Origin of the sequence: Bradyrhizobium sp. S3.12.5, assembly GCF_040548225.1 — a bacterium.
Lineage (GTDB): Bacteria > Pseudomonadota > Alphaproteobacteria > Rhizobiales > Xanthobacteraceae > Bradyrhizobium > Bradyrhizobium cytisi.
On record NZ_JBEPRF010000016.1, the window covers coordinates 115,344 to 170,880 of the forward strand.

56 protein-coding genes and 2 pseudogenes (2 of these 58 only partly in view) are annotated in these 55,537 nt (G+C 62.9%); 32 read left to right on the forward strand and 26 right to left on the reverse strand.

Features of this window, described 5'->3' with window-relative positions; all coding sequences use genetic code 11:
* The 3 genes from ABIC09_RS23915 to ABIC09_RS23925 all read left to right on the forward strand — a co-directional run.
* Window positions 1-330: the 3' portion of a sugar ABC transporter substrate-binding protein gene (locus ABIC09_RS23915; RefSeq protein WP_354082953.1), read on the forward strand. 648 nt of this gene lie to the left of the window's left edge; the window shows 330 of its 978 coding nt (coding positions 649-978); the start codon falls outside the window, past its left edge; its stop codon occupies window positions 328-330.
* Window positions 331-399: 69 nt separating this feature from the next.
* Entirely contained in the window at window positions 400-687 is a 288-nt protein-coding gene (locus ABIC09_RS23920; protein WP_148749340.1) for a YciI family protein, read from the forward strand.
* A gap of 697 nt (window positions 688-1,384) precedes the next feature.
* Window positions 1,385-3,103, forward strand: a complete 1,719-nt coding sequence (locus ABIC09_RS23925) for an autotransporter outer membrane beta-barrel domain-containing protein (protein ID WP_354110776.1) — start codon at window positions 1,385-1,387, stop codon at window positions 3,101-3,103.
* Between the two features lie 113 nt (window positions 3,104-3,216).
* On the opposite strand, the gene ABIC09_RS23930 is transcribed toward ABIC09_RS23925, so the two are convergent.
* From ABIC09_RS23930 to ABIC09_RS23940, 3 genes are all read right to left on the reverse strand, one after another.
* Window positions 3,217-3,609 (reverse strand): NUDIX hydrolase, encoded by a 393-nt coding sequence (locus tag ABIC09_RS23930; protein WP_354110777.1) that lies wholly within the window; start codon window positions 3,607-3,609, stop codon window positions 3,217-3,219.
* 155 nt (window positions 3,610-3,764) lie between these two features.
* Window positions 3,765-4,880, reverse strand: a complete 1,116-nt coding sequence (locus ABIC09_RS23935; RefSeq protein ID WP_148749343.1) for an AI-2E family transporter — start codon at window positions 4,878-4,880, stop codon at window positions 3,765-3,767.
* Between the two features lie 167 nt (window positions 4,881-5,047).
* Window positions 5,048-5,773 carry an outer membrane protein gene (locus tag ABIC09_RS23940; protein ID WP_354110778.1) on the reverse strand — a complete coding sequence of 242 codons (726 nt, stop codon included), beginning with the start codon at window positions 5,771-5,773 and terminating at the stop codon, window positions 5,048-5,050.
* A gap of 257 nt (window positions 5,774-6,030) precedes the next feature.
* Between ABIC09_RS23940 and ABIC09_RS23945 the strand changes: the two genes are divergently transcribed.
* Window positions 6,031-6,258 (forward strand): hypothetical protein, encoded by a 228-nt coding sequence (locus ABIC09_RS23945; protein ID WP_148749344.1) that lies wholly within the window; start codon window positions 6,031-6,033, stop codon window positions 6,256-6,258.
* Between the two features lie 165 nt (window positions 6,259-6,423).
* Here ABIC09_RS23945 and ABIC09_RS23950 read toward each other — a convergent pair whose 3' ends face one another.
* Entirely contained in the window at window positions 6,424-7,386 is a 963-nt protein-coding gene (locus tag ABIC09_RS23950) for an AraC family transcriptional regulator (protein ID WP_187434630.1), read from the reverse strand.
* Between the two features lie 215 nt (window positions 7,387-7,601).
* Between ABIC09_RS23950 and ABIC09_RS23955 the strand changes: the two genes are divergently transcribed.
* The 4 genes from ABIC09_RS23955 (at window position 7,602) to ABIC09_RS23970 (ending at window position 10,560) form a co-directional block, all read left to right on the forward strand.
* Window positions 7,602-8,372, forward strand: coding sequence for an alpha/beta hydrolase (locus ABIC09_RS23955; RefSeq protein ID WP_354034389.1), 771 nt, complete (start codon window positions 7,602-7,604; stop codon window positions 8,370-8,372).
* A gap of 108 nt (window positions 8,373-8,480) precedes the next feature.
* Window positions 8,481-9,356, forward strand: a complete 876-nt coding sequence (locus ABIC09_RS23960) for an alpha/beta fold hydrolase (RefSeq protein ID WP_354110779.1) — start codon at window positions 8,481-8,483, stop codon at window positions 9,354-9,356.
* Between the two features lie 62 nt (window positions 9,357-9,418).
* Window positions 9,419-9,913, forward strand: a complete 495-nt coding sequence (locus ABIC09_RS23965) for a DUF302 domain-containing protein (protein ID WP_148749348.1) — start codon at window positions 9,419-9,421, stop codon at window positions 9,911-9,913.
* A 119-nt stretch (window positions 9,914-10,032) separates the two neighbouring features.
* A complete protein-coding gene (locus ABIC09_RS23970) occupies window positions 10,033-10,560 on the forward strand; it encodes a hypothetical protein (RefSeq protein ID WP_354110780.1) in 528 nt (175 codons plus the stop codon).
* Window positions 10,561-10,876: 316 nt separating this feature from the next.
* Here ABIC09_RS23970 and ABIC09_RS23975 read toward each other — a convergent pair whose 3' ends face one another.
* Window positions 10,877-11,944, reverse strand: a complete 1,068-nt coding sequence (locus ABIC09_RS23975; protein ID WP_148749350.1) for a serine hydrolase domain-containing protein — start codon at window positions 11,942-11,944, stop codon at window positions 10,877-10,879.
* A 322-nt stretch (window positions 11,945-12,266) separates the two neighbouring features.
* Here ABIC09_RS23975 and ABIC09_RS23980 point away from each other — a divergent pair.
* Window positions 12,267-12,752, forward strand: a pseudogene (locus tag ABIC09_RS23980) (tyrosine-type recombinase/integrase).
* A gap of 120 nt (window positions 12,753-12,872) precedes the next feature.
* Here the strand turns inward: ABIC09_RS23980 and ABIC09_RS23985 are convergent.
* The gene (locus tag ABIC09_RS23985; RefSeq protein ID WP_354110781.1) at window positions 12,873-13,718 is read right to left on the reverse strand and encodes a c-type cytochrome; all 846 of its coding nucleotides are present in this window, start codon (window positions 13,716-13,718) and stop codon (window positions 12,873-12,875) included.
* 912 nt (window positions 13,719-14,630) lie between these two features.
* On the opposite strand from ABIC09_RS23985, the gene ABIC09_RS23990 reads away from it, so the two are divergent.
* Together ABIC09_RS23990 and ABIC09_RS23995 are read left to right on the forward strand one after the other, a co-directional pair.
* Window positions 14,631-16,679 (forward strand): acetoacetate--CoA ligase, encoded by a 2,049-nt coding sequence (locus ABIC09_RS23990; protein WP_354110782.1) that lies wholly within the window; start codon window positions 14,631-14,633, stop codon window positions 16,677-16,679.
* Window positions 16,680-16,810: 131 nt separating this feature from the next.
* Complete coding sequence (locus ABIC09_RS23995) at window positions 16,811-17,113, forward strand: hypothetical protein (protein ID WP_148753833.1); 303 nt, start codon at window positions 16,811-16,813, stop codon at window positions 17,111-17,113.
* Window positions 17,114-17,119: 6 nt separating this feature from the next.
* Here ABIC09_RS23995 and ABIC09_RS24000 read toward each other — a convergent pair whose 3' ends face one another.
* A complete protein-coding gene (locus ABIC09_RS24000; protein WP_354110783.1) occupies window positions 17,120-17,356 on the reverse strand; it encodes a hypothetical protein in 237 nt (78 codons plus the stop codon).
* Window positions 17,357-17,525: 169 nt separating this feature from the next.
* The gene (locus tag ABIC09_RS24005; RefSeq protein WP_354110784.1) at window positions 17,526-17,810 is read right to left on the reverse strand and encodes a hypothetical protein; all 285 of its coding nucleotides are present in this window, start codon (window positions 17,808-17,810) and stop codon (window positions 17,526-17,528) included.
* Window positions 17,811-17,996: 186 nt separating this feature from the next.
* On the opposite strand from ABIC09_RS24005, the gene ABIC09_RS24010 reads away from it, so the two are divergent.
* The 3 genes from ABIC09_RS24010 to ABIC09_RS24020 all read left to right on the forward strand — a co-directional run bounded on the left by ABIC09_RS24010 (window position 17,997) and on the right by ABIC09_RS24020 (window position 19,608).
* Complete coding sequence (locus ABIC09_RS24010) at window positions 17,997-18,584, forward strand: formyltransferase family protein (RefSeq protein ID WP_148753830.1); 588 nt, start codon at window positions 17,997-17,999, stop codon at window positions 18,582-18,584.
* Window positions 18,585-18,767: 183 nt separating this feature from the next.
* A complete protein-coding gene (locus tag ABIC09_RS24015) occupies window positions 18,768-19,118 on the forward strand; it encodes a hypothetical protein (protein WP_354034373.1) in 351 nt (116 codons plus the stop codon).
* Entirely contained in the window at window positions 19,063-19,608 is a 546-nt protein-coding gene (locus ABIC09_RS24020; RefSeq protein WP_187435151.1) for a hypothetical protein, read from the forward strand. The genes ABIC09_RS24015 and ABIC09_RS24020 overlap by 56 nt, the downstream gene beginning before the upstream one ends.
* Before the next feature lie 53 nt (window positions 19,609-19,661).
* Here the strand turns inward: ABIC09_RS24020 and ABIC09_RS24025 are convergent, their stop codons facing one another.
* The gene (locus ABIC09_RS24025; RefSeq protein ID WP_148753827.1) at window positions 19,662-20,060 is read right to left on the reverse strand and encodes a RidA family protein; all 399 of its coding nucleotides are present in this window, start codon (window positions 20,058-20,060) and stop codon (window positions 19,662-19,664) included.
* Between the two features lie 150 nt (window positions 20,061-20,210).
* Here ABIC09_RS24025 and ABIC09_RS24030 point away from each other — a divergent pair, with 150 nt between their 5' ends.
* The gene (locus ABIC09_RS24030) at window positions 20,211-21,080 is read left to right on the forward strand and encodes a DMT family transporter (RefSeq protein WP_354034371.1); all 870 of its coding nucleotides are present in this window, start codon (window positions 20,211-20,213) and stop codon (window positions 21,078-21,080) included.
* A gap of 203 nt (window positions 21,081-21,283) precedes the next feature.
* Complete coding sequence (locus ABIC09_RS24035; RefSeq protein ID WP_148753825.1) at window positions 21,284-22,711, forward strand: caspase family protein; 1,428 nt, start codon at window positions 21,284-21,286, stop codon at window positions 22,709-22,711.
* A gap of 72 nt (window positions 22,712-22,783) precedes the next feature.
* Here ABIC09_RS24035 and ABIC09_RS24040 read toward each other — a convergent pair whose 3' ends face one another.
* Complete coding sequence (locus ABIC09_RS24040) at window positions 22,784-23,026, reverse strand: BrnA antitoxin family protein (RefSeq protein ID WP_354110785.1); 243 nt, start codon at window positions 23,024-23,026, stop codon at window positions 22,784-22,786.
* 3 nt (window positions 23,027-23,029) lie between these two features.
* A complete protein-coding gene (gene cysK, locus ABIC09_RS24045) occupies window positions 23,030-24,007 on the reverse strand; it encodes a cysteine synthase A (protein WP_354110786.1) in 978 nt (325 codons plus the stop codon).
* 223 nt (window positions 24,008-24,230) lie between these two features.
* On the opposite strand from cysK, the gene ABIC09_RS24050 reads away from it, so the two are divergent.
* Window positions 24,231-24,449 carry a hypothetical protein gene (locus tag ABIC09_RS24050; protein ID WP_148753822.1) on the forward strand — a complete coding sequence of 73 codons (219 nt, stop codon included), beginning with the start codon at window positions 24,231-24,233 and terminating at the stop codon, window positions 24,447-24,449.
* Between the two features lies 1 nt (window position 24,450).
* On the opposite strand, the gene tgt is transcribed toward ABIC09_RS24050, so the two are convergent.
* On the reverse strand, window positions 24,451-25,599 hold the full coding sequence (gene tgt, locus ABIC09_RS24055; RefSeq protein ID WP_354110787.1) for a tRNA guanosine(34) transglycosylase Tgt: 1,149 nt from the start codon (window positions 25,597-25,599) through the stop codon (window positions 24,451-24,453).
* 229 nt (window positions 25,600-25,828) lie between these two features.
* Here tgt and ABIC09_RS24060 point away from each other — a divergent pair, with 229 nt between their 5' ends.
* From ABIC09_RS24060 to ABIC09_RS24075, 4 genes are all read left to right on the forward strand, one after another.
* Complete coding sequence (locus ABIC09_RS24060; RefSeq protein WP_354110788.1) at window positions 25,829-26,983, forward strand: patatin-like phospholipase family protein; 1,155 nt, start codon at window positions 25,829-25,831, stop codon at window positions 26,981-26,983.
* A 148-nt stretch (window positions 26,984-27,131) separates the two neighbouring features.
* Window positions 27,132-27,890 (forward strand): TetR/AcrR family transcriptional regulator, encoded by a 759-nt coding sequence (locus ABIC09_RS24065; RefSeq protein WP_148753859.1) that lies wholly within the window; start codon window positions 27,132-27,134, stop codon window positions 27,888-27,890.
* A 267-nt stretch (window positions 27,891-28,157) separates the two neighbouring features.
* Window positions 28,158-28,763: a PepSY domain-containing protein gene (locus ABIC09_RS24070; protein WP_354110789.1), complete on the forward strand. Its 606-nt coding sequence runs from the start codon at window positions 28,158-28,160 to the stop codon at window positions 28,761-28,763.
* Window positions 28,764-28,980: 217 nt separating this feature from the next.
* The gene (locus ABIC09_RS24075; RefSeq protein WP_354110790.1) at window positions 28,981-30,018 is read left to right on the forward strand and encodes an aspartate-semialdehyde dehydrogenase; all 1,038 of its coding nucleotides are present in this window, start codon (window positions 28,981-28,983) and stop codon (window positions 30,016-30,018) included.
* Between the two features lie 114 nt (window positions 30,019-30,132).
* Here ABIC09_RS24075 and queA read toward each other — a convergent pair whose 3' ends face one another.
* The 5 genes from queA to coaD all read right to left on the reverse strand — a co-directional run bounded on the left by queA (window position 30,133) and on the right by coaD (window position 33,329).
* Window positions 30,133-31,206, reverse strand: coding sequence for a tRNA preQ1(34) S-adenosylmethionine ribosyltransferase-isomerase QueA (gene queA / locus ABIC09_RS24080; protein ID WP_354110791.1), 1,074 nt, complete (start codon window positions 31,204-31,206; stop codon window positions 30,133-30,135).
* Between the two features lie 117 nt (window positions 31,207-31,323).
* Window positions 31,324-31,788, reverse strand: a complete 465-nt coding sequence (locus ABIC09_RS24085; protein WP_148753816.1) for a peptidylprolyl isomerase — start codon at window positions 31,786-31,788, stop codon at window positions 31,324-31,326.
* Window positions 31,785-32,210, reverse strand: coding sequence for a UCP034077 family protein (locus tag ABIC09_RS24090; RefSeq protein ID WP_354110792.1), 426 nt, complete (start codon window positions 32,208-32,210; stop codon window positions 31,785-31,787). Before ABIC09_RS24090 ends, ABIC09_RS24085 begins: the two co-directional genes overlap by 4 nt.
* 8 nt (window positions 32,211-32,218) lie before the next feature.
* On the reverse strand, window positions 32,219-32,794 hold the full coding sequence (locus tag ABIC09_RS24095) for a peptidylprolyl isomerase (protein ID WP_354034361.1): 576 nt from the start codon (window positions 32,792-32,794) through the stop codon (window positions 32,219-32,221).
* A gap of 37 nt (window positions 32,795-32,831) precedes the next feature.
* On the reverse strand, window positions 32,832-33,329 hold the full coding sequence (gene coaD, locus ABIC09_RS24100) for a pantetheine-phosphate adenylyltransferase (RefSeq protein WP_354110793.1): 498 nt from the start codon (window positions 33,327-33,329) through the stop codon (window positions 32,832-32,834).
* 270 nt (window positions 33,330-33,599) lie between these two features.
* On the opposite strand from coaD, the gene ABIC09_RS24105 reads away from it, so the two are divergent.
* From ABIC09_RS24105 to ABIC09_RS24120, 4 genes are all read left to right on the forward strand, one after another.
* Entirely contained in the window at window positions 33,600-33,857 is a 258-nt protein-coding gene (locus ABIC09_RS24105) for a hypothetical protein (protein WP_148753812.1), read from the forward strand.
* 189 nt (window positions 33,858-34,046) lie between these two features.
* Entirely contained in the window at window positions 34,047-35,900 is a 1,854-nt protein-coding gene (locus tag ABIC09_RS24110) for a potassium transporter Kup (RefSeq protein WP_354110794.1), read from the forward strand.
* A gap of 282 nt (window positions 35,901-36,182) precedes the next feature.
* Window positions 36,183-37,220 carry a Y4kA family protein gene (locus ABIC09_RS24115; protein ID WP_354110795.1) on the forward strand — a complete coding sequence of 346 codons (1,038 nt, stop codon included), beginning with the start codon at window positions 36,183-36,185 and terminating at the stop codon, window positions 37,218-37,220.
* 48 nt (window positions 37,221-37,268) lie between these two features.
* A complete protein-coding gene (locus ABIC09_RS24120) occupies window positions 37,269-37,577 on the forward strand; it encodes a hypothetical protein (protein WP_354110796.1) in 309 nt (102 codons plus the stop codon).
* Between the two features lie 63 nt (window positions 37,578-37,640).
* Here the strand turns inward: ABIC09_RS24120 and gyrA are convergent, their stop codons facing one another.
* The 3 genes from gyrA to ABIC09_RS24135 form a co-directional block, all read right to left on the reverse strand.
* Entirely contained in the window at window positions 37,641-40,379 is a 2,739-nt protein-coding gene (gene gyrA / locus ABIC09_RS24125; protein ID WP_354110797.1) for a DNA gyrase subunit A, read from the reverse strand.
* A 168-nt stretch (window positions 40,380-40,547) separates the two neighbouring features.
* A complete protein-coding gene (locus tag ABIC09_RS24130) occupies window positions 40,548-40,946 on the reverse strand; it encodes a DUF2306 domain-containing protein (protein WP_354110798.1) in 399 nt (132 codons plus the stop codon).
* A gap of 30 nt (window positions 40,947-40,976) precedes the next feature.
* Complete coding sequence (locus ABIC09_RS24135; RefSeq protein WP_148753808.1) at window positions 40,977-41,474, reverse strand: single-stranded DNA-binding protein; 498 nt, start codon at window positions 41,472-41,474, stop codon at window positions 40,977-40,979.
* A 435-nt stretch (window positions 41,475-41,909) separates the two neighbouring features.
* On the opposite strand from ABIC09_RS24135, the gene ABIC09_RS24140 reads away from it, so the two are divergent.
* The 4 genes from ABIC09_RS24140 (at window position 41,910) to ABIC09_RS24155 (ending at window position 47,228) form a co-directional block, all read left to right on the forward strand.
* A complete protein-coding gene (locus ABIC09_RS24140) occupies window positions 41,910-42,677 on the forward strand; it encodes an outer membrane protein (protein ID WP_354110799.1) in 768 nt (255 codons plus the stop codon).
* Between the two features lie 236 nt (window positions 42,678-42,913).
* Window positions 42,914-43,603, forward strand: a complete 690-nt coding sequence (locus tag ABIC09_RS24145; RefSeq protein ID WP_354110800.1) for an outer membrane protein — start codon at window positions 42,914-42,916, stop codon at window positions 43,601-43,603.
* A 267-nt stretch (window positions 43,604-43,870) separates the two neighbouring features.
* The gene (uvrA, locus tag ABIC09_RS24150) at window positions 43,871-46,855 is read left to right on the forward strand and encodes an excinuclease ABC subunit UvrA (protein WP_354110801.1); all 2,985 of its coding nucleotides are present in this window, start codon (window positions 43,871-43,873) and stop codon (window positions 46,853-46,855) included.
* Between the two features lie 49 nt (window positions 46,856-46,904).
* Window positions 46,905-47,228 (forward strand): hypothetical protein, encoded by a 324-nt coding sequence (locus ABIC09_RS24155; protein WP_354082980.1) that lies wholly within the window; start codon window positions 46,905-46,907, stop codon window positions 47,226-47,228.
* Between the two features lie 6 nt (window positions 47,229-47,234).
* On the opposite strand, the gene ABIC09_RS24160 is transcribed toward ABIC09_RS24155, so the two are convergent.
* Both ABIC09_RS24160 and ABIC09_RS24165 read right to left on the reverse strand, forming a co-directional pair.
* Entirely contained in the window at window positions 47,235-47,570 is a 336-nt protein-coding gene (locus ABIC09_RS24160) for a DUF5615 family PIN-like protein (RefSeq protein ID WP_354082981.1), read from the reverse strand.
* Between the two features lies 1 nt (window position 47,571).
* Window positions 47,572-47,799, reverse strand: a complete 228-nt coding sequence (locus tag ABIC09_RS24165) for a DUF433 domain-containing protein (protein ID WP_148753802.1) — start codon at window positions 47,797-47,799, stop codon at window positions 47,572-47,574.
* Between the two features lie 98 nt (window positions 47,800-47,897).
* On the opposite strand from ABIC09_RS24165, the gene ABIC09_RS24170 reads away from it, so the two are divergent.
* Window positions 47,898-48,539 carry an HAD-IA family hydrolase gene (locus ABIC09_RS24170; RefSeq protein ID WP_354110802.1) on the forward strand — a complete coding sequence of 214 codons (642 nt, stop codon included), beginning with the start codon at window positions 47,898-47,900 and terminating at the stop codon, window positions 48,537-48,539.
* Between the two features lie 31 nt (window positions 48,540-48,570).
* A complete protein-coding gene (locus ABIC09_RS24175) occupies window positions 48,571-49,497 on the forward strand; it encodes a nucleoside hydrolase (protein WP_354110803.1) in 927 nt (308 codons plus the stop codon).
* Window positions 49,498-49,505: 8 nt separating this feature from the next.
* Here ABIC09_RS24175 and ABIC09_RS24180 read toward each other — a convergent pair.
* Window positions 49,506-50,385 (reverse strand): annotated as a pseudogene (locus ABIC09_RS24180) (YVTN family beta-propeller repeat protein).
* Window positions 50,386-50,387: 2 nt separating this feature from the next.
* Window positions 50,388-50,942: an SRPBCC family protein gene (locus ABIC09_RS24185; protein WP_354110804.1), complete on the reverse strand. Its 555-nt coding sequence runs from the start codon at window positions 50,940-50,942 to the stop codon at window positions 50,388-50,390.
* A gap of 960 nt (window positions 50,943-51,902) precedes the next feature.
* On the opposite strand from ABIC09_RS24185, the gene ABIC09_RS24190 reads away from it, so the two are divergent.
* Entirely contained in the window at window positions 51,903-53,972 is a 2,070-nt protein-coding gene (locus tag ABIC09_RS24190) for a DUF1217 domain-containing protein (RefSeq protein ID WP_354110805.1), read from the forward strand.
* A gap of 172 nt (window positions 53,973-54,144) precedes the next feature.
* On the opposite strand, the gene ABIC09_RS24195 is transcribed toward ABIC09_RS24190, so the two are convergent.
* Complete coding sequence (locus ABIC09_RS24195) at window positions 54,145-54,942, reverse strand: AAA family ATPase (RefSeq protein WP_354110806.1); 798 nt, start codon at window positions 54,940-54,942, stop codon at window positions 54,145-54,147.
* A 105-nt stretch (window positions 54,943-55,047) separates the two neighbouring features.
* On the reverse strand, window positions 55,048-55,537 hold the 3' portion of the coding sequence (locus ABIC09_RS24200; RefSeq protein ID WP_354110807.1) for a PCC domain-containing protein. 371 nt of this gene lie beyond the right edge of the window; the window shows 490 of its 861 coding nt (coding positions 372-861); its start codon lies beyond the right edge, outside the window; it ends in the stop codon at window positions 55,048-55,050.

A 55,537-nucleotide genomic window follows, 5' to 3' on the forward strand; every position in this document is an offset into this window, starting at 1 on the left:
GCCGCCAACGACGCCATGGCGGTCGGCGCGATCGAGGCGCTCGACGGCGCCAACCGCAAGGCCCAGGTGATCGGCATCAACGGCACCAAGGAAGCCATCGACGCCATCAAGTCCGGCAAGCTGCTCGCGAGCGGCGACTACAACGGATTTTTCCAGGGCTGCCTCGGCACCATGATGGCGGTCCGCAGCTTACGCAACCAGCCGATCGTCAACGAGATCGTGCTGAAGCCGACCGTCATCACCAAGGACAACTACCAGCCGTTCGACCAGCCGCTCGAGCAACGCACCTGTCCGACCTTCGAGGAAGCCAGCAAGCTCGGCGCGAAGTAGCCGCGGCCCGCTCTGATCAAGCACTGGGACGGCTGATGACAGCCGTCCCCAGGATCTCCCGGAGACATCATGCTGTTTGCCATCCATGCCATCGACCGCACCGGCGCGCTGCCGACGCGGCTTGCCAATTACGACGCCCACAAGGCCTTCCTCGGCGATACCTCGCGCTTCGGCGTCAAGATCGTGATGTCAGGACCGCTGGTCGCCGACGACGGCGCCACCATGATCGGCAGCCTGTTCCTGATCGAGGCGCCCGGCCGCGCCGAGGTCGAGGCCTTCAATCGCGCCGATCCGTTCGCCGCGGCCGGCATCTGGGAGAAGGTCACGATCACCGGGTTTTTGCGGCGGCAAGGCTGATAGATAAGTCTGACAGACAGCCGATCCGGCTTGCCTGCCAGATGCGAAAAACCCAGTGCTTTGAGGGCACTGGGGCGTTTCAACGAAAATGGATTGGTAAGGCAATGACGTCTCTATAGCAGCCCTCGCCGCGGCAGCTTGTGAACTGGTTCATACATCTCGCGCAGAATGATCGGACGATTGGTCGCATCCTCCTCGGCTGGGGGTGTACTCATAAACTTCAGCTTCCGAGGGTAAGCGGAAGTCGCTCCGCTTAGTCGGCATCGACTCCTTATGACCCTGGCAGACATCGACGCCAACTTTGATTCGGACAAAAGGCTCCGCGCGATACTGGGGCTTTACACGCGCTTGATAATTTTAGAGCTGATCGTTCACGCCCCTGAGCCAACACCACCTTTTCAGCGCTGCTGACGGACAAGATTGGGGACGCGATGAGGTTGACTGTCGGCCAGGACGTATCTTTTCCGTCACACTTCCTTGAAATCCGTCGGACCGAGCCCAACTTGACGGCGCGCCAATGGCCTTCGTTGCGTTGCGACATTAGGCTGGTATTGCATAACCGTTATTGGGCAATTTTTATATCGAATCCCCTGCATGGCTGGCGACGGCGGAGACAGGCGGTGCGGCGCAGAGCCGCTCGCCTTCGCTTGCTGGCGGTTTAGAATCGGAGGCTGGAATGGGTCGGTCAAGGCCATGGTTGGCGCTCGGTCTCGCGGCGACCTCGGCAGCATGGTTCAACGGTGCTGCTGCGCAGGAATCCATTGCCAACGGGTCCTTCGAGACGGGGTGTGTGTTGGCATTCCCGGTTTGCCCGCCGTGGGCGTTCACGGGAAATGCCTCGGTAACGTTCCTTCGGCATTCCGGCGCTTTTAGTGGGATCGTCAACTTTGGCGGCGGGTCAGGCACGATCAGCCAAAACGTCTCCCTGAGCAGGGCAGGCGTCTATCAATTCTCGTTCTGGTACGCCACTTTCAATGCTGGAACAGTCACCTTAAACGCGAGCGTTGGAGGGCAGAACGTCTTCAATCAATCCCTTGGTATCGGCGTGCCTTACACACAATCCAGCGCGTTGATTACGCTGTCGAGCGGCTCTCAAAACGTTCTGTTTTCGGCGACATCGACGTCAGGCACGGAGGCCGCGACGATCGATGATGTGAGCCTGACTTTTTTGAGATCGCTGTTTCTCTCGCCGTTGCTTTCGTCCGATGCGCCGACCAACCCGACCAATGTCGCAGCTGCGATTGACAGATTTATCGACAGCGGAGCGACGCTGCCGGCCGGCTTCGTAAACCTGTTCAGTCTGACACCACAACAATTGTCCTTGGCGCTGACCCAGGCCTCCGGTGAGGTTGCGACCGGCACGCAGCAGACCACTTTCAATGCGATGGGCCAGTTCATGGGTGTGATGAGCGATCCGTTTATGGCCGGCCGGAACGACATGACGAACGCGAGTGGCGCTGCGGGCTACGCCGACGAGAACGCGCGGTCTTATGCCGCGAAGCGCGGCCCGAACGATGCGCTGGCCGCGATCTATACCAGGGCCCAACCTCGCGTGGCGCCATTCGAGTCGCGCTGGAGCACATGGGTTGCGGGTTATGGTGGGTCGCAGACAACGGACGGTAACACGATAACCGGCTCCAGCGGCACGACCTCGCGCGTCTTCGGTGCCGCCGTGGGCGCCGACTATCGCTTCTCGCCATTCACGATCGCCGGCTTCTCGCTCGCGGGCGGCGGCACCAATTTCAGCGTGAACGGGGCCGGCTCCGGCCACTCCGATCTGTTCCAGGCCGGCGCGTTCATCCGGCATAGCAGCGGCGCGGCCTATATCACCGCCGCCCTGGCCTATGGCTGGCAGGACATCACGACCAACCGCACAGTGACCATCGCGGGCGTCGACCGGTTGCAGGCGCGCTTCGATGCAAATGCATATTCAGGTCGTGTCGAAGGCGGCTATCGAATCGTTTCGCCGTGGACCGGCGGCATCGGCGTTACCCCTTACGCGGCCGGGCAGTTCACGACCTTCGATCTGCCGGCCTATGCGGAAAGCGCTCTCTCGAGCGCCAACACGTTTGCGCTCGCTTACGGTTCGCAAAGCGTGACGGATACCCGCAGCGAGCTGGGTCTGCGTACTGATAAATCCTATGCGTTGACGGAGGCGATCCTGACATTGCGTGGCCGCGCCGCTTGGGCGCATGACTATAATCCCAATCGCAACCTCACCGCGACGTTCCAGACCTTGCCGGGCGCGTCCTTTGTCGTGAACGGCGCGGCGCAGGCGTCCGATTCCGCGTTGGTCACCGCTTCCGCCGAACTCAAACGGATCAACGGCTGGTCGGCCACCGCCACCTTCGAAGGCGAGTTCTCCGACGTGACCCGCTCTTACGCGGGCAAGGGCGTGGTGCGATATCAGTGGTAAGGCGGCGACGTCCGCTTTTGCTCAATGCGGAAGTCCTGCGACATTCCGCCTTCGCGCCGCCATCAGGGGCGTAGCGGGCGGCATACGGCGTCGCTGGTTTGTGAGTACACGCCCTAGCTCCGCCGCGGCTTCCTCGGAAACAGGCGATCGCGGATGTAGCGCGAGGTTGCGGTCAGGCGGATTCCGCGCGGCTTCTGCCAGGCGGCGCGGTCGATCTCCTTCTTGTCGCCGATCGCGAGCCGGCCCTTGGCGCTCTTGGCGATGAAGATCGCGTCACTCATCTTGCGGCCCGAGCGCTTATTCTTGGCTTTCACTTCCTTCCAGAGGCTGATCCGGCCGAGCTTCAGCTTGGGCAGCTCTTCCTTGATCTCGCGCCGCAGGCAGTCCTTCTCAGTCTCACGTGCGCGCTTGCGGCCGCCCGGAAACATCCACAGGCCGTCCACCCGTCGCCTGACCAACAGAACCTTGCCGCGCTTGGCGGCAACCAGCTTGGAGGACTTCGCCATACCTGTCGCAAACCGAGAAAAGAATCGGGCTATCGTAACTTGTCTATGTCATTAGACAAGTTCGGCGACCGCCCCGGATACCCGTCGGCTCCCATCGTTGTCCACGCGCATGCAAGGTGCGGCAAACGTCCGGGCGACCTGCTGGGGCTGCCCGGCTAGCGAGCCTCGTCGGCTGGCGGCATCGCATTCGGCTTCGCAGCCGCGGTCCGGTCCTCGGTCCGGATCCATGCCGCCGCCACCTCCCACGCCACGGACAGGATGATCGGCCCGATGAACAGGCCGACGATACCGTGGGCGAGCGTGCCGCCGATCACGCCGACGAAGATCACGATGGTTGGCGTGTTGAGACCGCGCCCCATCACGAGCGGCTTCAGCATGGTGTCGAGGAAGCCGACAATGACGAGGAAGACGGTGAGCACCAGCGCCGTGGTCACGTCCTTGGCGGTCCAGATCCAGATGATCACCGGCAGCAGCACGAGGAAGGCGCCGATCTGCACGATCGACAGCAGCAGCACGATGAAGGCGAGCAGGCCCGCGCTCGGCACGGCTGCGAGCTTGAAGCCGATGCCGGCAAGCAGCGCCTGCACGATGGCGACGCCGATCACGCCTTGCGCCACGGCGCGGATGGTGGCGCCGCCCAGCTCGAGAAAATGCTCGCTCTGCGCCGGCACGATGCGGGACAGGAAAGCGCGCCCGGCCGCAACCAGCCGGGGTCCGTGCGGAAACAGGAAGCCGGCCACGAACACCGAGACCAGGAACTGGAGCGTGCCGAGGCTGGCGTCGCCCGCGAGCACAAGGAGCGGTCCCGCCAGCGGCTGGAGATAGGGCGCGACCTCGCGCAGCACGGCGCGGATGTTGTTATAGGCCTGGTCCCAGAGCTCGTAGAGCGTCGGGCCGATCACCGGCCACGACTTGATCGACTCCGGCGCCGCCTGAAGCGTGAGGTCGCCGGTGCTAAGCTGGTGCGCCAGCTCCCTGCCCCCGTCCACGGCACTCACGCCGAGCCATGTGGCCGGGCCGAGCACGATGCCGAGCGTGATCAGGGTGAGGATCGCAGCCGCGGTCTTGGGCCGGCCGCCGAGGATCTTGGCGACCCAGCTGAAGGCCGGATAGAACGCGACCGCGAGCACGCCGCTCCAGGCCAGGATCGGCACGAACGGCCTGATGATGTAGAGCGTCCAAAGGATCAGCAGCGCCAGCAGGCCGAGGCGGATCACGAGCTGAATGACGTCCTCGCCCGTCAGGAGCTGACGCAGACTTTTCACAGGCACGGCTTTCCTTGCGGCATCAACCCGGGTTCCGGCACTTGCGCGGGCTAGGGTTATTGCCAGCCAGGAGCCGGGCGTCAAGACGACCGGGTGCGCCTCCGGCCGGTCGGGGACCGGCCGCGTTGTGCTTCAAGATGACGCTGCGGTGACGAAGGTGCCCGAACGAGCCCTCAGAAGTGATAGTTGACGCCCACCGTGCCGGTCTGGATGTTCAGCTTCACATTGGCGGGCGAGGCCACCAGATTGCCCGTCGTCACGGGCTGCTCGGTGAGGGCGCCGAAGCCCAGATAGTTGTACTCGGCCCGCACCGACCAGTTCGGCATGAACATCCACTCGACGCCGCCGCCGGCGAGCCAGCCGGTGCGGTTGAAGCTGCCGTTGGCTGAACCGGCGAGCGCGCCGGCCAGGCCGTTATTGGCGCTGTACTTGTCGCGGGTAAAGGCAGCGCCGCCCTTGGCGTAGAGCAGCACGCGGTCGAAGGCGACGCCGAAACGGCCAGCGACAGTGGCGATATAGTCGTTCTTGAGCGAAAGGTTGAAGCCAGCACCGCCGCCGAACGGGCCGCCGGCATTGAGCGTGATACTGGACCAGGCGCCGGTGCCCTCGAGGCCCACCACGAAATTGCTGATCTGGTAGTTGCCGCCAATCTGGCCGCCGACCACGCCGCCGCTGGCCGAAACCGAGCTCCAGGTCGCTGCGGGATCGGTCGGATCGATGCCGGTCCACTTGCTCCAGGCGCCGCCGCCATGGGCGCCGATATAGAAGCCTGTCCAGGTGAAGATCGGAGCCGACGCGATCGGCGCCTTGACCACCGGCGCAGGTTCGATGATGTCAGCCGCAAAGACCGGTGTTGCCAGCGACAACAGCGCAGTCGTCAAAATCAGTTTCTTGCCCATGATCTCATCCCCAATGACTTTCGCCCGTCCCGACCGGGGCGATGGGTGAAATCTACCTGTCCGATGAAGGGGGCGCTTGGACCGACCGGGGCGCGATTTGGACTGACCAGCGCTGCGGAGATCGGGAAATCCTGCAAATTCCGCGACAATAGCGGGTTTGGCTAACGACGATTAACCGGATTTCCGAGGGTCGGTTTACGCCGATGCAAAGGCTCGCACCTACGCTTGCGCCAGGTCCCAAAAACACTTGCGGTGCAATGGCCAACAGCATCTGGACGATCGAAGAATTCACCTGCCCCGGTTGCGGCATGAACTACGCTGCGACAAGGGAAGAGCACGCCGAGCCGCATTCCGGTCAGTTCAAATGCAGCATCTGCAGCGGCGTGGTGCACTCCTGGTCGGGGAAGCATCATTTCTTCGGCTGGTCGGCGGTGAAGACCAAGCCGACGGTGTTTGGACGGCGATGGGCGGGAGTGGGTTGGTAGGCTCGCGCGGCTGGCAATTCGGCCGAGCTTGATTGCAACGATGGCCCCGGGATTCGCGCGGCCAGAACTAGGCAGTTTGCCTGCAAAGCCGGCGGCATCGTGTGACTGGTGACTACGTCCGCTTTGCTCCTATAGCAGACATGGCGACGGCGCGCTTGCTCGAGGTCAATAGGATACTTGCGCTTCCGCGGCGTCAGATTGCGCATGGCCTCCGTCGGCGCGTCGAGAGGCTCGGTAGCGGCCGGGCGACAGTCCGTGATGCCGGTGAAACAGCTTCGAAAATGCCGCCGCTGTCTCGTAACCGACACGGCTCGCAATTCGTGCGATCGGCTCATCGCTGGTTTCCAGCAGGAACGCCGCTTCCGCCATCCGGCGTTCGATCACATAACGGTGCATGGATTGGCCGACGAGCTTGGTAAAGCGCGCCGAAAATACCGAGCGGCCGAGCCCCACGCGCTGGCCAAGGTCGCTCAGGGTCCAGGGCCGCTCCGGGTTTTCATGAATCAGCTTGAGCGCCGGTCCGATATGCGGGTCAGATATGGCCCCGAGCCAGCCGCCTTGTCCGGGATTGAGAGACGCGATCCAGCTTCGGAGCACCTCGACAAACAGCACTTCCGTTAATCGTGAAAGCGCGACGCGTTGGCCAGGACGCTCGAGCGCGGACTCGGTGACCATGCGGCGCAGGATTGCTTCAAGCCAACCACCGTCTGCGGTCGGCTTCAGCAGGAGCACGGGCGGAAGTAACTCCAGCACGCTGCCAAACAGCGGCCGGGACACCGTGAAATTGCCGCAAATCATGGTCGAGAGCGGCTTTGCGCGGCTGCCGTGACGAATGACGCCAAACCGCGACGACGCTCGATCGAGATCTGTAATCCGCAAGGGCTTGGCCCTGCGATCCGAATAAAACACGTGGGGCTCGCCGCGCGTGATCACGACAAAATCGCCCTCGGTCATCTTGAATTCCTGTCCCTGTCGGAGCGCGAGGGTCGCCGAGCCCTGGCTGAGATAGTGAAACAGGGCGTAGGGGCGCTCTGGTAACTCCAGATTCCAGGGATGGCCGAGCTCGAAGTGAAAGAGCAGCGTCCCACCGAGACGAACGCGATCGAGCACTTGGGCGAGGATGTCCATGCCGCCGAGATTAGACCGACGGACGATCGGACACAACATCCGGACGATTGATGCCTATCGTCCGAAAGGGCCGCGGAATAGGTGAGGTCGCGGCGGGCCGACGTTACGAGCGGCAACCATTTCGCCGATGGCAGATGGAAGAACCGCGACCTTGCTGGAAACGCCTGTCCATTCCCCCGGACCGAGTTCGTCCGACATGCCAATAGGAATTATCAATGCGAAATCTCCTCCTCTCAGCCGCCACCGTCCTTCTGGCCGGAACGACCATGGCCAGCTCCGTCCATTCTGCCGAACTGCCAAAGGGAGCAGCTCATAACATCGTACTCGTACACGGCGCTTTCGTGGACCAGACGAGCTGGAAGCCCGTTGCTGATATTCTCACGAAGAAAGGCTACAACGTCACGCTCGTGGAAAATCCGCTTACTTCGCTCGCCGCGGACGTCGATGCCACCAAGCAGGCGCTCGCGAAGCAGGACGGCAGGACCGTTCTGGTCGGCCATTCGTGGGGCGGGATCGTCATCACGCAAGCAGGGGACGATCCCAAGGTTTCGGCGCTGGTTTATGTCTCCGCGTTCGCGCCCAGCGTCGGAGAGTCTCTGGCGTCGCTGTCCAAAGCCGGCCCGCCGACCGAAGGCGGCAACGCTATTCATCCCGACGACAAGGGCAACCTCTACATCGACCCGAAGGTGTTTCCTTCCGCGGTCGCGGCTGATCTTCCCCCGGAGATCGCCGCGCACCTGGCTGCCTCGCAACTTCCGTTAAATCACGTTGCGTTCGAGGCACCGGTCACCATTGCGGCCTGGCGCGACAAGCCGACATTCGATGTGATCAGCACCAAGGACAAGTTGCTCGCGCCCGAGGCCCAGAAGTTGTTCGCGGCGAGGATGAAGGCGCAGATAACGGAAGTCGCCGGCAGCCATGCCTCGCTCGTCGTCCATGCGAAGCAAGTCGCTGAGGTCATCGAAAAGGCAGCGCTCGTGAAGTGACAGTACTGCTCCCGGCGCTTTCGCGCCGGGAGCGCACCGGCTCGCTCAGAGGAATGCAGAACGCATTTCCCCACTCGATTATTTCATGCCAAGCATCCGGAGGATGACATGACTCAACTCGCCATCGCGAACGAAGACGTCGCCACGCTTGAGACGGCGCCGACGCATTACGTCGAAGGCCACGGAATCCGCTTCGCCTATCGCCGCCTCGGCCCTGCGATTGGAACGCCGCTGATTTTCCTGCAGCACTTCTCGGGCAACATCGATGCGTGGGATCCCGCCGTCGTCAACGCTCTCGCCACCGATCGCCCTGTGATCGCATTCGACAACGCCGGGGTCGGTCGCTCGACCGGCCAAACGCCTGACAATATCGCAGCGATGGCGAGAGATGCAGTTGCCTTCATCAATCTACTCGGCGTTTCTGAAGTCGACCTGCTGGGCTTTTCTCTCGGCGGCTGCGTTGCCCAACAGATCGCCGCCGAGCATGGACGGCTGGTTCGCAAGCTCATCCTCGTCGGCACTGCGCCCAAAGGCGGAGAGGAACATTTGTTAGCAGTTCTCCGAGAGGCGTTTTCCCAAACCGATGCGCCGGACCCCCGCCTGCCGCTGTTCTTCACGAAGTCGTCCGCCAGCCGGTCGTCCGGCCTGGCATTCCTGAAGCGGACGCAGGTTCGTAAAAACGATCGAGACATCGATAACGGCAGCGCGGTAACCGACCCGCAGGCCAAGGCGCTGATCACCTGGTGCGCCACACCTGATCCCGATCACGTCATTCTGCGCGCCATCCGCCAACCCACTCTGGTGGTCAGCGGCAGCCACGACACCATGCTGCCCGCGAACAACGCCTACGCGATGTCTAGGGAACTAAGCAACGCTCAACTGGTCCTCTATCCCGATTCAGGGCACGGCGCCCTGTTTCAGCACCACGAGATCTTCGTCAGCCACGTCCGGACTTTCCTGGACGCTCCGCCCTCGGTTGCGTGATCCCCGGTGCGTTCTGATGCGATCGAGCCACTTCAACCATGAGAGTTGGGACGGAAGATAAGATGACAATCCAAAAAGTCGAAGTTGAGCGCTTCAGCCTCACGAGTTCAAAACCTTTCGACGCTGTCGTGGCTGCGCTCAAGTCGGCGGTCGGTCAGCCTGACATTGACGAATTTTTTAGGGCGACGAGGGCAGCAAAATCCTTCCCGGATCTAGAGCGCATTGTACAAAGCAGCGTGGGCCGCACCGACCTTATGCTCTTCGCGGAGTTCGACTTGGGCGACATCTTGCGTCGCGAAACTGGATCCAAGACGCCTAAGCTCATACGGCTTGTGGTCGGCAATCCGCTCATCATGAAAGAAATGGTCAGGCACGCGCCCGATGCTGGATCTTACGCGCCAGTCACGGTCCTCATTGATGAGCGTCCCGATGGCGTTCACGTCTCTTATGACAAAATGGAGAGTTACCTGCTGCATTACGGCAGTTCGGAAGCCCTCGCCGTCGCCCGAACTCTCGATGCGAAAATCACAACTTTGCTACGCGAATGTACAAGTTAACGTCCTGAAGCCGTGCTCGGCCGATGGGAGTGAGTGTCTCATATCCATCGCGCAAAGTGACTGGCATCGTTGTGATGTGAACCAGACCCATAGCCACCGACCTGGAAGCGAATTCCCGCATGTACAAGACTCTTCTTACCACTCTCACCGCCATGGCGCTGTCCATGGGCACTGTCGGGGCTGCTTCCGCTGTCAAGGAGGAGCCGCTCGATTCTACGACCCTTGGTACGATCAAGTCGGAGTTCGGCAGGCTGATGGAATTGGCCAACAAGCACGATTTCAAGGCTCTGCATGAGATGTTCTGGCAATCGCCCTCGACCTTATTGGTGGCTAAGAGCGCGATCCAGTCCGAGGGCAACTGGGCCGGTTATTGGGGCAACGAGGCGATTGATCAGAAGCTGCATGATATCGGCAGCTCCGGTCCGGTCGTGCTCGAGCCCGATTATTCGAAGCTCAAGGTTGTCGGCCTGACGCGCGACGTCGCCGAGTCCTACGTGCCGATGAACATCACGGTCTCTTATGCGGGGCAGGATGGAACAGCCAAGCCGTTTCTTATGATCATCAATTGGCTTCGCGTCGGGAAGGACTGGAAGGTCGCTTCCGAAATCATTCTGCCGGTGCCGCCCGTACCCGCCATGAAGGGTTAGGCGCGAGGCCTCAACTGTTCGGCACGAAGCCGATAGGTCGGATTCTGGTCATTTTCGACGGTTTCATCGGAGATTGCCGGCTGGCGGATGTCTGCTTCTGCCTCCGTACGCATCCAACCGGGGCATCACGCGATCGCAACCTTTCGAACGGTTCTTCAACCTTGTCAGGGTCTCACGAACGCGATGGCATGCGCGTGAGACGTCGCACGCTTGCGGGATCGACGCGTACGGGCGCAGCCGCGGTGGGCACAGAACCGGACATCGTCAGCGACATAAGGCGCTGTTAGGCTGCGGCAAACTGCACCGCCCCTGCCGATCAGGAGGGCATCGCCGCAGGCAGGATAAACTCGTTTAGCAAAATGGTTTCCGGAAGGTCCATTCGGTTCGGCAGCCATGCATGGACCAGCGCGACCATGTCCAGATCCGGAACGATCATCAAACGCTGACCGCCCCACCCCATCGCACCGGCCCATTCGACGACTCGTCCACGGCAGAACGAGCGCCCGAGCCACCAATGATAACCGTAGAGGAACAGTCCCGGTCCGTTGTTGTGAGGCTTGATGGAGTCGGCGATCCAGGCCGAAGGGACGATCTGCCGGTCATTCCAAACACCGCGGTTCAGCACCAATTGACCAAGCTTCGCCCAGTCGCGCGGGCGCGCCCGCATCGCACCGCTCGCCTGCGGCTCGCCATCCGGCCATCGGCGATTCCATTCGACATCCTCGATGCCCAGCGGCGCGAACAACTCGTCCTTGGCCAGCACCTCAAGCGACTTGCCACTCGTCTTGTGCAAGACAGCACCAATCAATTCGGTCGCGCCGCTGTTGTAGTTGTAGGTACGCCCCGGCGGCGCAGTGATCGGCTGTTCCAGCACGTAGCGATAGGCATCCTTCGCGCCACGCATCTTGGGAAAGCTGTCGAACGGCTGCTTGAACTCGGACCAGTCAAGGCCGTCCGACATCGTCAGCAGATGATACAGTGTGATCGCGCTCTTCTCCGGCGTGCGCAGATCGGCATATTCGGGAAAGAAGTCCAGAACCGGCATATCCAGAGTTGTGATCCATCCACGCTGCAGGGCGATGCCGACCAAAAGCGAGGTCACGCTTTTGGTCATCGAGTTGCCATTGTGCCTCGTCGCCGCGTCGAACACTGTGTGCTTGGCCGGCTCAAGGCCATACTGATCCCGCCCGGCAGCGTACTGCTCGTACACGAGCACACCGTCGCGCGCGACGATGATGGCATGGACGTTGTCGAGCCGGCCGTCGGCCACGCGCCGACGCATATCATGCAGCGGCATCGGGTCGAACCCATGTCGTGCAGGATTTCCGACACGCCAACCGTCATGAAGATCTGCAGGGCTGTCCGACACGCTCTCCGAGGTCATCGCGGCCCCTCTTGCTGAACCGCACCCGGCCAGCAGCAATGCTCCACTACCGAGAATGACGGCGCGTCGACCCACGCTGCTTATCACGTTGCACCCCCAAATGAGAACGAAAGGTTGTCTCTTCGGCGCTAAACAATCAAGGTCAACTACGCCAAACAAATTCTATCGCTTCGAGGCGTGAAGCCAAGGTCAGCTCAGGGTCATTCTCGTCCTTTCGATCGATGGAACTAGACCAAAGTACGTCTCCAATCCGCTGAAAGCCGACGTAGATCAGAGGATTGCCGGTTGAGAATGGCCAACCTCATTAACGAAGGAGGTCATCATGACAGATGTCCCAAGCATCACTGCGAACGTCTCCAAGCAGATGCCGTGGAATAAGGGAAAGATCGTCGGCGCTAAGCCGCCACTCCGGCCGAAGCACGTTTGGTCAATCCGCACGAAGCTTCAGGTCGAAGGCCAGAACCGTGACCTGGCGCGGTTCAACGTTGCGATCGATAGTAAACTTCGTGGCTGTGACGTCGTCGCGCTGAAAGTCGATGACGTGAGGACCTGCCCGCTGACCGCTGCCTGACCACTCGGCAGGACGCGCGGCTGTTATCTGATTGGCTTAGGGGTATAGGGCTCGATGCGCATCTGTTTGGAACGCATTCACTTCGCCGAACAAAGGCAACCCTGATCTACAGGCGCACAGGCAATCTGCGGGCGGTGCAGCTCCTCCTGGGGCACACCAAGATCGAGAGCACCGTTCGATATCTAGCAAAACGAGGTCGATGACGCGCGCGCAATAGCAGAACAACTTGATGTCTGAACTTCCCGGGCAGAGCGGACATGCTCTGCCCTCTATTTTTGGCGGCTGCGGGTCAAGCGGTCAAAAGAGCCGACTGCGGCGAGACCGGCTAAAACTTGGCCTTTGGATGCAGTTCGAGCGTCAGTCCTGCGCCGTCACCGTGCGCAGATAGGCGACCACGGCATCAAGATCATCAGGAGTTATCGTGGCGTAGTAGTGAAAACCCATCGGTGGCTTGAGACGACTGCCGTCGCGGCTGATCCCTTGAGTGATAGCGCGCTTGATCTCGGCGTCAGTCCATCCACCGATCCCGTTGGTTTTGCTCTGGGTGATGTTGCGGGAAACAGAGACACCCCAAGGGCCGCGGAATTCGGAGCCACCCGCCCCCAGTTTGGTGGTGAACTCGCGACCTCTTGGTCCCACCGGCGTATGGCACGCCATACAATGTGCAATGGTGGCAAGATAGAAACCCTTTTTCGCACTATCGGTCATCATCGATTCCGTGAATGGCTTTTCGCCGCCGGGCAGGACGTTTTCGACTTGCGGCATCTTGTAAATCGGATCAGGCACTTCGTTATGGATCGGTGCGATTGTACGCAAGTATGCGGCGACAGCGTCCAGATCGTGTTCAGTCATGATGTGGTAAAAGCCGGTCGGCATGACCATGGCGATGTGCACACCCTTCGGCGTTTCCCCGGTGCGCATCAGTTTCTTGATGTCGGCGTCGGTCCAGTTTCCGATTCCGGTCTCCTTGTCTTGGGTGATGTTAGCGGCAGATACCTTGAACGGCGGTTCGTCCCAGGACCCGCCACCGGAGAACGACTTTTCTACGACGTCACCGTTCGGGCCCTTCGGCGTGTGGCAATTGCCACAAGCTAGAATACCGTTGACCAAATAATCGCCGCGCTTGACCAGATCGGAATCGGCACGGGCGACACTGACGGTGATGGCAACAGCGGCGACAGACGTCATAAAGAGTCTAAACATGCTGGTTTCCCCTAATGTTTTGGTCAAATAGATCTATTCTATTATGCGCGCGGAACATCGCGCTCGTAATGAGCCGACCGCTTCAATCGGCTTCGATCAAATGAAATTTCAACTACAGGCGTCAGCTATTCCGACAAATCATATCGGGCCATAGGTAATTTGCTGCCTCTAATCAAATACAGATCGCCAAGGCACCCACCACGTTAATAGCGGCCTGCCAAGCTGGCAACGTCTCCTTTGGGTCATTTCCGACGGTTTCAGCGCAACCAACTCGCCGATTATGAATGGATTGCCATCAAGCCCATGCTGCCGAACAAGCCGCGTGGCGTTCCTCGGGCTAGCGACCGTCGTGTCCTCAATGGCATCACGCGATCGCAACCTGGTCGAACGGTTCGTCAACGTTGTCAGGGTCTCACGAACGCGATGGCATGCGCGTGAGACGTCGCACGCTTGCGGGATCGACGCGTGCGGGCGCAGCCGCGGTTTCCGGCTTTGCCGGCGCTGTAGCATCAGGCTGATTTGCAAACGCTTCGCGCATCCAGCGCGGCCAGCTCTCCCAGTCGAATCCGGATTTCGCCAGCGAACCTGCGTTGCTCGTTGCGGACGACAATAGCGATCCTTTGAACATGGCAACTGCTCCGACATGAAAAAACCCGCGGCGGATTTCTCCGCGCGGGTGTTTCAAATTTTTCGATGATGCCACTTTGCCAGTGTTTTGCCCGACGTGTCAAATCCAGATGACGCTACGCGGCGCGCAGTCGCGATATCGGTGGGCTGTTCGCGTTCGACCAGGTCCGAGAAGCGTCTCCCTGCCACCAACTGAATATGGCGAATGGTTTCAGTGCCCTCGCTACTGTGCATGGGGTTGTTTTCGACATAGACTCCCCTGCCCGCAACCGAAGCCTATACCCAATGGCCGCTCCCTTCGTCCCCCAGATCGCCCTCTACCGCAGCTGGCTCGCCGCGCAGCGCGGCCTCACCTTCGCGAATTACGAGGAGATGCGGCAATGGTCGGTGCGCGATCTCGATGCATTCTGGCGCAGCATCTGGGACTATTACGATCTGCAATCGCCGACGCCGTTTGCGGCCGTCATCACCGAGCGCAAGATGCCGGGCGGGGTGTGGTTTCCCGGTGCGCAGGTCAACTATGCGCGGCAGGTGTTCCGGCATGTCGACGCGGCGCATGCCGCCGGCCTGCCCGCGATCGTCAGCGGGGGCGAGGACGGCAAGCTCCACGAGGCCAGCTGGCCGGAGCTCAAGCGCAAGGCGGCGGCGCTCGCGCTGCATCTGAAGGACACGGGGATCAAGCCCGGCGACCGCATCGCGGCCTATCTGCCCAACATCGCCGAGACCATCATTGCGTTTCTCGCCAGCGCCAGCATCGGCGCGGTCTGGAGCGTCTGCGCGCCCGACATGGCCGCGCCCGCTGTGATCGACCGCTTCAAGCAGATCGAGCCAAAGGTGCTGATCGCCTGCGACGCCGTCACCTATGCCGGACGCAGGCATGACCGCAGGGATGTCGTCGCCGAGCTGCGGCGATCGCTGCCGAGCGTCGAGCATGTGATTCTGCACAGCGACGCCACGGCTCCTGCCGCACCGGACGCCCTGCTCTCCGACATCACCGCAAGGACGGGCGCCGCGATCGACGCGTTCGAGCCGATGTGGCTGCCGTTCGATCATCCGCTCTGGATCGTCTATTCCAGCGGCACCACCGGCCTGCCCAAGCCGATCGTGCACGGCCATGGCGGCATCGTCATCGTCGTGCTGGCGCTGCTCGGCCTGCACAACGACATCGGCTGCTCCTATCACCAGAACTCGTTCGGCGAGCGCTATCACTGGTACTCTTCGACCGGCTGGATCATGTGGAACAGCCAGGTCGGCGGCCTGCTCAGCGGCACCACCTGCTGCATTTTCGACGGAAGCCCCGGCGGCACCAAGGACAAGCCGGACTGGACCACGTCGTGGCGCTTCGTGGCGCAATCGAAAGCGACCTTCTTCGGCGCGGGTGCCGCGTTCTTTGCAAACTGTGCCAAGGCCGAGATCGATCTCGCTGCAGCCGGCGATCTGTCGCGGCTGCGCTGTCTCGGCTCGACCGGCTCGCCGCTCAGCGCCGACACGCAAGCCTGGTTCAACGATCGCTTCGCGGCGCTGTCGACAACGAACGGCAGCCAGGCGCAAGCCGACATCTGGTGGGCGAACATTTCGGGCGGCACCGATTTCGCCGGCGCCTTCATCGGCGGCAACCGCGAATTGCCGCAGACGCCGGGCGCGATGCAGTGCCGCCTGCTGGGAGCAGCGGTGGAAGCCTTCAGCGAACAGGGCCGCGCCGTGATCGACGAGGTCGGCGAGCTCGTCTGCACCGAACCGATGCCGTCGATGCCGCTCTATTTCTGGAACGACAAGGGCAACGCGCGTTATCTCGCGAGCTATTTCGAGACCTACCCGGACAATTTCGACGGCAGCGGCCGCGGGCCGGTGTGGCGGCACGGCGACTGGCTCAAGGTCAATCCGGACGGCTCGTGCGTGATCTACGGCCGCAGCGATGCGACGATCAACCGGCATGGCCTGCGCATGGGCACGAGCGAGCTCTATTCCGCGATCGAGGCGCTGCCGGAGGTGCTCGATAGCCTCGTCGTCGACCTCGAATATCTCGGCCGCGACAGCTACATGCCGCTGTTTGTGGTGCTGCGCGAGGGCACAGCCTTCGACGGCGCGATGCAGGCGAAGATCAACAAGGCGATCGAGGCCGGCCTGTCACGCCGCTTCCTGCCGAATGAGATTTTTGCGGTCGCCGAGATCCCGCGCACGCTGTCGGGCAAGAAGCAGGAGCTGCCGATCAAGAAGCTCTTGCTCGGCCAGCCCGTCGAGAAAGTCATCAATAAGGAAGCAATGGCCAATCCGGCCTGCCTCGACTGGTATCTCGCTTTCGTCCGCGACTATCTGGCGCGAACCGCTGCGTAAACCTCGGCCGCCGTCGAAATTGAAGGGATCAAGGACGTGACAGATCGACCCAATTGCACCGTCGGCATTTGCACTCCGTTCACCCATCGTCGCTAGACGGGTCAGGATCCCCTGCAAACGAACCGCAAGCCATGGCCGACCTCAACGCCGTCCTCTCCAGGCTCAACGACCGCCTGCTCCGCCTCGAAGGCGAGCTGTTCGTGCTGCGCTCGCTGGCGCGTGCGACGCTGACGGCGGGCGACGACCACGCAGTGCGCATGCGCAAGCTGGTCGAAGCCGCCAAGGTCGCACTCGATGACGAGGCGAAACGCGAGCTCGACAAGCCGACGCGCAAATATGTCGATGCGGCAACGGCGCTGGTGGAGGAATTGCTGGTCGAACCGACCCCGGCGCGGCCGCTGTTCACCGTGATCGATGGCGGCCGGCGCGACTGAGCACCGTTAGCGGAACCGTGTCGCACCAAGCTCGGGCGCATCCGCTGCCAGCCTGGCCAGTCCGGCCTCGATGATCGCGATCTCCTCGTCGATCTTGCCGATCGGCAGGCTGAAATCGAAGCGGCCTGACCTGCTCTTCAGATCGACCGCGAGCCGCTGCCTGTGCATCATCAGCTCGTCGAGGCCGCGGCGGTTCTTCAGCCGCACATAGGCGTCCACGATCTGCTCAATGGCGTTCGGCATGACATCGGTCCCGGCAAAAATGCCCGCGGCGCGCGCACCCACGCCGGCGGGACATTCTTGGTGTCGCGGTACGCAATACAAATCCGCGACGGATTCGTCGATACGACAGCGAAGTTGAGAACGCGTTACCGTTTGATGATTTCGTGATGGCGTGACCGTGCGGCAACGTTTAGTCCGTGACGCAGAAATATTTGCGCGGCCATTTGCGATAGGCGCTGTAACGGTAGTACGGCCTGTAGGCATAGCCGCGATAGAGCGCCGGCGGCTCCTCGCCGTAATAGGCGCCGTGGTAGAAATTGTAGATCGTACCTTCAGCGCAGCGATAGGCATCCCAGGTCGGGCCGATGAAGGGCGCCACCCCGTTTTCGGTCGGGACTGCCGGATAAGGTCCGCCGGCTTGGGCCGGAGCGGCCGCAATCAGGACCGCAAGAAGGACAAACCACGCGCATCGCATGTGCTCGCTCCGGGCAGATCGCAATGCGCCCATGGAAGCACCGGAACGGCCGACGGCGCAATGCCGAGTTCATCGTCCCCGCGGCCTTCGCATTGTTGATAACCGGCGCAAACGCCGCGCGGGTAGTGACAGGGCGGCCTGACGTGTTATCGGGGATGACGCACCTGCGAAACGGATCACACACCCATGCGCATTACCCTCGTCGGCTCCCGCCATTTCGGCGTGACCACCCTGAACATGCTCCGCGAACACGGCGTCGGGGTCGTGCGGGTCGTGGTGGCCGACGCGGATGACCGCCTCGCCGCGACCGCCAAGGCCGCCGGCATCGAGGTCGCGGTGCAGGCCAATCCCAAGCTGGTGGTGGCCTCCGAGATCGCCCCCGACACTGACCTGATCATCACGGCCCACAGCCACGCCCGGATCGGCAAGGACGCGCTGGCTGCCGCGAAGTTCGGCGGGATCGGCTATCACCCGTCGCTGCTGCCGCGTCATCGCGGCAAGGCCGCGGTGGAATGGACCATCAAGGAAGGCGATCCGATCGCCGGCGGCACGATCTATCACCTCGCCGACCGGATGGACGCCGGCGCCATCGCCGCCCAGGACTGGTGTTTCGTCAAGAAGGGCGAGACCGCCCGCGAACTCTGGGAGCGTGCGCTGGCCCCGCTCGGCCTCAAGCTCCTGGCCGACGTGATCGATTACGCCAAGGTCCACAAGGCGCTGCCGGCCAAGATTCAGGACGAGCAGTTCGCGACCTCGGCGCCAAGTCTTTCGTGAGTCGCCCCTGACGTTAACGATTAACGTGAAGCCGCATTGATTCTGCTTCAAAAATTGGGGCTGGAAACACAAATAAACTATTGTTTCCACAGGAACAATTTTCGACTTTGCGTCGCACCAAATTTCCGTCACATTTCGCCCGAATAAGCGTCAGCATATCAGACAAATTCAAGGACGGAATTCATGCGTTTTGGTCGCATCGCGGCGTTCTGTGCCGCTTCAGTTATTACCGCCACCCTCGCCGCCCCCGCGGTCGCCCAGACCCCGTTTGACGGCAATTGGCAGGTCACAATCGTGACGAAGACCGGCTCCTGCGAGCCGACCGCAAGCTCGATGCTGACGGTTGCCGACGGCAAGATCACCGCCCCCGGCGCTAACGTTTCCGGCACCATCGGCCGTGAGGGTCTTGTTAAAGTTTCGATCAATGGTGCATATGCCAACGGTCAACTCAGCGGCAACGCCGGATCGGGGAAGTGGAATGGAGCATCTGCAGGCATACCGTGCAGCGGGCGGTGGGAAGCATCGCGCCAATAAACTATTCGGGACTAACCTCCTCAGCCGGCGGCTGCTCACGACGGCCGCCGTTTTGTTTGTGGCGTCTATCGCCAATTCTGAAAGCAAGGCCCAGGTCGGTCCGTTCGCCCCGATGGCGGGAACCTGGAGCGGCAGCGGCACCGCCATCCTCGATGACGGCTCGACCGAGCGGATCCGCTGCCGGGCCAAATACGCGCCGATCGGTCCCACCATGGAGATGTCGCTGACCTGCGCGAGCGATGCCTACAAGTTCAACCTCGCGGCCAACGTCAAGGCCGAGGGCAGCGCCATCACCGGCAGCTGGAGCGAGGCCAGCCGCAATATCAGCGGCTCCTTGCTGGGCCGTGGCGGCGGCGGGAACTTCGAGGTGGTCGCCTCGGCCGCCGGCTTCAACGCCAACATCGCGCTGAGGACGAGTGGCAGCAAGCAGACCGTGACGATCCGCGCGGACAGCCAATTCCGCGGCGCCAACATCTCGATGTCGCGCTAAGGCGAGCCTCGCTTGGGGACGATCGATCCGGCGACATCGCCGGATCGATTTTTTTATGCGTTCGGCACAAACGCCGTGACCTCGATCTCGACCTTGGCGCGATCGTCCACGAGGCCTCCGATATAGAGCAGCGTCGAAGGCGGGAAATTGCGCCCGAGCGTTTCCTTCCAGGCGGCGCCGATGCCGGCGCCTGCGGCCTCATATTCGCTGCGGCTGGTCAGATACCAGGTCAGACGCACGATGTGCTCGGGGCCGGCTCCGGCCTCCGCGAGAAGCTTGACGATCCGCTTCAGCGCGGTCGCGACCTGGGCGGCCATATCAGGCTCGTAATTGCCGGCCTCGTCGCCGCCGGTCTGCCCGGCCAGCACGACCCATTGGCCCGGCCCCTCCGCCACCACGCCATGTGAGAAGCCGCGCGGCTTTTTCCATTCGGCTGGCTGCAAGATACGCATGAGCGGAGATCTCCCGATTTTCTTGTTGATCGTTGATGCCTTAGCACGCTGTCCTGCAACGCTGCACCCGCAGATCTGGCCGTTGCAAACCGTGGTGATGTCGCCGATACCGACCCTCCCCTCAGGATCAACTCTCCCGCACCCTGCCCGATGAGCACGACACCGTCCAAAACGATGGCTGCATTCTGGATGGCCGGCTGGCTGTCGCTGACGCTGGTCATGGCGGTCGCGGGGCGCGAGGCCGTGCGCGAGATGAACGTCTTCCAGGTGATGCTGGTACGATCGCTGCTCGGCCTCTGCATGCTCTATCCGATGATCCGGCGCGCCGGCGGCTACGGAACGCTCAGGACCACGCGCCTGCCCCAGCACGTCGCACGCAACCTGATCCACTACGTCTCGCAACTCGGCTGGTTTTTTGCGCTGACGTTGATTCCGATCGGCCAGGTGGTGGCGATCGAGTTCACGATGCCGATCTGGACCGCAATCCTCGCCGCCAGCTTCCTGTCCGAGCGCATGACTTCGTGGAAGATCGCCGCGATCGTGCTCGGCCTCGTCGGCGTGATCGTCATCGTGCGGCCGGCGGCCGGCGAGATCAATCAGGGCCAATTGATCGCACTCGGCGCCGCCATCGGCTTCGGCGTATCCATGGCATTGGTCAAGTCACTCACCCGTACCGAAAGCGCGCTGGCCATCCTGTTCTGGATGCTGGTCGTGCAGTCGGTCGCGGGCTTCCTGCCGGCGCTCTACGTCTGGGCGTGGCCGCCCACCTATGTCTGGGGTTGGGTGGCCGTCATCTCGGTCTGCGGCACTTTCGCGCATTACTGCCTCGCCAGCGCGATGCGCTACGCGGACGCGACCGTGGTGGTTCCCATGGACTTCTTGCGGGTCCCACTTACCGCCACGGCCGGCTGGCTGCTGTATTCCGAACGGCTCGACGCCTGGACCGTGCTCGGCGCGGCCCTGATCCTGTTCGGCAATCTGCTGAATTTGAAGCCGGCCGTTCCTGCCCGCGCGCAGTGAACCGCTGCACAGCCTGAGGCGACAAATCAAGGTGGTCGAGCGTGATTTGGATCACGTTGGAGGGGCACCTCCATCGTGCACACTCGGTCACAGGTCGACGGGTTGGGTGAACGGTCGTTTTGCTGGCGCGAAGCCGGGCGCTTTCGTATAGATTCGACCCCAATTTGTTGCTGACTGTCATTCGATTCTGTTGGGGATTTCAGATGCGCACTCTCACCATCATCGTTTCGCTGATGTGCATGGCGCTGTCGGTCAGCGCCGCCAAGGCCGACCGCCGCGTTGCTTTCGTCGTCGGCAACGGCGCCTACAAGAACGTCGCGCAATTGCCGAACCCGCCGATCGACGCCAAGGCGATGGCATCGACGCTGCGCAATGTCGGTTTCGAAGTGATCGAAGGATCCAACCTCACCCGCGACCAGATGACGGAGAAGCTGCTCGACTTCGGCCGCAAGGCGCAGGGCTCCGATGTCGCGGTGTTCTATTATGCCGGTCACGGCATCGCCGTCGGTGGCAGCAACTATCTCCTGCCGGTCGATGCCGACATCAAGTCGGAGATGGACGTCAAGTTGGGGGCCGCTATCAACATCGATCTGACGCTCGACCAGACCATGGGCGATGCCAAGGTCAAGCTGGTGTTCCTCGACGCCTGCCGCGACAATCCCTTCGCCGCCAAGATCAAATCGAACTCGGCGACCCGCAGCGTCAACGTGCAGAGCGGCCTCGCTGAAATGAAGTCCGGCGAAGGCACGCTGATCGCGTTCGCCACCGGCCCGGGCCAGACGGCACTCGATGGCCAGGAGGGCAACAACAGCCCGTTCACCCGTGCGCTGATCGACAACATCACCAAGCCCGGCGTCGAGATCCAGCAGGCGATGACCTCGGTGCGCGCCCAGGTCAATGAAGAGACCCACAAGGGCCAGCTGCCGTGGGGCCACACCAATTTGATCGGCGCCGTCTATCTCAACCCGGCGCAGCAGACCCAGCAGGTCGCCAACGCCGCACCGGCCGCCGCCTCGAGCAGCACGCCGGCGGCTGCGGCCAGCAGCAGCTCCGACGGTGTCGAGCTCGAGTACTGGCGCTCGGTGAAGGAAACCAACAAGCCGGAAGAGCTCAACGCCTACCTCTCCGCCTATCCGAACGGCCAGTTCAAGGCGCTGGCGCTGGCACGGCTCGCGGCGATCCAGAACGGTCCGTCGACCACGACCCGCAACCTCAATGCCGGCGTCGATCCGGCGACCTTCACAGATGATGCCAGCCAGCTCACCGAGGACCAGATCGGCCTCGACAAGGGTCAGCGCCGCGACGTGCAGCGCCGCCTCAACGGCCTCGGCTTCGACACCAAGGTGACCGGCGCGTTCAACGACGAGACCCGGACCGTGCTCAAGCGCTGGCAGGCCGCCCGCGGCTATCCGTCGACGGGCTTCCTCAACAAGCTCCAGCACAAGGCCCTGCTGTCCGAGATCGTCGCGTCGACGCCGACCGCAAGCGATGACAGCTCGAAGCCGGCCCGACGTGCCCCCGCCCAGGCCCAGAGCGCACCTGCGCCCCGTCACAGCGGCGGCGGCGACGCCGGCGCGGCCTTCATGGGCGGCGTCGTCGGCGGCATGATGGGCGGCATGTTCCGCCGCTGAGGTCTGATCGCAAACACAAAGACCCGGCTCGCCGCCGGGCTTTTTTCGTCGGACGTCCTCGCTGGGAGGAAGCTACTTCCCCGCGGCCTTGCGCAGGGCTTCGTTCATACGATCCTGCCAGCCGGGGCCGCCCTCCTGGAAAAACTCCAGCACATCCTGATCAATGCGCAGCGTGACCTGCTCCTTGATCCCCGGCGCCACGTTCGGCTTCGGCGGCGCCGCGGCCACCTTGGCCGTCACCTTCTTGAACGCTGCCTCGGCCTCCGACCGCGCGTCGCCCAATGTCCGCGGCCGCCTCGGTGGTTGATCCGCCATCTCTCAGATTCCTTCAAACAGAACAGTCGAAAGATACCGCTCGGAGAAGGACGGCACTATAGCCAGAATGGTTTTTCCCTCAGCTTCCGGCCGCTTGCCGATCTGGAGCGCTGCGGCGATCGCGGCGCCGGAGGAGATGCCGCCCGGAATGCCCTCATGCCGCGCTAGCGCCCGCGAGATCTCGATCGCCGTGGTCGAGTCGATCTTCACGATCTCGTCGATCACGGAGCGGTCGAGAATGTCGGGCACGAAGCCCGCGCCGATGCCCTGGATCTTGTGCGGCGTATGCTGGCCGCCCGACAGCACCGGGCTCTCCTCGGGCTCGACCGCGACGACCCGCAAAGAGGGCTTGCGCGGCTTCAGGACCTGACCGACACCGGTGATGGTGCCGCCGGTGCCGACGCCGGCGACGAAGAAGTCGATGTTGCCGGCGGTGTCGTTCCATATCTCCTCCGCGGTGGTGCGGCGATGCACCTCGGGATTGGCGAGGTTCTTGAACTGCTGCGGCATCACCGAGTTCGGGGTCGTCTTCAGAAGTTCTTCGGCCGCCGCGATCGCGCCTTTCATGCCTTGCGCGGCCGGCGTCAGCACCAGCTCGGCACCGAGGAAGGCGAGCATCTTGCGCCGCTCGATCGACATGGATTCCGGCATCACCAGCTTCAACCGGTAACCGCGTGATGCAGCGACAAAGGCGAGCGCGATGCCGGTATTGCCGGAGGTCGGCTCGATCAGCACTGTGTCGGACTTGATGATGCCCGCCTTTTCCATGGCGATGATCATGGCCGCGCCGATGCGGTCCTTCACGCTCGCGGCCGGACTGAAATATTCAAGCTTTGCCAAAATGGTCGCGCTGACGCCGTGCATGCCGGGCAGCCGGCACAGACGCACGATCGGCGTGTCGCCGAAAGCCTCGACGATCGAAGGGTAGATCCGGCCGCGGCCGGGCTGGTGCGCTGCACCCGTATTGGACGATGCGTCCATGATGGACTCCCTGTGGCAACGAATTGCGCTTCTGTCGCGGCTTTTGCACAGTTAGAGACAGCCTGCGGCGACACGCAAGCGACAATGCTGCACACGTTAAATACGCTGCATCGCAAAATCGCGTGAGGTCTAGTTATCAGAAAATCAACGCATTTGTGTTGCGACCTCGTCAACTGATTCTGCTTATGTTAGACTTAGGTCTCGAAGCAGAGAGGTCACCACGATGTCAGCAGTCGCTGAAGTGTTGTCGACCGTCACGCTGAAGGGCGATCCGCGTTGCAGCGAGTTGCCCACCTGTCCCGTCTGCGCCGACTCCATGGTCGCCGCCGAAGCTTCCGCCTATATCTCGGACCACGTGATCAGCTATCTCTGGACCTGCGACACCTGCGGTTACGGCTTCGTCACCAAGCATGCTGTCAAACAGCGGCTCGTGTGCAATTGATCTAGCGCGGGGCGATGTCGCCCCTCGCCCAGTCCTCGCGCGTACGCTGATAGAACTCGTCGAATGTTCCGTGTGCGATCGCGCCCCTGATGCCCTGCATCAGGAACTGGTAGTAAGCGATATTGATTTCGGACAGCAGCATCGCCCCAAGCGTCTCGCCGGCCTTGACGAGATGGTGCAGGTAGGCGCGCGCGCAATTGCGCGCCGACGGCCATGAGATCTCTTCGTCGAGCGGACGCGGATCGTCGGCGTGGCGCGCGTTGCGCAGATTGACCTGGCCGAAGCGCGTGAAGGCCACGCCGTGGCGGCCATTGCGCGTCGGCATCACGCAATCGAACATGTCGATGCCACGCTTGACCGCCTCGAGAATGTCGTCCGGCGTGCCGACGCCCATGAGATAACGCGGCCGGTCCAACGGTAGCGCCGGCGCGGTCTCGTCGATCATCGCCAGCATCACCGCCTGCGGCTCGCCGACCGCAAGCCCGCCGATCGCATAGCCGTGGAAGCCGATCTCGACGAGGCCCTGCGCGCTGGCATGGCGCAGCTGAGGGATGTCGCCGCCCTGGACGATGCCGAACAGCATGTAGCCGTCGGGCGCGCTCTCGAAGGCCCGCTTGCTTCGCTCGGCCCAGCGCAGCGACAGCAGCATCGCGCGGTCGATGTCGTCGCGCTCCGCCGGCAGCCGCACGCATTCGTCCATCTGCATCGCGATGTCGGAGCCGAGCAGGCGCTGCACCTCGATCGAGCGCTCCGGCGACAGCTCGATCTTGGCGCCGTCGATATGCGAGCGGAAGGTGACAGCGTGCTCGCTGATCTTGCGCAGGTCCGACAGCGACATCACCTGGAAGCCGCCGGAATCCGTCAGCATCGGCCCGTTCCAGCCGGTAAATCTCTGCAGGCCGCCGAGGGCGTTGATACGCTCCGCGCCCGGACGCAGCATCAGGTGATAGGTGTTGCCGAGCACGATGTCGGCGCCGGCATCGCGCACCTCGCGCCAATGCATGCCCTTCATGGCGCCGGCCGTGCCGACCGGCATGAAGGCCGGGGTCCGCACCACGCCATGGGGCGTGGTCAGGCGGCCGGCGCGCGCCGAGCCATCGGTGGCGAGCAGTTCGAAATGGTTGGGTAGACCAGCATCGGGGAGACTCATGGCGGTGCTTATTGCGTGTCGAGACATGCCGATCAACCCGCCCGGACCGCGATGCCCCAGACTGGAACACCGCTGACGCGGACGTGATACCGGTCACGCTTGATAAATAAAACGATACAGTATAGTTTCATAGCGGGGGCTGGACGAGACGGCGCGGCAAATCGCCAGCGGCCGTAGATGCGTGATCGCCAGCCACCGACCGATGCCCCTCCCCAATTGTTCGACTGAGATGTCCAGCCTCGCCGATGGCTGGACAAAGCGGACAGGCGCCCGCCTGATCAGGTCGCTAGCACTCGCGTGCAGCCTGGCACTCGCCGCCTGCACCTCGCTCCCCCGCACGCCGTATACGGCGGCCGATGCGAGTGCTTCGCGCGTGCTCGATATCGACGGCCTGCGGCGCTACGCCGACGAGCCCATCACGAAGTTCAGCTTCGAGCAGGACAGGGCAACCGGAAGCGGAACCTATCTTGCGCTATCAGGCGGCGGTGCCGATGGCGCCTATGGTGTCGGCGTGCTGAACGGCTGGACCGCGGCGCGTAACCGTCCGACATTCTCCGTCGTCTCGGGCGTGAGCACCGGCGGCCTGATCGCGCCCTTTGCATTCCTCGGATCGCAATATGACGACACGCTTCGAGAGCTCTACACCAGCGGCATCGCCGAAAGCCTGCTGAACGATCCCAGCATCATCCGCGTGCTGTTCGGCTCCGGCCTGTTCGGCAATACGCGGCTGCGCGAGCTGGTCGCGCGCTATGTCGGGCCGGAAATCATGGCACAGGTCGCCCGCGAGAACGCCAGGGGCCGGCGGCTGCTGGTGGTCACCACCGATCTCGACACCCAGCGCACCGCGATCTGGGACATGGGCAAGATCGCCGCGGTCGGCACGCCCGAGGCGTTGAAGCTGTTTCGCGACGTGATGGCGGCGTCCGCCAGCATCCCCCTGGTGTTTCCGCCGATCCTGATCGAGGCCGAAGGCCAGGGCCGCAAATTTCAGGAGATGCATGTCGATGGTGGCGTGACGGCGCCCGTGCTGACCTTGCCGGAGGCCCTGCTGTTCCAGGGGCGCCTGCCTGATAAGGCGAAGATGGACATCTACATCCTCGTCAACAAGAAGATCGAACGCAACTTCGAGCTCGTCGCCAACAGCACGATCGATGTCGCCTCACGCAGCCTGTCCTCGATCACGCAATCGCAGACGCGCTCGATCATCTTCTCGACCTATGACTTCGCCCAGCGCAACCACCTCGGCTTCCATCTCTCCTACATCGAGCGCGATTATCCGGCGCCCCCGTCCGAAGGCTTCGACACCGGCTATATGCGGGCGCTCTACCAATATGGATACGAGAAAGCGGCAGGCGGCCAGGCCTGGACCTCGCGGATGCCGTGACGTCCGCGTCGTGGAACGGCGTTCGCAGCGAGACCGTTGACGCTACGGCCAATTCCGCCAGATTCGCGATGACGGCCCGGTCGCTGCGCGTTATAGAACAATGACCACTGGCACGATCGCGCAGGAATCATTGGGCATATCATTGGGCATGGGATTGGCTGCAACCAGGACAAGAACGGCTGCACCACGCCGCGAGGCCTCGAAATCGCGTGGCGGCCGGCCGACCAAGAGCGCTGCGATCGAGCGCGATCAGCGGCTGATCGAGGTTGCCACCCGCCTGTTCCTCGATCGCGGATTTGATGCGACCTCGCTCGACGCCGTGGCGGAAGCAGCTCGCGTCAGCAAGCCGACCGTCTATTCCCGTTACGGCGACAAGCGCGGGCTGTTCACGGCGGTGCTGAGGCGCGAGATTGCGCGCTGGCTTGCGCCACTGTCGGCTGCGGCCGAGACGCAGCTGGGCAGCTCATCCGACATTTCGGTCGAGCAGCGACTGGTGGAGATCGGGCGCGAAATGCTCAATTTCACCTGCGGGCCCGACGCCATGGCGTTCAGCCGCATGATGACGTCACAGGCGATCAACTTCCCCGACATCGCCAAGCTCGGCAAGGAAGAAGGCTGGCTGAAGGCCGTGGCGACGACCGCGCGCTTCTTCGACCATCTGGTGGCGCAAGGCGCGCTCGATGTCGACGACACCACGATCGCGGCCGAAGTGTTCCTCGACGTCGTCGTTGGCCACACTCACCGCATGGCGACGTTCGGCACGCCGATGGAGATCAAGGCCGCAGAGAAGCGGATGCGCGCGGCGATCAAGCTGTTCCTGGCCGGTGCGCTCGGACCTGCCGGCCGCGTGCAAAGCACGTCCAAAGACACGACCAAAGCGCCCCAACGGCGCCGCCCTTCCCGCTGACATTTCCGTGAAACTGGCGATTTGTCCCCAGGGGACGCGGGTCTCTTCGTTGACAGAATAAAACGATACGGTATGGTTTTGTTTATCGAGCGGGACGGGCCACTTTTTTCACCAGCCCCAAAAGAGGACCGGACCGCTTAGATCGCCGCGACGGGTACAGCCCGTTGCTGCTATCAGCGGCCGGCCATTGCCCGTGGTCGGCCGCGACTTCTTTACGATTATCCGGCACACTTGCTGGTTCAAGGCTTGCCGGCCGAGGATTCGACCATGAGCGCGACGAGACGACGGGTGTACGGGTTGCTGGCGGTCGCCCTGTCGGGGCTGCTCGTCGCAGCGCCCGCCCGCGCGGTCGTCTCGGCGGGGAGCACACCCACCGCCCTCCACGACGAGACAGATGGGGACGCCGCAGCGGACCGCCAGGCCGTCAGCCGCGAGATCGAACGCTTCCGCGGCTCGTCGATCTCGATCAGCCAGGCCATGGCGATTGCGGAAGCCCGTCATGCCGGGGCCACGACCGCGGATATCAGCTTCGACGGCGGCGCGGGCGTACCGGTGTACCGGGTCAAAACCCTGCACAACGACCGGATCTGGCGTCACACCATCAACGCCGCGACCGGCGAGCTCATCGGCGGCGAAGCTGCCCTGCCCCTGGCCGAGCTGGACCACGAGGATCGCAGCAACCTCGCAGTGCTCGGCACCATCAGACACCGCCTGGCGGACGCAGTGCGCGTCGCCGAGCAGGCGGCGTCCGGCAAAGCCATCAGCGGCGGACTGGTGCGCGAACGCGGACGGCTTAATTTCGCGATCGTCGTCATCAGCGGCGACGACCTCAAGGAGGTCATCCTCGAGCCGCCCGGGGCGCGAGCAAAATAGCGCCGGCCACAATCCCGCCGAAAACCCATTGACGGCCGCAAAACTCTCCCGCATAAGTCGCCGCCATGTTCACGACCACCAAACGCACGACCAAAACCACCACGGCCTTCGGGGCCCGGGGAGGCGTGCGCGCGTAGTCGTCGACTAAAACGCATCAGCTCTACCGAAGCCCCGCCCTCGAAGGTCCGGGGCTTTTTTGTTGTCTAAATCGATCTCAATGGAGGACACAGTGAGTAACGATCCCGTCGTCGCGATTGTCGGCGTCACCGGTGCGGTGGGCGCCGAATTCATCGCCACCATGGACAAGCGCGGCTTTCGCATCAGTAAGCTCAAGGCGCTCGCCAGCGCCCGCTCCGCCGGCAAGACGGTGTCGTTCCGTGGCCAGGCCATCGTCATCGAGGAGCTGACCGAGCGCGCCTTCGAGGGCGTCGATATCGCCCTGTTCTCCGCTGGCGGCAGCATCTCGAAGAAGTATGCGCCGCTCGCGGTCAAGGCCGGCGCCGTCGTGGTCGACAACTCCTCCGCCTTCCGGATGGACCCGAACGTGCCGCTGGTGATCCCCGAGGTCAACGGCAACCGCATTCGCGACCACAAGGGCATCATTGCCAATCCGAATTGCGCCGCGATCACCGCACTGGTGCCGCTCTGGCCGATCCATCAGAACAACCGCATCAAGCGCGTCATCATCGCGACCTATCAGGCAGCCTCCGGCGCTGGCGCTGCCGCGATGGACGAGCTCGTCGAGTCCACTCGCGCCAGTCTCAACGGGCAGGTCTATACGCCCAAGGTGATGCCGCACCCCTACGCCTTCAACCTGTTCAATCACAACACCGCCGTCGACCCCGAGACCGGCTACAACGACGAAGAGACCAAGGTCATCAAGGAAACTCGCAAGATTTTTGAGGACGAGAAGATCGCCATTGGCGTGACGTGCGTCCGCGTGCCCGTGCTGCGCGCCCATTGCGAGGCCATCACCTTCGAATGCGAGAAGCCCATCACGGAGGACCAGGTTCGCGCCATCATGGCGCAGGCCCCGGGCGTGAAGGTCGTCGACGATCGCGTGAAGAACTACTTTCCGATGCCGATCGACGCCTCGGGCCAGGACGACGTCCTGGTCGGCCGCATCCGCAACGATCTCAGCGACCCCTCCGGACATTCGATCTCGATGTTCGTGGCGGCCGATCAGCTGCTCAAGGGCGCCGCGCTGAATGCGGTGCAGATCGCGGAGCTGTTGCCGCAGCGGATGATGGCGTAACCGGTATCCTAGGGTAGGCAAAGGCGCGCGAGCGCCGTGCCCACCACTCTTACCGCGCATTCAGGAAAGATGGTGGGCACGCTTCGCTTTGCCCACCCTACTACATCGCCGGTGTTAGTCGCGCGCCCGAAACAACAAACACGCGTCGCCATACGAATAGAAGCGGTATCCATTCGCAATCGCGTGGGCATAGGCCTGCTTCATCGTATCCAGGCCGGCGAAAGCCGACACCAGCATGAAGAGCGTCGACTTCGGCAAATGAAAATTCGTCATCAGGACATCGACCGCGCGGAAGCGATAGCCCGGCGTGATGAAGATCGAGGTCTCGGCGGTGAACGGCTGGATGGTGCCGTCCTCGCTGGCGGCGCTTTCGAGCAGCCGCAATGACGTGGTGCCAACGGCGATGATGCGGCCGCTGTTTTTTCGCGCGGTGTTGAGCCGCTCCGCCGTCTCCGCGGAGATCGTGCCCCACTCGGCGTGCATCTTGTGGCCGTCGGTGTCGTCGACCTTGACCGGCAGGAAGGTCCCTGCCCCCACATGCAGCGTGATGCGGTTGATGCCGACGCCGCGCGCGCCGAGCGCCTGCTCCAGCGCCGGCGTGAAATGCAGACCCGCGGTGGGAGCTGCAACGGCCCCCTCGTTCGCCGCGAACATGGTCTGGTAGTCGGCGAAATCCTGATCGTCAGGCGTACGTTTCGAAGCGATGTAGGGCGGCAGCGGCGGGCTGCCGAGATCGGCGATGGCCTGATCGAGCGCCGGGCCGTGGAACGAGAATGACAGCGTCACCTCGCCTTCCCCACCCTTGGCCTCGACCTCGGCATCGAGATGGCCGAGCAGGCAGACCTTGCCTTCATTGCCGAAGCGGATGCGGTCGCCGGCGACGAGCTTCTTCGCGGGCTTCACCAGCGCCTGCCAGCGCGAGCCGTCCAGCCGCTTGATCAAGGTTGCCTCGATCTTCGGCTCGGTCTCGCGGCCGATGCGGCGGCCTTTGAGTTGCGCCGAAATCACCTTGGTGTCGTTGACGACGAGCTGGTCGCCGTCTTTCAGCCAGTGCGGCAGGTCGGCGACGATCTGGTCGCGCAGCGCGCCGTTCTCCACGACCAGCATTTTTGCGGAGTCGCGCGGGCTCGCCGGGCGCAACGCGATGCGCTCGGGCGGCAGGTCGAAATCGAACAGGTCAGTGCGCATTTCCAGAACCAGTCATCGCCCGCGAAGGCGGGCGATCCAGTACTCACGATCTTTGTCGTAACCAGAGCCGGCGGTTACTGGATGCCCCGCCTTCGCGGAGCATGACAGCGGCAACTGCTACTCCTTGTCAGCCGCCATCCGCGCCTTGACGATCTTGTCGGGGTTCTGCACCGGCTCGCCGCGCTTGATCTTGTCGACGTTCTCCATGCCCTCGGTCACCTTGCCCCAGACCGTATACTGGTTGTCGAGGAAACGGGCGTCGTCGAACACGATGAAGAACTGGCTGTCGGCGGAGTCGGGGCTCGCCGCACGGGCCATCGAGGTCACGCCGCGCACATGCGGCTCCTTGTTGAACTCGGCCTTCAGCTTCTGGCCCGAGCCGCCGGTGCCGGTGCCGTGCGGGCAGCCGGTCTGCGCCATGAAGCCTTCGATCACGCGATGGAACACGATGCCGTCGTAGAAGCCTTCGCGGACCAGCTCCTTGATGCGCGCGACATGGCCGGGCGCCAGGTCGGGCCGCATCTCGATGGTGACGGGTCCCTGCGTGGTCTCGAGGATCAATGTGTTTTCGGTGACGCTCATGCTCGTCTCTCTTGCGTTGGGGGTGAAGTCTTGTCAGGCGAAGTTTTGCGGTTACGGAACTGGATCGCGAATGGTCGTCCCGCCGCGGCGCCGGCCATTGCATCGGTAAATGGCATCGGCGTGCAGCGTTGCAACGCCTCCATCACCGCGATCCGGTATTGCAGCCGGTCACTGTCGGAGGCCTCCGCGGATTCATAGGTAATCCGCGGATGGCCCAGAATGTTTCCGGCCCGGTTAAAGCTCACGACGACGGTGATGTCGATAGGGCGAGCCTTGCTGGGCGGTGGTGGCTTCCAGCAGGTCCGCAAGTGCTGGAAGACGTCCTGGATGGTGTTGACCGACGCGTCCTCTGCGGCCGCACCGGTGATGCCGAGCAGCAGCGCCGCTGCAGCGAACAGGAGCCTGTCGCCGCGGCGCGCCATCGTCCCGGCTACTTGATGTCGGAGGCGACCTGCACCTTCACCATCTTGTCGGGATCGGTGACGGTGCCGCCCGGCGAGCCGGCCGGTGCCTTCTTCAGCTTGTCGACCACGTCCATGCCCTGCACGACCTCGCCGACCACGGTGTACTGGTTATCGAGGCTGCCGCCGTCGGCGAACATGATGAAGAACTGCGAATTGGCGGTATCGACGCTGTCGCCGCGCCGGGCCATGCCGACGATGCCGCGGGCGAAATGAACCTTGGAGAATTCCTGCTTCAGGTTTGGATATTTCGAGCCGCCGGTGCCGTTGCCGTTCTGGCCGTCGCCGGTCTGGGCCATGAAGCCGTCCATCACGCGGTGGAACGGCACGTTGTTGTAGAAGCCCTCGCGCGCGAGCTGCTTGAGGCGCTCGGCGTGCTGCGGCGCAAGGTCGGTCCTGAGCTTGATGACGATGCGGCCCTTGGTGGTGTCGATGACAAGCGCATTGGCCTTGTCGAGATTGGCCGGCAGCTGCTGCGCCAGCGCCGGGACTGCGCCAATCAGCGCGACGAACATCGTGGCAAGAATTGCGAGACGACGGATCATGGAAACTCCGGATCAAGTGAGATGAAAAAGCGCGCCGTTATCCGGCGAATTTTGCCTTGAGCTGGGATGCAACGAGCGGCGGGACGAAGGCCGAGACGTCTCCGCCCATGGCGGCGATCTGGCGCACCAATGTGCCGGTAATCGGGCGGACTACTGGGGAGGCCGGCAGGAAGACGGTTTGCACGTCTGGGGCCATGGTGCCGTTCATCCCGGCGAGCCGCATCTCGTAGTCGAGGTCGGTGCCGTCGCGCAGACCCCGAATCATGATGGTCGCGCCGTACTTGCGCGCCGCGGTGACTGCGAGATCGTCGTAGGTCACGGCCTCGAGCGTGCAGCCGGCCTGGGCCGCGACCGGCCCGCAGACATCGTGAAGCATCTTGAGCCGCTCCTCGGTCGAGAATAGCGGCTTCTTGCCGGGATGGACCCCGACCGCGACCACAAGGCGATCGCACAGCGGGACACTGTTCCGGACCACGTCCAGATGGCCGTTGGTGATGGGGTCGAAGGAACCCGGATAGAAGGCAATGCGCGGCATGGCACGTCCTACCGCGCCCCGCCCGGCCCGGCAAGCCGGACAGGTTCCTTGCCAGCTTCTTGCCTGTTTCCTGCCGGCTTTTCCGCCAGTCCCTGTCGGAAGGCCCCGGATTGTTTCGTCCTCGGAGTGTCCGCGAAACAAAACGGCGCACGAACGAAACCATTTCCGGCGTCGGCGAAGACGTCCGGAAACTGGTCATGGTTACTAATCCAGCCAACGAATGACGGGCCGCACACCGGGCGTAGCGGCCGCATCACAGGGGACCGTCAAATGATCAAGGCTCTTTCAGCGATCGCTATCGCTGCGTGTGTTGCTACTGCTCTCACCTTCCTGCCCGGTTTTGCTCCCACCGTTGAAGCGAGCGTCCCGCAGCCGCTTGCCAAGGCCGATAGGCTCGACATCAAGACCATCGGCAGGGACTGCTCGCAGCGGGCCTGGCCCAATTTCGAGGCGTCCTGCCTGCGCCGCGCCGGCACCAAGGCTGACGTTCGCGTCGCTCGCTTGGTGACGGCGGACCGCACCCCGTAGGCGGTCTGTCAGCTCGGCGTCATGAACCTCGCGATAAACACCATGGATATTTGCGGCGTCTCGTCGCAGACTGCGTGACGCTCGCGCTCCTCGGAATGGCCCGTAGGGCGCGATCCCATCGGGGGGTCGCCTTTGTCCAGTACGCCCGCAGTCGCTTCCGGCCATCATCCTGACCCGCTGCCGATTGCCATGACCTTGGGCGCCCTCGGGGTGGTCTATGGCGATATCGGCACCAGCCCCCTCTACGCCCTGAAGGAAGCCGCCAAGGCGGCAGCGCATGGCGGCACAGTGTCTCCCGAGGCCGTCCTGGGCGTTGCCTCGCTGATCCTGTGGGCGCTGCTGCTGATCATCTCGCTGAAATACGCACTACTGATCCTGCGCGCGGATAACCGCGGCGAAGGCGGCATCGTCGCGCTGCTGGCGCTGCTGCATGCCCGTCACGCGCAGCCAGGCACCTGGCGCGCCCATCTCCTTGTGGTCGGCCTGATCGGCGCGGCGCTGCTCTATGGCGATGGCGCGATCACGCCGGCGATCTCGGTGCTGTCAGCCATCGAGGGTCTCAAGGTCGACGCCCCCTCGCTCGCGCCGGCGGTCGTGCCCATCACCATCGTCATCCTGGTCGGCCTGTTCGTGATGCAAAAGCAGGGCACCGGCTTCATCGGCCGCATCTTCGGACCGGTGATGCTGGCCTGGTTCTTCGTGCTGGCCGCGCTCGGCATCCACGGCATCATCAAGGCGCCGGCGGTGCTGGCGGCGCTGAGCCCGCTCTACGCCTTCGACTTCCTGATCCACCAGGATTTCCATATCTCGTTCGCGATCCTCGGCGCGGCCTTCCTTGCCGTGACCGGCGGCGAGGCCATGTATGCCGACATGGGCCATTTCGGGCGCCTGCCGATCCGGCTGGCGTGGTTCGCGATCTGCCTGCCGGCGCTGGTGCTGAATTATTTCGGCCAGGCCGCGCTCCTGATCATCGACCCGGGCATGATCGAGAACCCGTTCTTCCAGCTCTGCCCCGATGTCCTGCATTACGCGCTGGTCGCGTTCTCGGCTGTGGCGACCGTGATCGCCTCGCAAGCGATCATCTCCGGCGTATTCTCGCTGACCCAGCAGTCGATCCAGCTCGGCTTCCTGCCGCGCATGCAGATCCGCCACACCACGAGCGCCGCGATCGGCCAGATCTACGTGCCGCTGGTGAATTGGCTGCTCGCCGCCGCAACCCTCGGCGCGGTGGTCAGCTTCGGCACATCGGACGCGCTCGCCGGCGCCTACGGTATCGCAGTCTCGCTGCTGATGGCCATCACCACGCTGCTCGCCGCCCTGGTCGCGATCCAGTGGGGCTATTCGCCCTGGCTCGTGGTCCCCGTGAACGGCTTCTTCTTCGTGATCGACGTGGTCTTCTTCTCCGCCAACTCGATCAAGCTGTTCGAGGGTGGCTGGTTTCCGCTGCTGCTCGCCGCCCTCGTCGCCTTCCTGATGCTGACCTGGCGCGCCGGAGTGAAGCTGGTCGAGGCGGCGCGCGGAAAGCTGCGCCAGCCCGAAGAGGACCTGATCGAGACTGCGGTCAACAAATGCAGCGCACGTCTCCCCGGCACCGCCGTGTTCCTCGCGTCCGCGCCGAACGGCGTGCCGCTCGCGCTGACGCAATTCGTCAAGCACAACCACGTGCTGCACGAGCGCGTCGTCCTCGTCACCGTGCTGATCGAGGAGCTGCCTCACATCGCCGACCCGGACCGCTGCGAGGTGATAGAGATCATCCCCGGCATCACGCGCGTGATCCTGCATTACGGCTTCATGCAGAACCCGACGATTTATGAGGGTCTGACGCTCGCGTGCCGCCAGGGCAAGTTGCCCGGCATCGACCTCTCCGACATCACCTATTATGTCGGCCGCGAGACCATCATCCCGAGCGAGGACATCCCGGGCATGTGGGTCTGGCGCGAAGGCCTGTTCGCCTTCCTCCAGCGCAACGCCGAACGTTCGGCGGCGTTCTTCGGCGTGCCGACCAAGCAGGTCGTGGAGTTCGGCACGGAGCTGGAGATTTAGCACTGCCCGCTTATCCCGTGCCATGCAGCGGGAATATCTCGGAAGCACCACTTAGTTTGTGTCGGACGGACGGCCCGCTCTCGGATCTGTCCAAGTCGGGCGAAAAGCCAAAGCTGCACGGCGAACTGGCCAATCGATACAGAGCCACTTTCAGCCATACCTCACGTGATGCCCATCACGTGACCTCCGTGGTAAGCAGCCAACGATTATTCCTATCTGTGGTAGAATTGCTACAGACGCCGCCCGCAGTAGATGTAGCATTTTCATTTTTGGGGCTGCGTCATGTTTTATCGATTTGCGGCATTGTCTTTCCTGGTCATCGGGCTGTCGGGGTGTGCCATTCACCCGCTGCCTGAAAACGTAACGGGCGTCGATACGCCCGATATCGTGCGTCAAATCCGCTGCGAGGCACGAGAAGCCGTTATCGCTGAGGTGAAGCGCTGGCTCGCTAAAAAGCCCGATCCGATCTCTCAGCGGCTGTTGGCAAAGTACGAGGCGGAGCCTGAATCGATCAGCGAGTTCAATCCGAACGTATTTCCCCCGGCCTACTCAGCCGAGAGGATCATCGTCAAATTGTTCTACGGCGCAGGTGTTGCCTACACGTTCGACCTCAAGATGGCCGAGTTCAACGACATCAATCCGACCAGCGTGAACCTGCTTCGACCTTCGCCCCCACAGCCCAAATTTACGCTGGGTCTGGGTGCGGGGGCGCTTCTCGATCGCAGTAATGAGCGGAAGTTCACGGCGACCGACACATTCGGGTCTTTGTTGAAATTAAATGCCGCTGAAAGACAGGGCCGTCGCTACTGTACTGGTTTCATCGTCACCGAAAACTACGTCTATCCCATCGCCGGAAAGATCGGGGTGGCAAAGGTGATCCACGACTTCATCAACCTGACGCTTTTCGAGAGCCTGTCCGGCGACAAGGGGGCGCCGCCCGCGATGACTGACGATCTGACATTCACGACGACGGTCAGCGCGTCGGTAAACCCCGCGGTTCTGTTCACACCGTTGGGCACGGCCCTCCAGGTGTCGGATGCAGCCCTGACTGCCAGCTTCAAGCGCTCCGACGTGCATGAAGTCGTTGTCGGAGTCGCGATCGATAAATCCGACGCGCCTGATCTTGCGCCCGTACGTTCCTACCTGTTCTCGCAACGGCGCTTCGCAAACGGCCTAACACCCACGAGGCCTGCCACCGTGAGCGGCGGCCTGTTTATCGGCAATCGGGTGATTGGCGGCGGCAGTGCATCCGAGCGGCTGGCCGTAATCGCGAACGATCAAGCCAAGAGCCAGCAAGTCACGATCGTTCCATCACCTTGAGTTCAGCTGCTCGCATCTAGATTGCAACGCGACCGAAGGGGACGGCTTATGGCGAAGAAGGCAAAGGCATCGCGAACAGCGAAAGCTGCGAAGAAGACAAAGGTTGCAAAAACGACGAAGAAGGGGGCTGCCGCACGGAGAACGGGTAGCGCGACCGTGCCTCTGCATAAGGTCGTACATTTCGTCCGTTTGCTTCAACGCAAAAAACGAGCCGCCAAATTCATTGCGCACGCGAAGAACAACGATGCGTCGATCACAATTTCGGGCGCCAGCCAGCGCATCATCAACAACTTCCTCGCGCAGCACAACCTTCAAGGCGACGCGTGTCCCGACCCGGATCCGTGGAAGTGCACGTGACCAGTACGATGGATATCGCGCGGCGAACGGCGCGATATTCTCGCCTGTGCACGGGACCGCTCGCTAGCCACCGTTGCCGTTCTCGCCGTTGCCGCTCTCCGCCTCTTCCGTGATGTGCTCGACCGAGACGACGTGCTCATCCTCGGCGGTATCGAACACGATGACACCTTGCGTCGAGCGGCCGGCGATGCGGATGCCTTCGACCGGGCAGCGGATTAGCTGGCCCTTGTCGGTGACCAGCATGATTTGATCGGCATCCTCCACGGGGAAGGACGCGACGAGGTTGCCGTTGCGGTTGTTGACGCTCATGGCGACGATGCCTTTGCCGCCGCGGCCAGTGGTGCGGTATTCGTAGGACGAGGTCCGCTTGCCATAGCCATTGACGGAGACGGTGAGCACGACCTGCTCGGCCGCCGACATCTCGATATAGCGCTCCTGCGAGAGCTGGAAGCTGCCGGAGGTCTCCTCGACCTCGGCGTCCACTGCCGGCTCCTCGGCCGCAGCTTCGCCGACAACTGCACGCCGCATTTTCAAGTACGCCGAACGCTCGTCGGAGGAGGTCTCGACATGGCGCAGGATCGCCAGCGAGATCACCTTGTCGCCCTCGCCAAGCGCAATGCCGCGCACGCCCATCGAGGTGCGCCCGGTGAACACGCGCACGTCGGTGACGGGGAAGCGGATGCACTGGCCGCCGGCGCCGGTCAGCAGCACGTCGTCGCGCTCGGTGCAGATCTGCACGTCGACGATCGCCTCGTTGTCGTCGAGCTTCATCGCGATGATGCCGGAACGGCGGACGTCGACGAAGTCGGACAGCTTGTTGCGCCGGACGTTGCCGCCGGTGGTCGCGAACATCACGTCGAGGTTGCCCCAGGTCGATTCGTCCTCGGGCAGCGGCATGATGGTGGTGATGCGCTCGCCCTGCTCCAGCGGCAGGATGTTGATCATCGCCTTGCCGCGCGCGTTCGGCGCGGCCACCGGCAGCCGCCAGACCTTCTCCTTGTAGACCTGGCCACGTGACGAGAAGAACAGCACCGGCGTATGCGTGGAGGCCACGAACAGGCGGCTGACGAAATCCTCGTCGCGGGTCTGCATGCCGGCGCGGCCCTTGCCGCCGCGGCGCTGGGCGCGATAGGCCGACAGCGGCACGCGCTTGACGTAGCCGGCGTGGGACACGGTCACGACCATGTCCTCGCGCTGGATCAGGTCCTCGTCCTCGACCTCGCCTTCCTGCTCCATGATCACGGTGCGGCGCGGCGTGGCGAACTCGGCCTTCACCTCGGCGAGCTCGGTCTTGACGATCCCCAGCACGCGCTCGCGCGAGCGCAGGATGTCGAGATAGTCGGCGATCTCGCCGGCGAGCTTGTCGAGCTCCTCGCGGATTTCGTCACGGCCAAGCGCGGTGAGGCGCTGAAGGCGCAGGTCGAGAATGGCCCTCGCCTGTTCCATCGACAGCCGGATCGTGCCGTTGTCGCTGATGCGGTGGCGCGGATCGTCGATCAGCGTCAGCATGTCCTCGACGTCCCGGGCCGGCCAGTCGCGCGACATCAGGGTGTCGCGCGCGGTGGTCGGGTCAGGCGAGGTCCGGATGACGCGGATCATCTCGTCGATATTGGCGACCGCGATCGCCAGGCCGACCAGGATGTGGGCGCGATCGCGCGCTTTGGCGAGCAGGTACTTGGTGCGGCGCGTGACGACCCGCTCACGGAAGTCGACGAAGATGGCCAGCAGGTCCTTCAGATGCATGATCCGCGGACGGCCACTGTCGAGCGCCACCATGTTGACGCCGAAGCTCGTCTGCAGCGGCGTGAATCTGTAAAGCTGATTGAGCACCACGTCCGGCACGGCGTCGCGCTTCAATTCGATGACGACGCGGTAGCCGTCGCGATCCGATTCATCGCGCAGGTCGCCGATGCCCTCGATCTTCTTTTCCTTGACCAGCTCGGCGATGCGCTCGACCATCGTCGCCTTGTTCACCTGGTAGGGAATCTCGGTGATGATGAGCGCCTCGCGCTCCTTGCGGATGGTCTCGATCGCGACCTTGCCGCGCATGACGATCGAGCCGCGGCCGAGGTGATAGGCGGCGCGGATACCCGCTCGTCCGAGAATGATGCCGCCGGTCGGGAAATCCGGTCCCGGCACGATGTTGATGAGCTCGTCGATGGTCAGCGCGGGGTTATCGATCAACGCGACGCAGGCGTCGATGACCTCGCCGAGATTATGCGGCGGGATGTTGGTCGCCATGCCGACGGCGATGCCGCCGGCGCCGTTGACGAGAAGGTTCGGGAACTTGGCCGGAAGAACCGACGGCTCGGTCTCGTTGTTGTCGTAGTTCGGCTGGAAGTCGACCGTATCCTTGTCGATATCGGCCAGCAGAGCGAGCGCCGCCTTCGTCAGCCGTGCTTCGGTATAACGGTAGGCCGCCGGGGGATCGCCATCGACCGAGCCGAAATTGCCCTGGCCGTCGATCAGCGGCACGCGCATCGAGAAGTCCTGCGCCATACGGACCATGGCGTCATAGATCGACTGGTCGCCGTGCGGGTGATACTTACCGATGACGTCGCCGACCACGCGGGCGGATTTGACGTACTTTTTGTCGGGCGTGTGGCCCTGCTCATGCATCGAGTACAGGATGCGGCGATGAACCGGCTTCAAACCGTCGCGGGCATCGGGCAGCGCGCGCGCCACGATCACGCTCATAGCGTAGTCGAGATACGACTTCTTCATCTCCTCGAAGATGGAGACGGGGCGAATATCCGAGCGCTCCGGCTCGTCGCCGGGCTTCTTGTTGTCGTCGTCGGCCAAGGGAGAATCCGGTGAGTTTTTATCTGGGAATCATATAGCGTATCGAGGCTCTGATAACCACTCTTGCGAGCCCTTGGGAAGCGGTTTTTCCGTTTGTTTTTCCAGAGACTTACGCGCTTCTCGCCATCGTCGTCAGCGGCGCCGGAACAAGCCGCCCGGAACCACCCGTTATGCCCCGAAAAACACCTGGTGCATGATGCGCCCGGGCACCAGCGTGAACAGGCCGGCCACGACCAGCGCGCCGGTAAACAGCAGGATCATGATGCGGCGGTGATCGGTCACGCGGTGGGTGTGCGCCCGCCACACCGCGAGCGGCAGCATCACCAGCGTGAAGATCGACAGCAGGTGGATCGGGCCGAACGGCCCGACCATGCGGATCTGGTGGATCCAGAACGAGGACGCGGCCACCACGGCCATCAGCGCCACCCAGATCCAGCCGAATGTCCAATGCGGCAGTGTGCCTTTGGGCGCGGCGAACTGGACGAGACCGAGCACGAAGGCCGCCATCGCCACGAAGGCATGCAGCGGGATCGCCGGAGCGGCATCGAGCAATGGCGCGAGGCTCATGGGGCGCGTCCTCGCTTGGAGCCGGACGCCTCAGAACGGGATATCGTCGTCCATGTCGTTGCGGCCACCACCGCCGCCGGCGGCAACTGGGCGGCGCGGTGCGCTGCTGACGGGACCGGAGGAGCCGAAATCGCCGCCCGGCTCGTCGCCGAAGCTGCCACCTCCCCCGCCACCGCTGCGGCCGTCCAGCATCGTCAGCGTCGAGTTGAAGCCCTGCAGCACGACTTCGGTGGAGTACTTCTCGACGCCGGCCTGATCGGTCCATTTGCGGGTCTGGAGCGCGCCCTCGATGTAAACCTTGGCGCCCTTCTTCAGGTACTGCTCGGCGACCTTGCAGAGCCCTTCATTGAAGATCACGACGCGATGCCACTCGGTCTTTTCCTTGCGCTCGCCGCTGTTCTTGTCGCGCCAGGTCTCCGAGGTGGCAATGCTCAAATTCGCGATCGGCCGCCCGTCCTGGGTGCGGCGGATTTCCGGATCCTTGCCGAGATTTCCAACCAGAATGACCTTGTTGACGCTTCCCGCCATCGCCGCTCTCCACTCCAAATGCCGCTGAATTTAAAAAGGCGCGCCCTCGCTGCCGCCTGTTGGGCCGACCCTATACGCTTACGCGGGCGGACCGACCCGCCACGGCCTCGGTTATCCCCACATATAGCATCAGCCGAGCATCTGTTCCAGATTTGTTCCTGCGGAATTTGACCCCCGAACATGCGCGCACGCCGCTACCCCGGCCCGCTATTCATCCTGCGATGAATTGGAACCCTGCCGAGTTCCGCCAGAGCATGAAAAGCGCTTAACATTCATCAAGTTAGGTGCACTTCAATTGACCCATGACTGTTGCATTCCGGCGACGGACTCGACCTCCAGATTGCACTACGCTTGCCTCGGAATTGGTTCTTATGGGCGTCGCGCCTGATTGAACGCTTCGGGATTATTGAAGCGGACGACACTGGGGAGACTGCAATGAAGAAAATTCTGTTTGGCACAATTGGTATCGTTGCGTTCGGCCTGTCTGCACCGGCGAGTGCAGCGGATCTTGCGGCCCGTCCCTACACCAAGGCGCCGCCGCCGGTGGCCGCCGCCATCTACGACTGGAGCGGCTTCTACATCGGCATCAACGGCGGTGGCGGCTCGAGCCACAAATGCTGGGATAGCGTCGTCTTCGGCGGCGGCGCGCTCGTGGGCGGCGAAGGTTGCCACAACGCCACCGGCGGCACGGTCGGCGGCCAGGTCGGCTATCGCTGGCAATCCGCCAACTGGGTGTTCGGCCTCGAAGGCCAGGGCAACTGGGCCGACTTCTCCGGCGACAATGTCAGCGTTCTCTTCCCGGACCAGCGCAATCGCTCGAAGATTGACGCCTTCGGCCTGTTCACAGGCCAGGTCGGCTATGCCTGGAACAACGTGCTGTTCTACGTGAAGGGCGGCGGTGCCGTGGTCGCCGACAAGTACAACATTTTCGTTGCGCCCGGGTTCGCCGGCGACGGCACCCTGCTCGCCTCGACCAACGACACCCGCTGGGGTGGCACGGTCGGCGCGGGCCTCGAATTCGGCTTCGCGCAGAACTGGTCGGTGGGCGTCGAGTACGACCACATCTTCCTGGGCAATCGGACGCTCACCCTCAATGCACCCGGGGGCATTGCATTCCAGACTGACCGCATCAGCCAGAATGTGGATATGGGTCTTGTCCGCCTGAACTATCGCTTTGGCGGCCCGATCGTCGCAAAATACTGATATCCGCTGATTTCATTGGGAGATGGAAGGCCGGCCTCGCGCCGGCCTTTTTTGCTGCGAGTTCCCCGGAGGGAACTATAGGTCAGCGGCAATTACATTTTGCATCTGTTGTGACTTTTGAGAGACACAACTTGCGGCTTCAATGATGTAAGCCGACCCAAGTTGGACAACAGCGTCCGATGCTGCTTCCGACGCACGGAAGCCCAAAACAGAAACTGGGACTGGGATTGTTGAATATGAAGAAGATTTTGTTGGCTTCGGCCTGTCTGCTCGCCCTCACTGGCGCCGCTTCGGCTGCCGATCTGGCGGCTCGCCCCTACACCAAGGCTCCGGTGGCCGTGGCTTCGGTCTACAACTGGACCGGCTTCTACCTCGGTATCGTCGGTGGCGGCGCTTGGGAAGCCGCCTCTGGTGACCCGAAGATGAAGGGTGGCTTCGTCGGCGGCACCGCCGGCTACAACTGGCAGACCGGCAACGTCGTGTTCGGTATCGAGGCTGATGGCGCCTGGGCTGACGTCAGCGCTACGGCGACCGGCGCGACCCTCGTCCCCGGCTTCGGCGTCGTGACCGCGACCGCCAGCTCGAAGACCGACGCGATGGGCACCGTTCGCGGCCGCATCGGCTACGCCGTCAATAACGTCCTGTTCTACGGCACGGGCGGCTACGCCTGGATCGACAACAAGATCACCCTCTCCGCACTCGGCCTGACCGCGTCAGACAGCAAGTGGCACTCCGGCTGGACCGTCGGCGCCGGTGTCGAAGCCTTCTTCGCGCCGCAGTGGTCGGTCAAGGGCGAGTACCTCTATCGCAGCCTCGGCGGCGAGAGCTACTTCTCGGGCACCCTGCCCACCGGCACGCTCAACTTCCACACCGTGCAGGTCGGCGTGAACTATCACTTCGGGGGCCCGGTGGTCGCGAAGTACTGATCTTCGCCACCGACGTCACATCGTCACGAAAGGCCGGCCTTCCGCCGGCCTTTTTGTTTTACGCGGAGCGCTCGGCGGGGCTCCTGCTGCCAAGTCCCGCCAGCACGCCAACAATCCGTTGACGATTCGCAAAGTCCACTGGAAATCCGTCTCCGTTCTTCCTACGTTCGCCGGCATACCCATCGGCGCCGATCCCGGTTCCGGGCGAAGCGCGCCTTTTAGGTCGGCGCGATCGCGCACCTTTGGGATTCCTTGAGGGCAACTCGGATGGATGAAGTGATCAAGGCGAAGCGCCAACAGCAGACCGCGGGCTCGAGTCTGCGCGCAATTACGATCCGTGGCGCGCGCGAGCACAACCTCAAGAACATCGACGTCGAGATTCCCCGCGACAAGCTTGTGGTGTTCACCGGCCTCTCCGGCTCCGGCAAGTCCTCGCTCGCCTTCGACACCATCTACGCGGAAGGCCAGCGCCGCTATGTCGAGTCGCTCTCGGCCTATGCCCGCCAGTTCCTGGAGATGATGCAGAAGCCTGACGTCGACCAGATCGACGGCCTGTCACCAGCGATCTCGATCGAGCAGAAGACGACGTCGAAGAACCCGCGCTCGACCGTCGGCACGGTGACCGAGATCTACGACTACATGCGCCTGCTCTGGGCCCGCGTCGGCGTGCCCTATTCGCCGGCCACCGGACTTCCGATCGAGAGCCAGACCGTCTCGCAGATGGTCGACCGCGTGCTGGCACTGCCCGAAGGCACCCGCCTCTATCTGCTCGCGCCGGTGGTGCGCGGCCGCAAGGGCGAGTACCGCAAGGAGCTCGCCGAATGGCTCAAGAAGGGCTTTCAGCGCGTCAAGATCGACGGCACCTTCTACGAGCTTGCGGAAGCGCCTGTTCTCGACAAGAAATTCCCGCACGACATCGACGTCGTGGTTGACCGCATCGTGGTGCGCGCCGACATCGGCCAGCGCCTCGCCGAGAGTTTTGAGACCGCGCTGAAGCTCGCCGAGGGCCTTGCCGTGGTCGAGTATGCCGATACACCGACTGCTGCCGCGCCTGCCGAAGAGAAAGAGAAGAAGAAGACCGCAAAGATCCACGACAAGAGCGGGCCCGAGCGCATCCTGTTCTCGGAAAAATTTGCCTGCCCCGTCTCCGGCTTCACGATCCCCGAGATCGAGCCGCGCCTGTTCTCGTTCAACAATCCCTACGGCGCCTGCCCGGCCTGCGGCGGCCTCGGCGTCGAGCAGCATGTCGACGAGGACCTCGTCATCCCCGACAAGGAGCTCGCGATTGGCAAGGGCGCGATCGCGCCCTGGGCCAAATCGTCGTCACCCTATTACGTGCAGACGCTGACCGCGCTGGGCAAGCACTACAAGTTCACGCTGACCGCCAAATGGAAGGATCTGCCGAAGAAGACGCAGAACGCAATCCTCCATGGCTCCGGCGAGGACGAGATCAAGTTCTCCTACGAGGACGGCGTCCGTTCCTACGACACCAAGAAGCCGTTCGAAGGCGTCATCACCAACATCAATCGCCGCTATCGGGAAACCGAAAGCGAATGGGCCCGCGAGGAGCTCTCGAAATATTTCCACGACGTGCCCTGCGGCGCCTGCACCGGTTTCCGGCTGAAGCCCGAGGCGCTTTGCGTCAAGATCGGCGGCAAGCATATCGGCGAGATCTCGGAGCTGTCGGTCAAGGGCGCCGGCGCCTGGTTCGAGACCGTGCCTGAGGCGCTGAACGCGCAGCAGAACGAGATCGCCGGCCGCATCCTCAAGGAGATCCGCGAGCGCCTCACCTTCCTGCTCGACGTCGGCCTCAACTACCTCACCCTCTCCCGCTCCTCCGGCACGCTGTCCGGCGGCGAGAGCCAGCGCATCCGCCTCGCCTCGCAGATCGGCTCGGGGCTGACGGGCGTGCTCTACGTGCTGGACGAGCCCTCGATCGGCCTGCACCAGCGCGACAACGCCCGTCTGCTCGACACGCTCAAGCGGCTCCGCGACCTCGGCAACACCGTGATCGTCGTCGAGCATGACGAGGACGCGATCCTGCTCGCCGACCACGTGCTCGACATCGGCCCCGGCGCCGGCATGCATGGCGGCCACATCATCGCCGAAGGCACGCCCGCCGAGATCATGCGCAACCCGAACTCGCTCACCGGCAAATATCTCACGGGCGAGCTCGAGGTCGAGGTGCCGGAGCGGCGTCCGCCGAACCATCGCCGCACCATCAAGGTGGTGAACGCGCGCGGCAATAACCTGAAGAACGTCACGGCCGAGATTCCGCTCGGCCTGTTCACCGCGGTCACCGGCGTCTCCGGCGGCGGCAAGTCGACGCTGCTGATCGACACGCTCTACAAGGCCATCGCGCGCAAGCTGAACAACGCCAGCGAAGGCGCCGCGCCGCATGATCGCATCGAGGGCCTCGAGCATATCGACAAGATCATCGACATCGACCAGTCGCCGATCGGCCGCACCCCGCGCTCGAATCCGGCGACCTATACCGGCGCCTTCACACCGATCCGCGAGTGGTTCGCCGGCCTGCCCGAATCCAAGGCGCGCGGCTACGAGCCCGGCCGCTTCTCCTTCAACGTCAAGGGCGGCCGCTGCGAGGCCTGCCAGGGCGACGGCGTCATCAAGATCGAGATGCACTTCCTGCCCGACGTCTACGTCACCTGCGACGTCTGCAAGGGCAAACGCTACAACCGCGAGACGCTGGAGGTCCTGTTCAAGGGCAAGAGCATCGCCGACGTGCTCGACATGACCGTCGAGGAAGCGGCCGCGTTCTTCAAGGCGGTGCCGCGCGTGCGCGAGACCTTCCAGACCCTGCACCGGGTCGGCCTCGACTACATCCATGTCGGCCAGCAGGCCACCACGCTGTCCGGCGGCGAAGCCCAGCGCGTCAAGCTGGCAAAGGAGCTGTCCAAGCGCGCCACCGGCCGTACGCTCTACATCCTCGACGAGCCCACCACCGGCCTGCACTTCCACGACGTCAAGAAGCTGCTGGAGGTGCTGCACGAGCTGGTCGCGCAGGGCAACACGGTCGTCGTCATCGAGCACAATCTCGAAGTCATCAAGACGGCAGACTGGGTCATCGACCTCGGCCCCGAAGGCGGCGACGGCGGCGGCGAGATCGTGGCTTGGGGCCCACCGGAGGACATTGCGAAGGCACCGCGGAGCTACACAGGGAAATTTTTGGAGCCGGTGCTGAAGAAGGCGCGGAAGCCGAAGCGGCGGAGCACGAGCGAGGCGGCGGAGTAGTCTCCGTCGCTTTCGACAACCGGGATCAAGCTACCGTGGAGTGACCTCCATGCCGAGCCGAACCTATACGCTCTTTCGCAACGCCATTCTCACTGAACAGCAGGTCACCTGCGTCTACGAGGGCCGCCATCGCGAGCTCTGCCCGCATATCATCGGCACCGACAAACGCGGCGAGGAGGCCGTGCTGGCTTGGCAGTTCGCCGGCGAGAGCGGGGGTCCGCTGCCTCAATGGCGATGCCTGAAACTGGCCAATGTCAGCGACGCTCGGGCGCGCAATGGTCGCTGGCACGAAGGCGGCTCCCACCGCACGACTCAGACCTGCGTTGGCAATATCGATCTCGACATCAATGTTCACGTCCGCAAGTTGCGGTGAGCCTTGCTAGCTGCCGACGAATTCAATGACTGCCTCACCCCGTTCAACCGCTTCACCAATTTGCGGCATGGCGCTCAGAAACCGACGGAACAAGGCGCGATTGTCGATGTTGCCGACCCGGACCCACAGCACGACCGGTCCCTGCTTTTTTGCTGCACGTAAAAGTGAGAAGTCGCGGTCCTTGGTCACGAGAACGGCCGATCGAGAAACGGCTTCGTTCCAGATTGTCCCGTCGGTCGCGTTTGCCAACCCGAACTCGGCCACATGAGCCGCATCGTACCCGGCGCGACGCATGGCTTCCGCGAGTGCAGGGGGAAGCTGAGCGTCGATCAGGTAAGGCAAGCTATTTGGCCGCTATGATCGGGTGATCAACCTGACGCGCAGCATAGGCGAGCACTGCGTCGATATCCGCCTCTTCCAGATACGGATAATCCTCGAGGATGCTCTCACGCGACTGTCCAGCCGACAACAATCCCAGAACGTCGGCAACAGTGATGCGCAGATCGCGAATGCACGGGCGTCCGTGCATCCGCTCCGGATTGACCGTAATTCTTGCCAGTAGCTCCGACATCTGTCACCTCTATACAATCAATATAGCATCTCCGATTGCATCTGTCAGTGCGTCACCAGCGAGCGCGATGCCAGTCTGCCAAGCACCTCCCTCCCCCTATGCCCTACTCCCTCGCCATCTTCGACCTCGACGGCACCCTCGTCGACAGCTTCCCGTGGTTCCTGCGCACCATCAACGACGTCGCCGACCGCTTCGGCTTTCGGCGTGTCAGGGACGAGGATGTCGAGGGGCTGCGGCATGCCTCGACGCGCGAGATCCTCAGGCGGCTCGAGGTGCCCCTATGGAAGCTGCCTGCGATCGCGCGCTATGCGCGGCGGCTGAAGGGCGAAGCGGCGGCGGAGATTTCGCTGTTTGCGGGTGCCGAGGCGATGCTGCGGACGCTGACCGAGAACGGCATGCAGCTCGCGCTGGTGACGTCGGACAGCGAGGTCAATGCGCGGGCGAAGCTTGGCGAGGCAGCAACGCTGTTCTCACATTTCGACTGCGCGGCTTCGCTGTTCGGTAAGCCCGCAAAATTCCGCCGTGTCATCCGGCACGTGGGCATAGAGCCGGGCAAGGTCATTTCGATTGGCGATGAGGTCCGCGACATCGAGGCGGCGCGCGCGGTCGGCATCGCGTGCGGCGCGGTCAGCTGGGGCTATGCAGCGCCGGCCGCGCTGCAGGCGCTTGCGCCCGATTACATGTTCGCGCAAATGGATGAGATCGCGGATGCGATCTGCCGGACGCCGGCAAAAGCCTGATAGGCAATCGCCACGCCCCAAGGAGACGGTGATGACACTCACGGACGCGGCTCGCCTCAAACTCCTTACCCCACCGGTTGGCCGGTTGCGTGTCGTGCTCGACACAGACACCTATAACGAGATCGACGATCAGTTCGCGCTGGTGCAGATGCTGCTGTCGCCGGAGCGTTTTGACGTCGAGGCGATCTACGCCGCGCCGTTCTTCAATGCACGCGCGGACAGTCCCGGCCACGGCATGGAGCTGAGCTATCAGGAAATCCTGCGCCTGCTGGAGCGCTTGAACGTCGCGCCGGATGGCCTGGTTCATCGCGGCGTCACCGACTATGTCGGCCCAACCAAGACGGCACGGACGGCGCCCGCCGTCGACGATCTCATCGCCCGGGCCCGCGCAGGCTCGCCTGACAATCCGCTGTATGTCATTGCCATCGGCGCCATCAGCAACGTTGCCTCCGCACTGCTCAGGGCGCCCGATATCATCGACCGGATCGTGGTGGCCTGGCTCGGCGGCCATGCGCTGGAATGGCCGCATACGGTCGAGTTCAACCTGAAGCAGGACGTCGGCGGCGCCCAGGTGCTGCTCGACAGCGGCGTGCCGCTTGTGCTCGTCCCGTGCATGGGCGTGACCTCGCGTCTGCACAGCACGGTGCCGGAGATCGAGCGCTACGTCGAACCGCACGGCAGCATCGGCGCGTTCCTTGCCATGCGGTTCAAGGAGTATTCGTCGGATCACATGGGCTGGGCCAAGGAGATCTGGGACATGGCGCCGGTCGGCTGGCTGCTCAATCCCGTGTGGGCGCCGAGCGTGATCATCCCGGCCCCGGTTCTCACGGAGCAGATGACCTGGAGTGTCGACCGCCGGCGCCATCCGATCCGCTACGTGACTTATGTGGATCGCAACCCGATCCTGAGGGATTTTTTCGTGAAGCTGCGGGACTTCGCCGCGTCGCAAATACCGTAGTCAGTCCCCTACTCCGTCCTCCGCAAGAACGCCCCGAATGCGCGCGGGCCGTCGCCGGTCTTGACCTCGCCGATCACCTTCAACTCGGCCGCATCGATGATATCGAGCGTGTTGCTCTCCCAGCAGGCGACGATGATGCGCTTGCCGTCGGCAGTGGCATTGATGCCTTCGGGATAGTCACCGACATTGATGCGCTTGACCGGCTTCAGCGTCGCGACATCGAACACGCTCACGGTGCCGCCATACTGGTCGGTGACGAAGCCGCGGCCAAGCGTCAGCGCCACGGCATAGGGACGCATCCCGACCGGCACGCGGCCGATCTCGCTGCCGGCGGCGATGCCGATCACCGAAACGTCGTTGGAGCCGACATTGGCGGTGTAGGCGTGCTTGCCCTCGGCATCGACGGTGACGCCGAACGGGCGGCTGCCGACCTTGATGACCGCCTTGCGCTCGCGGGTCGCGGTGTCCACCACCGAGACGCTGTCGTCATCGCGGTCCGCCGAAAGCAGCAGCTTGCCGTCCGGCGTCACCGCGAGCCCCGACGGCGAGGCGCCGACCGCGATGCTGGCGGTCACGCTGCGCGACGCCGCATCGATCACCCGCACCGCGGCCGCATACCAGTCGGCGACATAGACCGTCTTGCCGTCGGGCGCGACCGCAATGCCCAGCGGCCCGCCGCCGACCTCGATCCGCCCCGAGATCTGCCGCGTTGCGGCGTCCACCACCGTCACTACCTTTGCATCCGGGCTCGTGACATAGGCAAAGCGGCCGTCCGCGGTGACGGCCACGCCGGCCGGCTTGCCACCGATCGGTGACGAACGCCTCTTCGGCGGACGCGCCACTGACGCAGGCAAGACTGGCGAGCGCCGCCAGGACCAGGACCCGCACGGTCAGCTTCCGCTCTCGATCTTCTTCTTCAGCGCTTCGAGGCCGGTCTGGTAAAGCCCCTTCACCGCCTTCACCGAGGCCTCGTCACTCAGCTCCGGCGGCGGATCGTTGTTGGGAAAGCCGCGGTAGAACGCGCCGGCCCATTCCAGCGTCGCGCCCTTGCCGTCGGCGCTCGGCGTCACCGTCAGCGTCGAGGAGTAGTTGTTGACCGGCAAAACCTTCACGTCGACGGCCGTGATCCGGTACGAATAGGTCATGGCGGCTGCGTCGAACTTGTAGAGCTCCTCTTCGACAATGCCGCCGCCGGTCAGCGTCAGCCGCCGCGTCGCGCCGATCTCGTTGCCCTTCTCGCCCTCGGTCCTGGTGACAGGTGCGAGCCAGCTCATGTCCTGGAAATTGCCAATCGCCGCCCAGACCTTGGCCGGGGCTGCATTGATCTCGATGGATTCCCGCACCTTCTGCCGGGTCGGCCCGTGCGCCCAGGCTGCGGACAAAACCATTCCCGCCACTGCAAGCACCGCCACCCCGGCGATCGCATGACCGATCGTCTTCCTCATCTCGTTTCCTCATCCTTTGACCATGCGCGACTTGAAGCGCGCTGAGGCCATGGTAACGCATTTTCGGGCCGTGGGGAGACCGCTTAGTGGCCTCGGCGTGGCAGGCGCGCTGCTCGCGAGCCACAAGCCCTTGCGCTACCCGTCGGGCAAAACACGCGAGATGATGGTCAACGTGCTCAGAGCAAAATAATTCGCTTTACACGAATTCGGAAATGCATCATATTCCAGCCATCCCAACCCGGCCGAGGGGCGCTCGCGATCGTCACGAACGCGGGATGGGACGTGGTGGACGCGGGTCATATCGGCGCGAAGGGTTTTGCAGGGCGGGCAACCGTGAGCGAAGGCCTCGCGCACACGACCGGTGTGATCGGCGTACGGCAAAATCGTGTGGTCCTGGCGCCCGGAGCCTGTGCGCCAAGGCTCGTGGTGATGCGTATGGCCCAACCGGGCCCTCACATCAGTCATCCGCGAGGCGACGGGGGCAATAGTGCATCGCTCCCCGGGGAGAGCACGACATAAGCCGTAAACCCACTGCGCAGGGAAGGCCGGATGTTTGGCTTCACCTGTATGCCGCTGTGCAGATTTTTATAGCGCAATCATCGCACAGTGGACCGCGGGTGCCAGCCGGCACCCGGTCTTCCCTGCGCCCTCGGCACTTTCGAGGGCGGCAACGGCCGCAAAGCTCGGGCACGATGTGCCGCGAGGACGTGAAAGCGTGTCCGCAATTGCAGATTCCAATGGGACGATGAAGCTTACTCACGTTTTGCTTGCGGGAAGCTTGCGGGAGCGATCCATACGATGCGGCACTTGGACGCAAAATCATACCTGAGGTTGTCGTTCAGAATCGCAGCAATGAATTGTAACAATGTTTCTGTCTGCTGGCATGAGGCCAGTTCCTGCCTTGCGACCCGGCAATGATTGACGGACGTCCAGGAGCCGCCGAGCCGTCAGGAATTCCCCATGGTGTCCACCTATTTTGGCTACAGCTACGTCACGCGCAATCTCGCACAGACCCTGACGCGGGTGGCGCAGCAATCGGACGTATCAAGCGATGCCGCCTACTACAAGGCCAACATCGGCAAGGTGCACACCGTAGACGATCTGATGAATGACTATCGCCTGTATCATTACGTCACGAAAGCCTATGGCCTGGAAGACATGGCCTACGCCAAAGCTTTCCTGAAGAAAGTGCTGCAGAGCAATCTCTCGGACTCAAAGAGCTTTGCCAACACGCTGATCGACAAGCGCTACCGGGATTTTGCCGCGGCATTTTCCTTCGGTGGCGGTGAAACGAAGGTTGCGCAATCAGACAGCCAGACCGACGACATCATCGGGCTGTACACGGCAGCCATGAAGAGCAACGTCGATGCAGTTGCCGCCGATACGAAATACTACAACGCCACGATCGGCACGGTGACCAGCGCCGACCAGCTTCTCAACGACGACCGTCTTCGCAACTATGTCGCTTCGGCATTCGGGATCGATCAAAGCAAGTGGCCGCGTGATACGATCAAGCAGGTCTTGTCCAGCGATCCATCCGATCCGAACAGCTACGTCAATGTCACCTTCTCGTCTCAGCTGAATGGCCTGAACGCCCAGCTTGCTCAAGCCAAATCGGATGCAACTGACGCCAGTTCGAAGATTGCCGGCTACACGACGCAACTGTCGCAGCCCGGCGCTGACGTCAATCAACTGAACGTGCAGATATTGGTCGAACGATATCGCCTGCAGACCGCCGTGAGCAGCATATCCAGCACCAACGACGCCATCGCGACGACCGGCCACTTCATGGATCTGGCCGCCGCGTTCGCGTTTTCCGCCGACGGGTCGCTTCCAGCGGGTACACCTGCGCAGACCGCAGCAAACCTCGCAAGCACGAACCAGAGCTTCGACGACAGCAAGTCGGCGGTCTACTCGGCGGCAAGCCCGTTGCAGGAAGCTCTGGTCATCGCACAATTCAGAAAATTCATCCCCAATGTAACTTCGCTCCAGACGCTGGTGTCCACACCAGGCGCGTATAATTTTTCGCTGGCGGCCGTCGGCCTCGATCCTACACAGGTCCCACAGTCCACCGTGAAGGCCGTTCTCGAAAGCGACCTCAACGACCCCAAGAGCTACGTCTATTCGCTCAAGGACGATCGATACGTCAAGCTCGCGCGCGCGTTCAATTTCGACGCAAAGGGCAATCTGACGACACCCCTCGCGGCTCAGGATTCGGCCGAAGTCCTCGATATCGCCAAGGACTACATCATTGCGAAAATAAAATTCGCAAATGCGCAGGACCAGGCGAAGATCAAGGCTCAAGCTCAGAAAGATGCGACGGACTATCAGCAGTCGATAGGCAACATCGACAGCGTTTCCGACCTGCTTGCGAACAGGAAGATGGTCGACTTCATCCTTGTCGCCAAGGGTCTGGACCCTGCGAAAGTGACCACCGCCTATCTCAAGAAGATCTTCGGCTCTGATCTGAGCGATCCCAAGAGCTTCGCCAACACCGAGAGCGACCCGCGTTTTGCCGAGATCGCGGCGTCATTCAATTTCGATAAAAACGGTGACGTCGCGCGCCTTCCGATGGTGGGCCCGCAAAAGCGCGATCAATTTCTGGCAACGCAAAAGAACTATCTCGAGCAAAGCCTGGAGCAGCAGCAGGGCGATACGAATCCCGGCGTGCGTCTGGCGCTGTATTTCCAGCGCATGGCCGGACACATCACGTCCGCCTACGACATCCTTGCCGACAAGGCGCTTTCAGAGGTGTTTCGGACCACCTTCGATTTGCCTGATCAGATGGCGTCGATGCAGATCGATCAGCAGGCCAAGATCGTGGAAAAATATCTGAATCTGAAAGATCTCGGCGATCCCAGCAAAGTTGCAAAACTGCTGAACCGCTTCTCGGCCATGTACGACGCGAGGAACGCCAGTCAGACGTACTCGCCCGTGCTCGACCTCTTTCAAGGATCGAGCTCGGGGACATCAGGCTTCAGTGAATCGACATATCTGGCCATGGCGAAAATGCGCGCCAGCCCGTGGTGATCGGTGGACGTATCCGCGATTTCAAGCGCCAATTGAAGGACCAAGCAGGTACTACAAGTCGTCATTGCGAGCGCAGCGAAGCAATCCAAACTATCGCCGCGGAGGGATTCTGGATTGCTTCGCTGCGCTCGCAATGACGATTGAGAGAGCATTTGTTGATTGCGTTCCTCGCCTATTCCGCCAGCGTCGCCTCGACGAAGCCGCGCGGATCGGCGCAAAACTCCCGCATGACCCGGTAATGATCGGTCTGCTCCACACTTGTCGGCTCGAGCCCATATTTGCCGAGCCGCAGCAGCTGCGCATTGGGATAGGCCATCAGCAGCGGCGCATGGGTGGCCATGATCACCTGGCAATTGCCGGAGAGATCCATGCGATGCAGCAACTTGAGGAAGTCCATTTGCCGCGCCGGCGACAGCGCCGATTCCGGCTCGTCGAAGATGTAGATGCCCTGCTTCTGGCAGCGCTCCTCGAAGAACACCAGAAAGCCCTCACCGTGGGAAAAGGAAAGATAGTCCGGCGCCTCATGAACGCTCGCGCCAAACACGCCCTCCATAGCTTCTGCGGCACTCACGGCCGAGCGGTCGAGATAGCGCGCGACAGAAAAGAACGTCTCAGCGCGAAAGAACCAGCCGTCGGTCACCTTCGGCACCCACGCCGCTCGCAGGGCAGACGACAGCTCTTCGCCGGTGATTTCGATGCCGCCGCCTTCGATCTCCCGAAAACCCTTGCGGCCGCCAGTGCTGGCAAAGCCGGCAACCCCCGCAATGCCCTCGAGGATGGTCGATTTGCCGGCCCCGTTCTCGCCGACGATGATCGTGACCGCGGCGTCGAAGCTATGATCGAACTCGTCCCTGAAGACCGGAAGACAGAATGGATAGGCCTCCCAGTCCTCGACCTGCGCGCGGTCGAGCCAGACGCGCCTGAGATAGGGCGCACGCAGCGTAGTTTGACGGCGTCGTGTCCGGCTCATGTACCTGCCCCCGCTCAGTCCCAACTGAAACCTGCAATGGAACATATCAGGAACAGCAACTTCATGGAAGTGGCATCTGTAGGGCACCGCAAGTCCCAGGCTTGACTATCCCAATGCCTCCAGCACCAGCTCCATGGTCATCAGCACGGGATTGTCGCCGCGGATCAGCCGCCCCTCGGCGACGCCGCCGGTGTAGTCGATCAGTACGACGTCGAGCGCCGCTTCCAACGCGCCGGACGCACCGGATGCAATCGTCCCGGCGGTTATCGCCAGCTCCGTGGCAAACGGCTCGGTCACGCCGCCATGGGTGAAGCGCGCGCCGATGGTCGAGCCCACACCGCCGTGGATCTTCGCACGCGCAATGCCGCGCGCCCTGCAAAAGGCTTCGAGGCAGAAGGCAAAATCCTGGTTGGGGCGCAGCCGCAGCGCAAAGGCGCGGCTGGTCGTGCGCGCACCGGAGCTTGCGGCCACGACCGGCCCGAACAGCTTGAAATTGGTCTCGGGGTCGGGCTCAGCGGTGAACGTCGCACCGTCGATGCCGAAGGCCTCGACCTCGAACGGCTCTGCGACAACAGTCTCGTCCGGCAGCATGTGG

Coding starts and splice junctions, on each gene's coding strand:
- ABIC09_RS23920 (WP_148749340.1), top strand. CDS start 400: ATGCTGTTTGCCATCCATGCCATCGACCGCACCGGCGCGCTGCCGACG.
- ABIC09_RS23930 (WP_354110777.1), bottom strand. CDS start 3,609: ATGGCGAAGTCCTCCAAGCTGGTTGCCGCCAAGCGCGGCAAGGTTCTG.
- ABIC09_RS23940 (WP_354110778.1), bottom strand. CDS start 5,773: ATGGGCAAGAAACTGATTTTGACGACTGCGCTGTTGTCGCTGGCAACA.
- ABIC09_RS23945 (WP_148749344.1), top strand. CDS start 6,031: ATGGCCAACAGCATCTGGACGATCGAAGAATTCACCTGCCCCGGTTGC.
- ABIC09_RS23950 (WP_187434630.1), bottom strand. CDS start 7,386: ATGGACATCCTCGCCCAAGTGCTCGATCGCGTTCGTCTCGGTGGGACG.
- ABIC09_RS23955 (WP_354034389.1), top strand. CDS start 7,602: ATGCGAAATCTCCTCCTCTCAGCCGCCACCGTCCTTCTGGCCGGAACG.
- ABIC09_RS23960 (WP_354110779.1), top strand. CDS start 8,481: ATGACTCAACTCGCCATCGCGAACGAAGACGTCGCCACGCTTGAGACG.
- ABIC09_RS23965 (WP_148749348.1), top strand. CDS start 9,419: ATGACAATCCAAAAAGTCGAAGTTGAGCGCTTCAGCCTCACGAGTTCA.
- ABIC09_RS23970 (WP_354110780.1), top strand. CDS start 10,033: ATGTACAAGACTCTTCTTACCACTCTCACCGCCATGGCGCTGTCCATG.
- ABIC09_RS23975 (WP_148749350.1), bottom strand. CDS start 11,944: ATGACCTCGGAGAGCGTGTCGGACAGCCCTGCAGATCTTCATGACGGT.
- ABIC09_RS23985 (WP_354110781.1), bottom strand. CDS start 13,718: ATGTTTAGACTCTTTATGACGTCTGTCGCCGCTGTTGCCATCACCGTC.
- ABIC09_RS23990 (WP_354110782.1), top strand. CDS start 14,631: ATGGCCGCTCCCTTCGTCCCCCAGATCGCCCTCTACCGCAGCTGGCTC.
- ABIC09_RS23995 (WP_148753833.1), top strand. CDS start 16,811: ATGGCCGACCTCAACGCCGTCCTCTCCAGGCTCAACGACCGCCTGCTC.
- ABIC09_RS24000 (WP_354110783.1), bottom strand. CDS start 17,356: ATGCCGAACGCCATTGAGCAGATCGTGGACGCCTATGTGCGGCTGAAG.
- ABIC09_RS24005 (WP_354110784.1), bottom strand. CDS start 17,810: ATGCGATGCGCGTGGTTTGTCCTTCTTGCGGTCCTGATTGCGGCCGCT.
- ABIC09_RS24010 (WP_148753830.1), top strand. CDS start 17,997: ATGCGCATTACCCTCGTCGGCTCCCGCCATTTCGGCGTGACCACCCTG.
- ABIC09_RS24015 (WP_354034373.1), top strand. CDS start 18,768: ATGCGTTTTGGTCGCATCGCGGCGTTCTGTGCCGCTTCAGTTATTACC.
- ABIC09_RS24020 (WP_187435151.1), top strand. CDS start 19,063: ATGGAGCATCTGCAGGCATACCGTGCAGCGGGCGGTGGGAAGCATCGC.
- ABIC09_RS24025 (WP_148753827.1), bottom strand. CDS start 20,060: ATGCGTATCTTGCAGCCAGCCGAATGGAAAAAGCCGCGCGGCTTCTCA.
- ABIC09_RS24030 (WP_354034371.1), top strand. CDS start 20,211: ATGAGCACGACACCGTCCAAAACGATGGCTGCATTCTGGATGGCCGGC.
- ABIC09_RS24035 (WP_148753825.1), top strand. CDS start 21,284: ATGCGCACTCTCACCATCATCGTTTCGCTGATGTGCATGGCGCTGTCG.
- ABIC09_RS24040 (WP_354110785.1), bottom strand. CDS start 23,026: ATGGCGGATCAACCACCGAGGCGGCCGCGGACATTGGGCGACGCGCGG.
- cysK (WP_354110786.1), bottom strand. CDS start 24,007: ATGGACGCATCGTCCAATACGGGTGCAGCGCACCAGCCCGGCCGCGGC.
- ABIC09_RS24050 (WP_148753822.1), top strand. CDS start 24,231: ATGTCAGCAGTCGCTGAAGTGTTGTCGACCGTCACGCTGAAGGGCGAT.
- tgt (WP_354110787.1), bottom strand. CDS start 25,599: ATGAGTCTCCCCGATGCTGGTCTACCCAACCATTTCGAACTGCTCGCC.
- ABIC09_RS24060 (WP_354110788.1), top strand. CDS start 25,829: ATGTCCAGCCTCGCCGATGGCTGGACAAAGCGGACAGGCGCCCGCCTG.
- ABIC09_RS24065 (WP_148753859.1), top strand. CDS start 27,132: ATGGGATTGGCTGCAACCAGGACAAGAACGGCTGCACCACGCCGCGAG.
- ABIC09_RS24070 (WP_354110789.1), top strand. CDS start 28,158: ATGAGCGCGACGAGACGACGGGTGTACGGGTTGCTGGCGGTCGCCCTG.
- ABIC09_RS24075 (WP_354110790.1), top strand. CDS start 28,981: ATGGAGGACACAGTGAGTAACGATCCCGTCGTCGCGATTGTCGGCGTC.
- queA (WP_354110791.1), bottom strand. CDS start 31,206: ATGCGCACTGACCTGTTCGATTTCGACCTGCCGCCCGAGCGCATCGCG.
- ABIC09_RS24085 (WP_148753816.1), bottom strand. CDS start 31,788: ATGAGCGTCACCGAAAACACATTGATCCTCGAGACCACGCAGGGACCC.
- ABIC09_RS24090 (WP_354110792.1), bottom strand. CDS start 32,210: ATGGCGCGCCGCGGCGACAGGCTCCTGTTCGCTGCAGCGGCGCTGCTG.
- ABIC09_RS24095 (WP_354034361.1), bottom strand. CDS start 32,794: ATGATCCGTCGTCTCGCAATTCTTGCCACGATGTTCGTCGCGCTGATT.
- coaD (WP_354110793.1), bottom strand. CDS start 33,329: ATGCCGCGCATTGCCTTCTATCCGGGTTCCTTCGACCCCATCACCAAC.
- ABIC09_RS24105 (WP_148753812.1), top strand. CDS start 33,600: ATGATCAAGGCTCTTTCAGCGATCGCTATCGCTGCGTGTGTTGCTACT.
- ABIC09_RS24110 (WP_354110794.1), top strand. CDS start 34,047: ATGACCTTGGGCGCCCTCGGGGTGGTCTATGGCGATATCGGCACCAGC.
- ABIC09_RS24115 (WP_354110795.1), top strand. CDS start 36,183: ATGTTTTATCGATTTGCGGCATTGTCTTTCCTGGTCATCGGGCTGTCG.
- ABIC09_RS24120 (WP_354110796.1), top strand. CDS start 37,269: ATGGCGAAGAAGGCAAAGGCATCGCGAACAGCGAAAGCTGCGAAGAAG.
- ABIC09_RS24130 (WP_354110798.1), bottom strand. CDS start 40,946: ATGAGCCTCGCGCCATTGCTCGATGCCGCTCCGGCGATCCCGCTGCAT.
- ABIC09_RS24135 (WP_148753808.1), bottom strand. CDS start 41,474: ATGGCGGGAAGCGTCAACAAGGTCATTCTGGTTGGAAATCTCGGCAAG.
- ABIC09_RS24140 (WP_354110799.1), top strand. CDS start 41,910: ATGAAGAAAATTCTGTTTGGCACAATTGGTATCGTTGCGTTCGGCCTG.
- ABIC09_RS24145 (WP_354110800.1), top strand. CDS start 42,914: ATGAAGAAGATTTTGTTGGCTTCGGCCTGTCTGCTCGCCCTCACTGGC.
- uvrA (WP_354110801.1), top strand. CDS start 43,871: ATGGATGAAGTGATCAAGGCGAAGCGCCAACAGCAGACCGCGGGCTCG.
- ABIC09_RS24155 (WP_354082980.1), top strand. CDS start 46,905: ATGCCGAGCCGAACCTATACGCTCTTTCGCAACGCCATTCTCACTGAA.
- ABIC09_RS24165 (WP_148753802.1), bottom strand. CDS start 47,799: ATGTCGGAGCTACTGGCAAGAATTACGGTCAATCCGGAGCGGATGCAC.
- ABIC09_RS24170 (WP_354110802.1), top strand. CDS start 47,898: ATGCCCTACTCCCTCGCCATCTTCGACCTCGACGGCACCCTCGTCGAC.
- ABIC09_RS24175 (WP_354110803.1), top strand. CDS start 48,571: ATGACACTCACGGACGCGGCTCGCCTCAAACTCCTTACCCCACCGGTT.
- ABIC09_RS24185 (WP_354110804.1), bottom strand. CDS start 50,942: ATGAGGAAGACGATCGGTCATGCGATCGCCGGGGTGGCGGTGCTTGCA.
- ABIC09_RS24190 (WP_354110805.1), top strand. CDS start 51,903: ATGGTGTCCACCTATTTTGGCTACAGCTACGTCACGCGCAATCTCGCA.
- ABIC09_RS24195 (WP_354110806.1), bottom strand. CDS start 54,942: ATGAGCCGGACACGACGCCGTCAAACTACGCTGCGTGCGCCCTATCTC.